Annotated in this window: 58 protein-coding genes and 1 riboswitch (2 of these 59 cut by a window edge); of the genes, 37 read left to right on the forward strand and 21 right to left on the reverse strand. The window is 42.2% G+C overall.

Translation table 11 applies throughout. The features are described 5' to 3' along the window. Positions 1-665, forward strand: partial view of an alpha/beta hydrolase fold domain-containing protein gene (locus H7J92_RS05300; RefSeq protein WP_078817987.1) — the 3' portion only. The gene continues 307 nt to the left of window position 1, outside the view; only the last 665 of its 972 coding nucleotides appear in the window; its start codon lies off the left edge, out of view; its stop codon occupies positions 663-665. Positions 666-993: 328 nt separating this feature from the next. Here the strand turns inward: H7J92_RS05300 and H7J92_RS05305 are convergent, their stop codons facing one another. The 3 genes from H7J92_RS05305 to H7J92_RS05315 form a co-directional block, all read right to left on the reverse strand. Next, complete coding sequence (locus tag H7J92_RS05305) at positions 994-1,848, reverse strand: DUF4097 family beta strand repeat-containing protein (RefSeq protein ID WP_221835775.1); 855 nt, start codon at positions 1,846-1,848, stop codon at positions 994-996. Further along, entirely contained in the window at positions 1,835-2,401 is a 567-nt protein-coding gene (locus H7J92_RS05310) for an HAAS signaling domain-containing protein (RefSeq protein ID WP_221835777.1), read from the reverse strand. Before H7J92_RS05310 ends, H7J92_RS05305 begins: the two co-directional genes overlap by 14 nt. A 76-nt stretch (positions 2,402-2,477) precedes the next feature. Beyond that, positions 2,478-2,798, reverse strand: a complete 321-nt coding sequence (locus H7J92_RS05315) for a PadR family transcriptional regulator (RefSeq protein WP_078817990.1) — start codon at positions 2,796-2,798, stop codon at positions 2,478-2,480. A gap of 312 nt (positions 2,799-3,110) precedes the next feature. Here H7J92_RS05315 and H7J92_RS05320 point away from each other — a divergent pair, with 312 nt between their 5' ends. Continuing rightward, a complete protein-coding gene (locus H7J92_RS05320) occupies positions 3,111-4,214 on the forward strand; it encodes an S-layer homology domain-containing protein (protein WP_221835783.1) in 1,104 nt (367 codons plus the stop codon). A 281-nt stretch (positions 4,215-4,495) separates the two neighbouring features. Here H7J92_RS05320 and H7J92_RS05325 read toward each other — a convergent pair whose 3' ends face one another. Next, a complete protein-coding gene (locus tag H7J92_RS05325) occupies positions 4,496-4,762 on the reverse strand; it encodes a YqhV family protein (RefSeq protein WP_342746529.1) in 267 nt (88 codons plus the stop codon). Between the two features lie 457 nt (positions 4,763-5,219). On the opposite strand from H7J92_RS05325, the gene H7J92_RS05330 reads away from it, so the two are divergent. Next, the gene (locus H7J92_RS05330) at positions 5,220-5,420 is read left to right on the forward strand and encodes a cold-shock protein (RefSeq protein WP_078817992.1); all 201 of its coding nucleotides are present in this window, start codon (positions 5,220-5,222) and stop codon (positions 5,418-5,420) included. Positions 5,421-5,618: 198 nt separating this feature from the next. Here H7J92_RS05330 and H7J92_RS05335 read toward each other — a convergent pair whose 3' ends face one another. From H7J92_RS05335 to H7J92_RS05345, 3 genes are all read right to left on the reverse strand, one after another. Then, a complete protein-coding gene (locus H7J92_RS05335) occupies positions 5,619-6,350 on the reverse strand; it encodes an amino acid ABC transporter ATP-binding protein (protein ID WP_078817993.1) in 732 nt (243 codons plus the stop codon). Next, on the reverse strand, positions 6,347-6,979 hold the full coding sequence (locus tag H7J92_RS05340; RefSeq protein ID WP_246602577.1) for an amino acid ABC transporter permease: 633 nt from the start codon (positions 6,977-6,979) through the stop codon (positions 6,347-6,349). Before H7J92_RS05340 ends, H7J92_RS05335 begins: the two co-directional genes overlap by 4 nt. Positions 6,980-7,054: 75 nt before the next feature. Further along, on the reverse strand, positions 7,055-7,831 hold the full coding sequence (locus H7J92_RS05345; RefSeq protein ID WP_078817995.1) for a transporter substrate-binding domain-containing protein: 777 nt from the start codon (positions 7,829-7,831) through the stop codon (positions 7,055-7,057). Between the two features lie 243 nt (positions 7,832-8,074). On the opposite strand from H7J92_RS05345, the gene H7J92_RS05350 reads away from it, so the two are divergent. From H7J92_RS05350 to H7J92_RS05360, 3 genes are all read left to right on the forward strand, one after another. Then, positions 8,075-9,241 carry a DUF3221 domain-containing protein gene (locus tag H7J92_RS05350; protein WP_221835786.1) on the forward strand — a complete coding sequence of 389 codons (1,167 nt, stop codon included), beginning with the start codon at positions 8,075-8,077 and terminating at the stop codon, positions 9,239-9,241. 260 nt (positions 9,242-9,501) lie between these two features. After that, positions 9,502-9,672 carry a hypothetical protein gene (locus H7J92_RS05355; protein WP_176132562.1) on the forward strand — a complete coding sequence of 57 codons (171 nt, stop codon included), beginning with the start codon at positions 9,502-9,504 and terminating at the stop codon, positions 9,670-9,672. 352 nt (positions 9,673-10,024) lie between these two features. Beyond that, complete coding sequence (locus H7J92_RS05360) at positions 10,025-10,417, forward strand: hypothetical protein (protein WP_078817997.1); 393 nt, start codon at positions 10,025-10,027, stop codon at positions 10,415-10,417. 306 nt (positions 10,418-10,723) lie between these two features. Here the strand turns inward: H7J92_RS05360 and H7J92_RS05365 are convergent, their stop codons facing one another. The 4 genes from H7J92_RS05365 to fabG all read right to left on the reverse strand — a co-directional run bounded on the left by H7J92_RS05365 (position 10,724) and on the right by fabG (position 14,584). Continuing rightward, positions 10,724-11,641: an outer membrane protein assembly factor BamD gene (locus H7J92_RS05365; RefSeq protein WP_221835788.1), complete on the reverse strand. Its 918-nt coding sequence runs from the start codon at positions 11,639-11,641 to the stop codon at positions 10,724-10,726. A gap of 202 nt (positions 11,642-11,843) precedes the next feature. Then, on the reverse strand, positions 11,844-12,932 hold the full coding sequence (locus H7J92_RS05370; protein ID WP_221835790.1) for a CapA family protein: 1,089 nt from the start codon (positions 12,930-12,932) through the stop codon (positions 11,844-11,846). Positions 12,933-13,341: 409 nt separating this feature from the next. Next, positions 13,342-13,749 (reverse strand): hypothetical protein, encoded by a 408-nt coding sequence (locus H7J92_RS05375; protein WP_078818000.1) that lies wholly within the window; start codon positions 13,747-13,749, stop codon positions 13,342-13,344. Between the two features lie 91 nt (positions 13,750-13,840). Further along, positions 13,841-14,584 (reverse strand): 3-oxoacyl-ACP reductase FabG, encoded by a 744-nt coding sequence (gene fabG, locus H7J92_RS05380; protein WP_078818001.1) that lies wholly within the window; start codon positions 14,582-14,584, stop codon positions 13,841-13,843. Between the two features lie 217 nt (positions 14,585-14,801). Here fabG and H7J92_RS05385 point away from each other — a divergent pair, with 217 nt between their 5' ends. The 7 genes from H7J92_RS05385 to H7J92_RS05415 all read left to right on the forward strand — a co-directional run bounded on the left by H7J92_RS05385 (position 14,802) and on the right by H7J92_RS05415 (position 23,916). Further along, entirely contained in the window at positions 14,802-15,620 is an 819-nt protein-coding gene (locus tag H7J92_RS05385; RefSeq protein ID WP_221835792.1) for a hypothetical protein, read from the forward strand. A gap of 96 nt (positions 15,621-15,716) precedes the next feature. Next, entirely contained in the window at positions 15,717-17,006 is a 1,290-nt protein-coding gene (locus H7J92_RS05390; RefSeq protein WP_221835794.1) for a polysaccharide deacetylase family protein, read from the forward strand. Between the two features lie 20 nt (positions 17,007-17,026). Beyond that, positions 17,027-17,530 (forward strand): sigma-70 family RNA polymerase sigma factor, encoded by a 504-nt coding sequence (locus tag H7J92_RS05395; protein ID WP_221835795.1) that lies wholly within the window; start codon positions 17,027-17,029, stop codon positions 17,528-17,530. Then, positions 17,527-18,600, forward strand: a complete 1,074-nt coding sequence (locus H7J92_RS05400; protein WP_221835796.1) for a S26 family signal peptidase — start codon at positions 17,527-17,529, stop codon at positions 18,598-18,600. The genes H7J92_RS05395 and H7J92_RS05400 overlap by 4 nt, the downstream gene beginning before the upstream one ends. 189 nt (positions 18,601-18,789) lie before the next feature. Next, positions 18,790-20,151 (forward strand): S-layer homology domain-containing protein, encoded by a 1,362-nt coding sequence (locus H7J92_RS05405; RefSeq protein ID WP_221835798.1) that lies wholly within the window; start codon positions 18,790-18,792, stop codon positions 20,149-20,151. 84 nt (positions 20,152-20,235) lie between these two features. Continuing rightward, positions 20,236-21,720, forward strand: a complete 1,485-nt coding sequence (locus H7J92_RS05410) for an S-layer homology domain-containing protein (protein WP_221835804.1) — start codon at positions 20,236-20,238, stop codon at positions 21,718-21,720. A 189-nt stretch (positions 21,721-21,909) separates the two neighbouring features. Then, on the forward strand, positions 21,910-23,916 hold the full coding sequence (locus H7J92_RS05415) for an acyltransferase family protein (protein ID WP_221835805.1): 2,007 nt from the start codon (positions 21,910-21,912) through the stop codon (positions 23,914-23,916). Between the two features lie 116 nt (positions 23,917-24,032). On the opposite strand, the gene H7J92_RS05420 is transcribed toward H7J92_RS05415, so the two are convergent. From H7J92_RS05420 to H7J92_RS05440, 5 genes are all read right to left on the reverse strand, one after another. Beyond that, positions 24,033-25,199, reverse strand: coding sequence for an MFS transporter (locus tag H7J92_RS05420; protein WP_246602560.1), 1,167 nt, complete (start codon positions 25,197-25,199; stop codon positions 24,033-24,035). A 5-nt stretch (positions 25,200-25,204) separates the two neighbouring features. After that, the gene (locus tag H7J92_RS05425) at positions 25,205-25,660 is read right to left on the reverse strand and encodes a MarR family winged helix-turn-helix transcriptional regulator (protein ID WP_078818008.1); all 456 of its coding nucleotides are present in this window, start codon (positions 25,658-25,660) and stop codon (positions 25,205-25,207) included. A gap of 169 nt (positions 25,661-25,829) precedes the next feature. Next, positions 25,830-26,807, reverse strand: a complete 978-nt coding sequence (locus tag H7J92_RS05430; protein WP_078818009.1) for a tRNA dihydrouridine synthase — start codon at positions 26,805-26,807, stop codon at positions 25,830-25,832. 600 nt (positions 26,808-27,407) lie between these two features. Beyond that, positions 27,408-28,346, reverse strand: a complete 939-nt coding sequence (locus H7J92_RS05435) for an urea transporter (RefSeq protein WP_246602562.1) — start codon at positions 28,344-28,346, stop codon at positions 27,408-27,410. 272 nt (positions 28,347-28,618) lie between these two features. Further along, entirely contained in the window at positions 28,619-29,308 is a 690-nt protein-coding gene (locus tag H7J92_RS05440; RefSeq protein ID WP_078818011.1) for a helix-turn-helix domain-containing protein, read from the reverse strand. A 182-nt stretch (positions 29,309-29,490) separates the two neighbouring features. Between H7J92_RS05440 and H7J92_RS05445 the strand changes: the two genes are divergently transcribed. Together H7J92_RS05445 and H7J92_RS05450 are read left to right on the forward strand one after the other, a co-directional pair. Beyond that, positions 29,491-30,423 (forward strand): alpha/beta hydrolase, encoded by a 933-nt coding sequence (locus H7J92_RS05445; RefSeq protein WP_078818012.1) that lies wholly within the window; start codon positions 29,491-29,493, stop codon positions 30,421-30,423. Between the two features lie 24 nt (positions 30,424-30,447). Further along, on the forward strand, positions 30,448-32,064 hold the full coding sequence (locus H7J92_RS05450; RefSeq protein ID WP_221835808.1) for a flavin-containing monooxygenase: 1,617 nt from the start codon (positions 30,448-30,450) through the stop codon (positions 32,062-32,064). A gap of 273 nt (positions 32,065-32,337) precedes the next feature. Here the strand turns inward: H7J92_RS05450 and H7J92_RS05455 are convergent, their stop codons facing one another. Beyond that, a complete protein-coding gene (locus H7J92_RS05455; RefSeq protein WP_078818014.1) occupies positions 32,338-32,778 on the reverse strand; it encodes a cell wall hydrolase in 441 nt (146 codons plus the stop codon). A gap of 183 nt (positions 32,779-32,961) precedes the next feature. On the opposite strand from H7J92_RS05455, the gene H7J92_RS05460 reads away from it, so the two are divergent. The 3 genes from H7J92_RS05460 to H7J92_RS05470 all read left to right on the forward strand — a co-directional run bounded on the left by H7J92_RS05460 (position 32,962) and on the right by H7J92_RS05470 (position 35,347). Further along, a complete protein-coding gene (locus H7J92_RS05460; RefSeq protein WP_078818015.1) occupies positions 32,962-33,537 on the forward strand; it encodes a uracil-DNA glycosylase in 576 nt (191 codons plus the stop codon). Between the two features lie 276 nt (positions 33,538-33,813). Then, complete coding sequence (locus H7J92_RS05465) at positions 33,814-34,500, forward strand: DNA alkylation repair protein (protein ID WP_078818016.1); 687 nt, start codon at positions 33,814-33,816, stop codon at positions 34,498-34,500. Between the two features lie 121 nt (positions 34,501-34,621). Further along, complete coding sequence (locus H7J92_RS05470) at positions 34,622-35,347, forward strand: ZIP family metal transporter (RefSeq protein ID WP_246602564.1); 726 nt, start codon at positions 34,622-34,624, stop codon at positions 35,345-35,347. A gap of 51 nt (positions 35,348-35,398) precedes the next feature. On the opposite strand, the gene H7J92_RS05475 is transcribed toward H7J92_RS05470, so the two are convergent. Further along, on the reverse strand, positions 35,399-35,974 hold the full coding sequence (locus H7J92_RS05475; protein ID WP_221835810.1) for a hypothetical protein: 576 nt from the start codon (positions 35,972-35,974) through the stop codon (positions 35,399-35,401). 52 nt (positions 35,975-36,026) lie between these two features. Then, the gene (locus tag H7J92_RS18040; protein ID WP_009498156.1) at positions 36,027-36,521 is read right to left on the reverse strand and encodes a hypothetical protein; all 495 of its coding nucleotides are present in this window, start codon (positions 36,519-36,521) and stop codon (positions 36,027-36,029) included. A gap of 110 nt (positions 36,522-36,631) precedes the next feature. Between H7J92_RS18040 and H7J92_RS05480 the strand changes: the two genes are divergently transcribed. Next, positions 36,632-37,519: a 5'-3' exonuclease gene (locus H7J92_RS05480; protein ID WP_009498155.1), complete on the forward strand. Its 888-nt coding sequence runs from the start codon at positions 36,632-36,634 to the stop codon at positions 37,517-37,519. Here the strand turns inward: H7J92_RS05480 and H7J92_RS05485 are convergent. Together H7J92_RS05485 and H7J92_RS05490 are read right to left on the reverse strand one after the other, a co-directional pair. Beyond that, on the reverse strand, positions 37,508-38,023 hold the full coding sequence (locus H7J92_RS05485; RefSeq protein ID WP_009498154.1) for a C39 family peptidase: 516 nt from the start codon (positions 38,021-38,023) through the stop codon (positions 37,508-37,510). The genes H7J92_RS05480 and H7J92_RS05485 overlap by 12 nt on opposite strands. A 56-nt stretch (positions 38,024-38,079) precedes the next feature. Further along, positions 38,080-38,400, reverse strand: coding sequence for a thioredoxin family protein (locus tag H7J92_RS05490; RefSeq protein WP_009498153.1), 321 nt, complete (start codon positions 38,398-38,400; stop codon positions 38,080-38,082). Positions 38,401-38,616: 216 nt separating this feature from the next. Here H7J92_RS05490 and H7J92_RS05495 point away from each other — a divergent pair, with 216 nt between their 5' ends. The 18 genes from H7J92_RS05495 to H7J92_RS05580 form a co-directional block, all read left to right on the forward strand. Further along, complete coding sequence (locus H7J92_RS05495; RefSeq protein WP_221835812.1) at positions 38,617-41,001, forward strand: 3-hydroxyacyl-CoA dehydrogenase/enoyl-CoA hydratase family protein; 2,385 nt, start codon at positions 38,617-38,619, stop codon at positions 40,999-41,001. A 28-nt stretch (positions 41,002-41,029) separates the two neighbouring features. Further along, entirely contained in the window at positions 41,030-42,205 is a 1,176-nt protein-coding gene (locus H7J92_RS05500) for an acetyl-CoA C-acetyltransferase (RefSeq protein ID WP_009498151.1), read from the forward strand. A 32-nt stretch (positions 42,206-42,237) separates the two neighbouring features. Then, on the forward strand, positions 42,238-44,037 hold the full coding sequence (locus tag H7J92_RS05505) for an acyl-CoA dehydrogenase family protein (protein WP_281250668.1): 1,800 nt from the start codon (positions 42,238-42,240) through the stop codon (positions 44,035-44,037). Positions 44,038-44,399: 362 nt separating this feature from the next. Next, positions 44,400-44,759 (forward strand): arsenate reductase family protein, encoded by a 360-nt coding sequence (locus H7J92_RS05510; protein WP_221835814.1) that lies wholly within the window; start codon positions 44,400-44,402, stop codon positions 44,757-44,759. 78 nt (positions 44,760-44,837) lie between these two features. Continuing rightward, the gene (gcvH, locus tag H7J92_RS05515; RefSeq protein ID WP_009498148.1) at positions 44,838-45,221 is read left to right on the forward strand and encodes a glycine cleavage system protein GcvH; all 384 of its coding nucleotides are present in this window, start codon (positions 44,838-44,840) and stop codon (positions 45,219-45,221) included. Positions 45,222-45,278: 57 nt separating this feature from the next. Next, positions 45,279-45,632: a hypothetical protein gene (locus tag H7J92_RS05520; RefSeq protein WP_009498147.1), complete on the forward strand. Its 354-nt coding sequence runs from the start codon at positions 45,279-45,281 to the stop codon at positions 45,630-45,632. Next, positions 45,625-45,924, forward strand: coding sequence for a thioredoxin family protein (locus H7J92_RS05525; RefSeq protein WP_078818020.1), 300 nt, complete (start codon positions 45,625-45,627; stop codon positions 45,922-45,924). Before H7J92_RS05520 ends, H7J92_RS05525 begins: the two co-directional genes overlap by 8 nt. Positions 45,925-45,975: 51 nt before the next feature. Beyond that, positions 45,976-46,081: riboswitch (SAM riboswitch) on the forward strand. Positions 46,082-46,358: 277 nt separating this feature from the next. Next, the gene (locus H7J92_RS05530; RefSeq protein WP_078818021.1) at positions 46,359-47,384 is read left to right on the forward strand and encodes a methionine ABC transporter ATP-binding protein; all 1,026 of its coding nucleotides are present in this window, start codon (positions 46,359-46,361) and stop codon (positions 47,382-47,384) included. Then, positions 47,377-48,045, forward strand: a complete 669-nt coding sequence (locus H7J92_RS05535; protein ID WP_221835815.1) for a methionine ABC transporter permease — start codon at positions 47,377-47,379, stop codon at positions 48,043-48,045. The genes H7J92_RS05530 and H7J92_RS05535 overlap by 8 nt, the downstream gene beginning before the upstream one ends. A gap of 78 nt (positions 48,046-48,123) precedes the next feature. Next, positions 48,124-48,984, forward strand: coding sequence for a MetQ/NlpA family ABC transporter substrate-binding protein (locus tag H7J92_RS05540; protein ID WP_221835817.1), 861 nt, complete (start codon positions 48,124-48,126; stop codon positions 48,982-48,984). A 139-nt stretch (positions 48,985-49,123) separates the two neighbouring features. Further along, a complete protein-coding gene (locus tag H7J92_RS05545) occupies positions 49,124-50,305 on the forward strand; it encodes a dicarboxylate/amino acid:cation symporter (RefSeq protein WP_078818024.1) in 1,182 nt (393 codons plus the stop codon). A 264-nt stretch (positions 50,306-50,569) separates the two neighbouring features. Then, complete coding sequence (gene sufC / locus H7J92_RS05550) at positions 50,570-51,349, forward strand: Fe-S cluster assembly ATPase SufC (protein WP_078818025.1); 780 nt, start codon at positions 50,570-50,572, stop codon at positions 51,347-51,349. A gap of 19 nt (positions 51,350-51,368) precedes the next feature. Then, positions 51,369-52,676, forward strand: coding sequence for a Fe-S cluster assembly protein SufD (sufD, locus tag H7J92_RS05555; protein WP_078818026.1), 1,308 nt, complete (start codon positions 51,369-51,371; stop codon positions 52,674-52,676). Continuing rightward, complete coding sequence (locus tag H7J92_RS05560) at positions 52,676-53,905, forward strand: cysteine desulfurase (protein ID WP_221835819.1); 1,230 nt, start codon at positions 52,676-52,678, stop codon at positions 53,903-53,905. The genes sufD and H7J92_RS05560 overlap by 1 nt, the downstream gene beginning before the upstream one ends. Beyond that, positions 53,895-54,332 (forward strand): Fe-S cluster assembly sulfur transfer protein SufU, encoded by a 438-nt coding sequence (sufU, locus tag H7J92_RS05565; RefSeq protein WP_221835827.1) that lies wholly within the window; start codon positions 53,895-53,897, stop codon positions 54,330-54,332. The genes H7J92_RS05560 and sufU overlap by 11 nt, the downstream gene beginning before the upstream one ends. Before the next feature lie 43 nt (positions 54,333-54,375). Continuing rightward, positions 54,376-55,773 (forward strand): Fe-S cluster assembly protein SufB, encoded by a 1,398-nt coding sequence (gene sufB, locus H7J92_RS05570; protein ID WP_078818029.1) that lies wholly within the window; start codon positions 54,376-54,378, stop codon positions 55,771-55,773. Positions 55,774-56,099: 326 nt separating this feature from the next. Continuing rightward, the gene (locus H7J92_RS05575) at positions 56,100-57,392 is read left to right on the forward strand and encodes an ABC transporter substrate-binding protein (RefSeq protein ID WP_221835830.1); all 1,293 of its coding nucleotides are present in this window, start codon (positions 56,100-56,102) and stop codon (positions 57,390-57,392) included. Positions 57,393-57,469: 77 nt separating this feature from the next. After that, a protein-coding gene (locus tag H7J92_RS05580) for a carbohydrate ABC transporter permease (protein ID WP_221835833.1) crosses the window boundary here: on the forward strand, positions 57,470-57,671 show its 5' portion. The gene runs 713 nt beyond the window's last position; 202 of the gene's 915 nt are visible here — the first part of the coding sequence; its start codon is at positions 57,470-57,472; its stop codon lies off the right edge, out of view.

Here is a 57,671-nt window from a genome sequence, read left to right on the forward strand (position 1 = left end):
ATACCCATAGCAAGATAATGCGCTTACTGATGGAAGAAACAGAATCAGTTGTAATAGGAATTGATTATCATCTGGCCCCAGAACATAAATATCCGGTACAAATCGAGGAATGTGCTTTTTTATTAGAATGGTTAAGAAAATATGCAGATGAATATGATATTGATCAAGATAATATTGCGATCGCCGGAGATTCCGGCGGTGCCAATTTAGCATTGGCAACATCTCTATATTTAAGAGATCAACAGAAAGATATTTCATTTTTACGGTGTTTACTTTTATATTACGGTAGTTATGGGCTGACTGATTCGAAATCCAGAAGGCTGTACGGAGGAAATTATGACGGATTAAGTCAAAAAGATTTAACAACGTATTCAAATCTGTATATTGGGAATCGCCATCCAGATCTTCGTTATTTTGATTGTTTCTCAAACGATTTGACGAAGGACGTCCCTCCTTGTTACATCGCTTGCGGGCAGTTAGATCCACTCCTGGATGATAGTTTATTATTATATGACCTATTGGTAAATAACAACATTAAGGCTGAGTATGATGAATTTAGTGGAGTGATACATGCGTTCCTACACTTTTCACGAAGCCTTCCGGTAGCTATAAAAGCTATACAAAATGGTGCGAATTTCTATAAGTCTTCAGTTAAAGTGACATAATATTGGCTAATTTAAGAACTCACTAAAAAGCATATTGGCTTCTTAGTGGGATGCTTTTTTAAAACAGGAGTCTGTCCAGAGTGAAAGATATCTGTGTGACAAACATTCAAGCGCTGAGTAGCTTTTTGGATATTATTGGTTAGTATATGTTGATTTCGGGAGCCAGGCATCCTAAAGTCTGTCTGAAGGTTGTGTGGAGATCGAAAGTTGCTTGTGAAGTTGCCTAAGTGTTGTAGATTTCTTTAAATAATATATTTTTTTGGAATATATAAGGGGGGCATTTTTGTGAAATAACAAAAATGCCCCCCCTTTGTATGTTTTAGCTTTGTTAACGTTTTCCCACTGTGATATTTCCATTTTTCGAAGAAAGATTGATAGGGATTTCACCTTTTCCAAATACAGCATGTGATTTTTTTTCATTGAAAATCGTGCTATTCCCATTAGCGGCTTCTGCAATGATTGTCGCATTTGTAGGCGTGTTTGCCGTTTGAATATCGATGCGTCCATTGTCTGTAATCAATTCAGTTGGGTCATCGAGTGAATCTGTCTTTACCTCAATTCGCCCGTTATTCGCTTGTACAGTAAGTTTCCCTTTTACGTCTTCCAGCTTCGTCTTTCCGTTATCCGAGCGAACTGAAATCGAATCGGCTGACGTGTCTTTAAGCGCAATCAGACCATTATTTGATTGTACCTTGAGTGTAGTATTTGTTAAACTTGTCGCTTTTACTTTTCCGTTATCTGATTCCAACGTCATATAATCTGCGTTTACGTCTCTCACGTCAACGGTTCCATTATCGCTTTGAATTCGTAGCGAGTCATAATCCTTGTGAGGTATGTGTACTTTCAGGATAGTTGGCTTTAACCCGAAATTGACTGAGATCAGCTTCTGTTTCTTCTTTTTAAGTACAATGACCAAACTAGAATCCTTTACCATAGCGGATACATCGTTCTTTATATCGTGTCCCGAAGCTTCGATAAAAGCCTTTGATCCGTCTGTTGGAACTAGTTCAACTTGACCGTCATCGGCGTTGATATCGATGCTTGTAAAGTTATCATCTTGAATAGTGAATTCCTGGGTAACCGCCTTTGGCTTTTGGATAAGCTGATAGGTGATGAGACTCCCTACGATACCAACTAGCAGAAGAAGAGAAGCAATTATCGATAGTCCTTTAATGTTCAACATGCGTTAAGCCCCCTTTGACGAGTTTCCCATTAAATTTCATATAGCGTATAAACCCATTCATAAAGTACTTCGTGGCGTATAACATTCCGATTGAGATAAAGAGACCGAGTCCGCACAAGGCGAGTGAGTTAAATAAGTCGAACAACTCAAATGTACCAGGAGCTAGAATGGGGTTTAGCAAAATAAGAAGAGGTGCCGCAGTGAATCCAATGCCTGTGACCCAACCAGACACAATCAAGGCGACCAATGCGATAAATGGTCCAAGTACAATAATCAGGTTAAAGAAACCTAAACCAATAACTGCCCATATAGCTCGCAATAGATTTCCCGTGCTGCCGGTTGTTTCTGCTTTTTCAAGGTGGTACGCAGCAGATAACTCTTTTCCTATTGTTTTTGGAGAACCAAGGGAGGTTGCAATATGCTCTTCAGATTTTCCGTCTAACTGCCCAATTGCAAAGTATTCTTCGTAGTCCTGCAAAATTTCTTGTCGTTCTTCGTGTGGGAGTTTTGTTAAATTATTCTTTAGATGAGTAAAAAATTTTTTCTTATTCATTTTACTACTCCTTTTTTTTCGTTTGCTAACCGACTATGATCATATGATTGAAATCCGTTCATTCTCCAGTTTTCAGTCATTCCTGTACACCCTCCTTGATTAATGCATTCACTCCATCCGTGAAAGTCCGCCACTCGGCCAATTGTTCATGAAGATACGCACGACCTGCATCTGTCAATTTGTAATATTTGCGAGGAGGGCCTTCTGACGATTCTTGCAAATACGTCGTAAAATAGCCTTCCTTCGTTAAACGACGGAGCAGGGGGTAAACCGATCCTTCCGAAATGGAAATTTGATCCGAAATCTTCTGCACAAGCTCATAACCATATCGATCCTGCTTATCAAGTAAGACAAGCACACATAAATTTAGGACACCTTTTTTGAATTGTACATTCATTCCAATTAATCTCCTTCCGCTAGTGATCAATGAATAGTACTGTCTTTTGCTAAGTACTTGGTAACAGTAATATATCATATGGTATTGTTCATAGCAAGGTACCGATTAAGAAAGTATATGAATGTCTGTTAACATAAATTCTGAACTAATCAAAAAGGGAGTTATCTTTCTCTGTAAGTATCATTTATCCATAAAAAAATGTTTGGTTTTCGCAGATCTTTTGTTGTGTCAAAAAAGTTTTCACAACATGAAACTATTACTGAAAAACTCCGTCTATACGATACTTACATAGTAAAAGTAGGAGGGATCCCAATGAATAAAAACAAGCTATTCCATCTTATATTAGCCGCAACAGTTGCTGTTCCTACCATCTTGGTACCGATACAGGCAGAAGCAGAAGTGGTTAGTCCGTTTAAGGATGTATCCAAAAACAGTCCGTATCTTGAGATCATTCATGAAATGCGCGATCAGCAAATTATCAGTGGTTATGCTAATGGGGAATTCAGGCCGAGTGAGGTTATCTCCCGAAAACATGCGGCTGCGCTCGTTAACCGTACAGTGAAATTGCCTGTCGTCGAAAAGTTTGTTCCATTTAAGGATGTATCTGCAAAGAATACTTTTTTTTATGATATAAAAAAATTGCAGCAAGCAGGGATTTTTGAACCGGACGCAAAAGGCAATTTTTATCCGAATCAACCAATCACCCGTGCAGAGATGGCGAAGGTGTTGACCGCTGCGTTTGATCTAAAAGTGAAAGTGGATTTGGATTTCGTGGATGTGCCGAGAACCCATCCTGCGAGCAAGTATATTAAGGCGCTTTATTCGAATGGCATCACAACAGGTGATTTCGGAACGTTCAGTCCTGACCGACCGGTTACCAGAGTACATTATGCCGTATTTCTGCATCGTCTGCTGCATATGAACGATCCTGTTGATCCGAATGAACCGGCGCAGAAAATCCGCGGACAGTTTGCGAGGATTACTGAGCAGGAACTGAGAGAGCCCAATTTAATGGCTTTAACGATGCTTGGTATGCTTGAGCAGAAAATTACACACGACCCATCCGATTATCTGATTACAGAACCTACGAAAGATGGGTGGGCGACAGTTCAGATGTACATGGCAGGCCATTCACTTGGACAAATGGCGAAAGAAAATATTCTTTATCTCAAGCGTTTTGTAAAGAATGGCTCTGAGCTGGAAGCGATTTTGGACGGATGGCTGCAAGGGGATTTTTCAAAAATCAAAGAAGATTTTTTCACATTAAAAGCGATAGGAGATCCGGATTTCTTTAATTGCGCTGTATGTGAGCAAAAATTTGCCATGAATATCCGGACAAAACGTGCAGAAGAAGACTTTGTGCGTGCCCTCTATGGTGAGGAAGGATTACAGAGGCACCGGACGCAATGGGAATAAAATAAGAATGAGCAGGGAACCGCATGCAGCCGGTTCTCTTTTTGGCTGGAGTTATCTGCGCATAAAACTCCCTGCAACGCTCCTTCAGGTAAGGATGAAGTGCAAAAACACTCATGTTCGTTTGAATAAACTTTACAACTGTTGGGGTGAAGCAAGGATTGCTCAAACGACAGATTGCTTTTTCTGCAAACCTGCTAAAAATAAAGTCTGTACGTCATGCACTTCAACTTCAACATCAACTCGGATCTGATATTGAATTATGTCTCACACATTAACATGGTTTATTCAGATTTCAAGCTGATTAGAATAAGAACAATTCCGGAAAACAGGCAAACCATCCGGGTCAATGAAATTTTCTCCGTCAGGCCGAATAAGGCGATTCCCGTAGTAATGATCAGTACAGTAGGACCGACGAGCGCCAGTAACGTGTTGATGTAAAAGGCTTTCTCTAAATCATTGAACTTGTACATAAAAAAGGCAGCCGTAATATCTATGCTTCCTGAGAAAATTCGCAGCAAAATAATCATAAGGAGAGATGTTTCGATCACATTCTAAACCCCTTCCGTATTAGATAAAACTTACCTAATTGTATGTGGGCACATTGCTCTTTATCATCATAATCTCACAGTGACATTGGGTTTGAATTTAAAATTTGGACATCTTCATGAGCATGTTCAAAAGCTGGTACGGTCAATGATTTTGAAGCGGAAGTTCAGGCTGGAAATTTGTCTAATACAGTGGAAATGAAACGGGTTCGTTTACATCTAGGAATAGTCTTTAAATTGGAGATGGGGGACCAGTTACTTTATTCAAGTTACAAGGAAAATGTGATGTGTCCATTAGAAAAAAAACATACTATTTGCTATTTTATCACATACATGTTATTCTTAAGAAGAATTATTTTTGTTCTTCTTTCAACCGAGAATATATTTTGTTTTTCGTCTAAGACATTTGAGCAAGGATAGTAACATATTGTGTGGATATCCGCACTAGGAGGCAACAACAATGGAACAAGGTAACGTTAAGTGGTTTAATGCAGAAAAAGGTTTTGGATTTATCGAGCGTGAAGCAGGAGAGGACGTATTCGTACATTTCTCAGCTATCCAAAGCGAAGGTTTCAAATCTTTAGACGAAGGTCAAAGTGTAACATTTGAAATTGAACAAGGACAACGTGGCCTACAAGCTACAAACGTTCAAAAAGCTTAATAATAGCTTGAAAAAGGCCCTACATGTAGGGTCTTTTTTTTATGTCCTTAAATTTGTTTTTATAAGTAGTTAACTATGTCACTTCGGCCGTTAACCTTCGCGAAAAGCCTTCATGATTGTTTGGGTAAAAGTGAATTTATAAACAAACAGAGTCGTTTCATGCCTAGGCATGCATTTCAAATGTCATCCGTTCTGTTGTTATACCAAAACCTTACTTAAAAATGCTTTTGTCCGTTCATTTTGCGGATTGTTAAATAATTGTAAGGGTTCATTTTCTTCTACAATTAACCCCTCGTCAATATAGATTACACGATCTGCAACTTCCTTGGCGAACCCCATTTCGTGAGTAACGACGACCATCGTCATTCCTTCTTTCGCTAATTGCTTCATGACTTGCAATACTTCTCCAACCATTTCTGGGTCGAGTGCTGAAGTTGGTTCGTCAAATAGCATAATCTTTGGATTCATTGCTAGCGACCGGGCGATGGCGACTCGTTGTTTTTGTCCGCCCGAAAGGGAAGCGGGATAGGCCTTTTCTTTCTCACTCAATCCGACTTTTCCAAGTAGTTCACGTGCCTGTTGCTCTGCTTCAATTTTGGGAACTCCTCTTGCTTTCATTGGACCGAGAATGATGTTTTCAATTACTGACTTATGGGGAAATAGGTTGAAATGCTGGAACACCATTCCGACTTCTTGCCGCACTTTATTAATATTTGTTTTTTTACTAGTAATATCTACATTTTCAATGAGCACATGGCCAGATGTAATATCCTCTAAACGATTTAAACATCTTAGAAAGGTACTCTTTCCTGAACCCGAAGCCCCAATGATACACACTACCTCTTTTTCAGCGATGTCGATCGAAATATCTTTAAGCACATGATTCTCTCCAAAACTCTTCATTAAATTTCTAACTTGAATCATCGTCATGAAAGTTTAAATCTCCTTTCCAAAAAGCTCGAAAGTAAGGACAATAAATAAATAATGATAAAGTATAGAACGCCGACAACAATCCAGATTTCAAACGCCTTGAAGGTAGCCGCAATTTGCACTTGTCCGCGTTGAGTTAAATCGGCAATCCCTATAACGGACAATAAAGACGTATCCTTCAAACTAATGATGGCCTGATTGGTGAAAGTAGGTAACATTCTTCTGAAAGCTTGTGGTAAAATGACGAATTTCATGCTTTGTACGTTGGTTAATCCAAGGGATCGTGCCGCTTCGTCTTGCCCGCGATCAATGGACTGGATGCCGGCTCTCATGATTTCGGCATAATAAGCACCCGCATTGATGGCAATTGTTAATATACCTGCAGTCATTCGATCTAAGGAAATGAATTCTAACGTGTTTAATCCAAAATAAATAAAAAATAGTTGCACTAAGATTGGCGTTCCTCTTATCGCATCTACAAAGAATTTAGCAATCCAACGTAGTATGAAAAATGGGGATAATCTCAGCAATGCAACAATTAAACCGAGAAAAAATCCAATTATAATCGCAATGACAAATACCTTGAGTGTCACTTGAAGCCCATCAAATAAATACGGAAGTGATTTCATTATAACTTCCACTCACATCTGCCTCCTTTGAAAAAAATTAAGTGCGAAACATATCGCACTTAATTTTCATGAGAATTAATCTAAATATTCATTTAAAATTTCATCATACTTACCGTTCTCTTTTAAGTTTGTTAATCCCTTATCAATCATTTCCAATAACTCATCGTTTTTGCCTTTTAAGACGGAGATGCCATAGTTGTCTCCAGTTAAGCGGTCACCTACAATTTTAAATTTCAGATCACTCACTGCAATCGCATAACTAATTACAGGATAATCCTCCATTAAAGCATCAACTGTTCCATTCGTCACTTCCTGGAACATTGACGTGCTATCATTCACTTGGACAATTTCATAGTTATATTTGTCTTTATTCTCTTCAGCAAACTTTGCGCTGACTGTGCCATTTTTTATAACTACTCTTTTTCCGGCTAAATCTTCGAGACTATTGATTTCTGTATTATTATCAGCGATTACAAGAGAAATTCCGGCCTCGAAATAAGGATCGGAAAAATCGACTGTTTCTTTACGTTCATCCGTGATACTCATCCCGCCCATACCAATGTCCAATTCACCGGCTTGCATCGATGGTATTATTCCTGAAAAGTCCATTTGCTCGATTTTGATTTTGAAACCCTGATCTTCTGCAATGGCATTAATCAAGTCAATGTCAATACCGACTAATTCTCCATCTGCTTCAAATTCAAAGGGAGGGTATGTGTTATCAACACCTACAACATACGTTTTGTCTTCTGCATTTTCTTTTTCCGAAGAAGTTTTATCGTCACTTCCTCCACATGCTACTAATAAAATTGAGATGATCGATAAAACCATTATTAAAATGAACTTCTTCATTCTCTCAGCTCCCCTAAACATATATTTTGCAAATTAAGTGAAAACGTATATCGATAGTAGTATATTTTTAGACTGCGCGTAATATTACAAATGTAGTGTGGTAAATTACTTTTGGCACCTTTTTGAGATGCGGGTCACAGAAATGAAATCAGTACAGTGAGGGTCTGGAACTCAATAGCGGTCCTGTCTGTTGTAACCATTCACCAGCTTATCCGTCTACTGGAATAGATTGGAGGGAGTGGTATGAAAAAGAGAATCTTTTCTGTCCTTATAGGTGCCGCTTTTTTGATAGGCGGATGCGGGACGGCAGGATTGGATAGTACTGAGCAAAACAGCTCTGCTAATCAAGAAGGATGGCAGACGGTGAAGAAAGTAGATGGGCGTGAAATCATCGCAGAATTAGAGCAGAGCGTAAAGGATTTTCCGCTCCGGGAGAAGGCGGTGGCCGAACAAATTGATAATCCGGACTATAAAGCTGGATTTTTTGGCGAACCATCGAAGGAATTGGAAGAAGATATGGCCGTGCAGGCGATTGAAGTGCCGATTGCAATCGAAGTTGTGGAAGAAGTGTATGGGGGCAATGAAGGTTTTGAAAAAGAGGGCGTTCTCTTTATTGAAAATCAAGCAGACGGTGCTGCTCAATCAGGCATTTGGATCGGCGTGAAGGATCCCGATGAGCGTGTACAGCAAGTCATTGATCTCTTGCAGCCGATAGTGGACGAGGGCAAAATTTTGGCTAAACCGATTTATATTTTCAGGAGCTCGCATACCCAGCATGAACTGTATACGATGCAGGATGAAGTGGCAGAAGTGCTGAAAGAGATGAAGCAAGAGCGCGGATCATTCGCATTATCGGTCAATACGATAACAGGAGTTGTTGAAATAGGACATGATTTCCTAAAGCCCGAGCAACAAAAAGAGCTAGAGGAGCAGTTTTTGGATTATACGTTCCACTTCAAGCAAGAGGGGAACATGGTCGCGGAACCCGGAGAATCAGCTATTATTAAGCCGAATCAGATAATGACTGAAACTCCTGTCAAAGATGGCGGATTCATCATGGACGTGTCGGAAGGCAGTATTTTCGTCTCAGGCGGTACGGAAGGTGCCACCAACTATTCATTTCCTGAAGCTGATCTGCTGACGGTCGGCCAACGTGTGAAAGTGGAGGCAACAGGCGGAATTGCGGAGTCGTATCCGGCACAGGGAACAGCGAAGTTTGTAGAAATCCTGCCTGATTATAAACCTGCCGACGCAACACTTTCCGAATCGCAAGCCGTGGCGAAAGCAATTAAAGAGAAAAAGAAGGAATTTTTTAATTTTAATGTAATTACCGAAGTGCAGTATGATGGGAATCGCAAGGTATGGATACTGGAAATAAGCGATGACAGTAGGGTGGAGGTGGAAGGTTGATAATTGAAGATGTCTGTGTATGGATTGAAGTACCTGAGTAAAAAAACATGATTGCTTGATTGAACGTGAATGTACAAACAAGCGGAATAGTTGCCTGCACAGATAGTCCGAAACTCATCACAAATTAGTTAGTAAAAAGCCGATCCGCAGTAGATAGCCTTTTTACGTATGTCTTTTTGCCTTTTCCAATTGCGGTCAGATGAAGTAGGAGAGTGAAACGGTGACAATACGGAATATCGCGGAAGTGGCGGGGCTCTCGCTTGGAGCGCTCCGCCATTATTATTCGCCAAGACGACTTGCTTGTCTATGCAGTGACACCCGTGCAGGAAAGGGCTACAGGCCGGATTGAAGCAGTTACAAGAAAGATGTTGTCGCCATTTTATGAGATTGTCCCGTTGAATGAAAAAACCCGAGCCCAGATGGAAGTCTAGTTCGCGTTCATTGTACATGTGGACTACCGGAAAGATGAGCTGCCTATCCTCGACGTTGGAGTTCGGGAGGGGGTTCACACTCCACGCCTTGCTTGAGCCAGATCGATTGGATTCAGAAAGAGCACGGAACACAATTCGCTATCATATCGACTCGATATGTTGTTAAGCGCGGAAGTAGATGATAGCTCGTGCAGTAGGAATAAAGGTATTCCGAAAACGAAATGTGGATTCCTCGAAGCTTAAATCATAGGAGCAAGCATGATTTATAATAATGAATATTGTGTTTGAGCGCATAATTTAAAGGTTCACGATGAAGACACAATTATGTATAATCGTGATAGGAGATGATACGATGTCAATCAGCAGAAAAGATTATCTACAACAAATCATTAAATTACACGAACGGTTAATTATAGCGTCCGAGGAATATGAAGGGATATCTGAAGAATTCATTCTCAAGCAAAATCCAGACATTTCATCCATGAAAGAACAATGGCTGGTGAAAGTGAAAGACTTCAAGCGGATTTTGGCTGACATGGACAATCTGGAAATCCCAAATGCGTTTGAAAAAGAAGGTAACGAACTCAAATATGTCTATGAGAACTATGTCAGCTGTGTAGAGGAAAAGACCCGAAAGTTCAGTATAGAAACGATGGCAAATGGGGAACTGGAAGCTATTCAAGCGTCGGAGGTACAAGCTGCAGAGTATATTGAAGACCTGATTGAAGCGTTATTTGATAAGTAAATCCTTTTCATCCTAAGTACCTGATCTTCATACAAATTTAGAATAATTCAAAGTTACTTCTATAGATGCCGGGTCCTGTCACAATCCGCAAGATGCATGCGGATGGGGGCGGGAGCCAGGCACCCTAGCGGGGAAAGCGCTCCAAAAACAGTGCGGACCGAGCGAAAGTCTGGTCGGTCCGCACTAAACTAAGCTGGTAACGAGCGAAAGTTGGTTAGAACCGCACCAAACGGGCTCCATTTGGTTGAGTCTAGGGTTGCTATGAAGTTGTGCGCGGGAACGGCAGCTTCCAAACTATCAATACCATCACTTAATATGATTCCCAATCAAATAAAAAGTCCGATCTTCCGTCAGATTGGCAAGATAATCCATTCCGGCAGCTCTGGCGGAAGCTGTTTCATCTGGCAATTCGGCAAAGCCTTTTTCTTTATTGTTCACCCACCATATTTGATCTGCCTTAATCTCTTTAAACTCCTCTTTTGATACAGTGTTTTTCAACACGCCCCACACTTCGTTCAGCAAATCATCCCATTCATTGTAGTATTGACCAAAGAAACCGGGTGGTGGATTATTTGCGTATAGGTCGCTCGCTTCTTTTGCTATTCTGTGCTCAAGCTCTTGTGCTTGTTGTATGTATTTATTTTTCAAATTTTTCTCTTCAGCTGTTCGTTGCTTTGCTTCCTTTTCCAACCGTTCTTTCTCGGCGATACGTTTTTTCGCTGCTCCTAATTCAATATATAAATTATCTATTTCACTATTCAACGCATCGGACTTTATATTGCTTTTTAATTCACTCAACTTAGAGGCAGCTTCTTCAACCCCATCGCTACTGATCAGCTTTTCGATAACTTTCAGATCGTTTGCGTTCTGCTTTTCCTTTTCCTTTTCCTCTTCAATCGTTACAAGTAGTGTCTTCACTTCGTTTTGCAACGACGGTACAATGTCTTCATTTTTCAGCAAAGTGTTCGCTAAATCAGCCGCTTCTGTCCAATTAAAGAGCTCAATTTTTTCCTTCACTTCTTCATATTCATGTAATAAAACAACCCGGTCTTTTGCTTCGGAACTATCCGGCTTTTCTTCTAGAGCAGTGTTATATAATTTAAGTGCGTTTTCATATTCTCCGCTTTCCAATGCAGCCTCTGCTTCTTCAAAAGACTGTTTATATGCAGAACTGCAGCCGGTCAATACTGAAATAATTGCAAGTAATAAAAAGATTCGTTTCATCTGCTTGCTCCTCACTTTCACATATTGGTGCCTAAACCGTTAAATAGGCTAGGTGTTAAAGGCCTTTCATTAATCAAAGAAATACTTAGCCGGTTTAAGGTACATAACTAACGAATCACTCATTTTCCATTTCAAAACACTGGCCTCTGGACATAGTGCCTTTTTAATATACTTTTAATACATGTGTAGCATTTCCACCCACTCACCAATCTGGCACACCAACATGATCTTCCACCCACTCATCGGTATACCTAATCACATGGTTGGCATTTCGCAGCGGCACCACTTTAAACCGATTCTGTTCATCCTTGATGACTGCAGTGGGGAATAAACGGGGATCATCAATCGAAACTGTTGTTGTATCGCCTGTCTTCTCCTTTTTTACCGTAAGCCGGGCAATGCCTCCAAAGTTTGTGTATTCAAAAGGCTGTGCGGAATAGAAGTTGCCGAGCGAGAAAAAGACTTTCGCATTTCCGACTTCTCCGTATCGTTGTAAAACATGCGGGTGATGACCGAAAATAATATCAGCTCCGTTTTTCGCTACAAACTCCGCAAGTTCTTCTTGTGTGTCCGAGGTGTTCAACACATATTCCGGTCCCCAGTGCAGAGAGACTACAGTGACATCCACAGAAGGTTTAAGCCTTTGTATATCTTCTGCAATCTTCACACGCTCCACCATGTTGACCAAATACTCTTTTCCATAGGGAGCCAATCCGACGTTCGTTCCGTATGTATACGCCAACACGCCGATTCGGATCCCATTCACTTCAACAATCCTTTGATTCTCTTGGTCCTCGATAGACTGATAGGCACCGACATATGGCATCGCATACTCTTTCACATGTTGAATGGATTTCAGGACGCCGATTTCTCCTTTGTCCAATGTATGATTATTGGCTAATGAAATCATATCAACGCCTGCGCTTTGAAGATCTTGAATGATATGTTTTGGGCTGTTGAACTTCGGATAGGTGGACAGACCCAGCTCAACACCCCCCGGCATGGATTCTTGATTGGCGATTAAGAAATCAATACCCATCATCTTCTCTTTCACTTCTTGAAATGCAAAATCGTAACTTGGATACGTGTTGATTGGGTAATGCAACAGCACATCTCCAATCATGCCGATCGTTGCAATGTTTACTGCCATTTGTTCTAGTTTTTCTTCAGTTTCTTCTTCATGCACTGTAACAGGGAGCGCCTGATCTCTTTCCTTCCAATCTTCCCATAAAATATAGCCGCATATTATCCAGACTGAAACCATGATAGCGAACATCCATTTTGTCTTCACGTTAACCTCTCCATATCAAAGTACCAGGTCTGCACACAAGTTGGAAATGAACACACCACAAAACAATCCTTCCGACGAGATACGTAATCGGAAGGATTAATTGTATATTTGGGGCCAAACCACCACCTGTTTTGTGATTATTCACTCAATTGGGTGGAGACCTAGTACTCACTTCTTCATTTTCAGGAATTTTCATTCTGTAAAGCAGAAAACAAATCTACTACTAATAACTAACTTTACCTTGCTAAAATCATCTAATTATACCATATAAATTTTATAGAAAAGCAACTTTCTATTGTTTGTGACTGAAACTTAATAGGTTACATAAGAACTACATCTTCACGAGAAGAATTGAAGAAGTGAGGATAACCTGGAAATCGGTTGGAGGGCGTCATTGTTACTTCCGCTATCACTTAACAATCAACACATCCTTCTCCGGTGTCAGCAGCCCATTCTGTTCATAATAACTAACCCCTGTTCTTGAAAGCACTGCTGTTTTAACCGCATGATCCCCTTTAGCAAATACAAGCAGAAACATATCCTCCCTAATATCTAGACCATTGATGTTGCCCTTAAACTTAACATTCAAAGAATCCTCTATGACATCTACGGTCGTATAGGGCCCATAGACCAATGCCCGATCCCAGTCGAAATCAGTTAAAGTGGACAGGGGGATTTCTGTTGTACCACTTTTTGCTTGTTCTACAATCTTCATAGCAAGCACCGGATCTTCACTCGCTCTATTAACAAAGAACAAGCTTACCATTGCAATAATTAGCACACCCCCGCCAATCCAAAAACTCCATTTTTTTAACATAAATCACACCTCTAGTAATCTGTAGCTTTCACATTAATTGCTTGCAGGTCAAATAACGATCCAGCATTCATTTCGACCGGTATTTATAAGATCAAACCATCAAAAATCCACCACTGACGCTAATGCATTCCCCGGTAACAAAACTCGAATCATCCGATGACAAGAAGGAGACAACCGATGCCACTTCAGATGGATCTCCCATCCGGCCCACCGGTGTTAATAACGTAGCCATCCTCTTAACATCTTCCGGTAGATTTTTTGTCATGTCGGTATTTATCTGTCCGGGTGCGACCGCATTTACAGTAATTCGCTTGCTGCCGTTTTCTTTAGCCAATGTCCGCGTCAAGCCAATCACTCCAGCTTTAGACGCGCTGTAATTCGCCTGTCCCAAATTGCCCCAGCTGGAGGTGGAAGAAACATTGACGATTTTTCCGTACTGCTGTGCCCGCATGCTTGGAATGACGGCTTGGCATGTATAAAACATGCTATTTAGGTTGATATCCATGACGGACTGCCATTGCTCTGGCGTCATTTTATGAAAGAATGCGTCTCTTGTGATACCTGCATTGTTGATCAGAATATCAATCTTGCCAAGCTTCTCGTAAATGGTTGTGAATGTATCTTTTACATCTGTTTGATCCGCTACATTGCATTTCAGCGTAAGAACACGTTCTCCTGAAGCATCCAGCTTGTTGGCTGTCTGTTCGAGAGTATTGAAGTTGGTATCCAACATCGCTACAGTAGCCCCCTCTTCCAATAGTCTTTCTGCGATTTTAGCACCAATCCCTTGAGCTCCTCCAGTTACGACCGCCACTTTATTTAATAATTTCCCCATCCTATTCACTCCTTAGTTTTTAATAGAATATTAGGATAACTTTAACATAACTGAGTAGTGAATCATACAAGCAAAGTGACAGGGGACTGCCCGTTACTGAGCCCCTTTCCTAAACAGCTCCGACAATTGCCGCTAGAACAATTTGAAAAATAGTTTCATGTATGTGTATCTCTTTTGGCCTCTCCTTTCTATATAGAAAGAAAAAGGGGTTTTTCTCATGACACATTATCTTTCTCAGTACGCGAAATTCCAGAACAAAATCGAAATGGACGTTGCGGCACGCCAGCATATAGACCTTCATTGGAATGCGATGAACAAGACCGACCGCGCTGTCCTTGAAATGATTCGATGTTATTCAGTGATTTACTTGGCTGCCCACTTGAAACACCAGACGATTGAAACGAAACTCAGCTTGTCGAATTCCACGGTCAGACGGACTCTCCGCAAACTGGAGAAACTGCAGATTATCGAGCGGATTCATTATGTCAGGCCTGTTATGAGCGGCTTGGGAGCAAATATTTATGTTATTTTGCCCATCAATGACCAGGGGAATTTGGACAGGGGCGTTGAGGTGACCGAGCCTAATCAGGACGTGGTTTCTGAGGCGGTTTTGGAAAAAGAACCTTCTTTCTATAAATCTCAAAACACTAAAGACTTTATAAAGACGTCTCACCCTGCTGGTGAAAAGTTATCCACAACTCTTTTTACGAAGATGAAAGATATATTGTCGTTGACTGGAGATAGTGCCAAAACACGTGAGTTCTTTGGGATTTATAGGGCGCTCTCGGGACGCATGTTGAAGTTCGGAATTTATAAAGGCAAGGAGGAAGTATTCGAGGATTTGGCTTATCGTGCAATGCGGATCAGTGTAATGGCGACAAAAACAAAGCGTATCCGCAATTTACCGGGCTATTTCAGCGGTGTTTTGCGTGAGTTGATTGATGAGACGTTTTTTAGTGATATTTATCAGGAGTATACAGTTTCGGTTGAGGAGTTTGAATGGAACGGGAGAGCGCAATCAAACACCTTTTTATGAAATCCAACCATTCTCCAAAATATTTTTAAAAACATTTGAAACTTTTTCTGAAAATCTCCGTCTGTAGGTTGCTTAGATGACAGTGGAGGTATAGGTATGAAGAAAATGGTTTTTATTGGGCTGTTACTTATTGGCTTGATTTTATTTATAATGGGGGGTGGCGCAAAATGGAATATGGCTGTGGCTTCATTTGTTGATGAGCAGTCTGGAAGAGTGTTTGCGCAACTTATTCAAAAAGAAGAGACAGTTGAAGAGATAGAATTTGAGCGGGTACTGACACTTGTAGAGCGCCAGCCGATATATATGAAGGGAGCGACTTTCATTCGAATTGGCGAGTTGGAGGCGAATCAGCCGGTTGCCATTACAGGTGAAGATGAGGAGTATTATGAGCTTCGGTTAGGAAAAATGCCGGTATTTGTTCGTAAGGGTCAGGGGACGATTGAAAAAAAGAAGCTGCCGGTATTTGTACAAACGGAACGGTTGGCTGCGGTAAAAACGCTTCGAAAGACGGCGGTTTATAATGATAAGGACTTACAGAGTACCGTCTTGGCCCAGTTGGAAGAAGGTTATCGCTATCCAATCGTACAAGAGGAAGAAGATTGGTATATCGTAAAAATCGGTGAACGGCCGGGATATATTGACAAGCGCTCCGTTGTGTTGGACGAAGGGTTGCCGGTTCTTGTCTACCATCATATCGTGCCCCGTGATTGGATGAAAACAATGGCAAGTACCGTTTCTTTAGAAAATTTTGAGCAGCAGATGGGGTATTTGGCGGAGCGTCAATTTGAGACGCTGACGGCACAGCAGCTTTATGATTATTTGGAAGGACGTCTCGTTGTCCCTGGCAAGGCGGTGCTCATTACTTTCGATGATGGCTTATTATCATCAAAAGAATATGCGTATCCGATTTTGAAGCAATATGGGTTTACCGCGCTTCAGCACATTATCTCTTCTCGTACATACAGAGCGCAAGGCATACAACGTTATGACGCGGAAGGTCCGATACAGTTTTTGACAGCTGAAGAAATGAAAGAGATAACAGATGTTTTCCAACTCGAAGCGCATACATATGGACTGCATAATCTTAATAAAGAATTGGGTACTGGAATTGCGCTAGAACATGTAAAAGAAGAGATTTTTGCGGACTTGCAGCGGAATATGGAACAAGTGCCGGCGGCCGTATCATTAGCCTATCCATATGGACATTATAATGAAGAATTTATCGCGGCGGCTAAAGAGGCAGGGCTATTAATTGGCTTTACAACCACCGAAGGCTATGCAACTATAGACGTTTCGAATTATGAAGTAAGTCGATTTGGAATGACAGAAAAAAGGTCATTTGAGCAGTTTGCTGCGTATGTGGATGGGGACATGACGTGGCAATAGAAAAGGGTGAGGTTTCGTAAATGAATGAAATTGATCAATTAATCAATGAGCATTCGCGTTATTTAATACGCATCGCTTATTTGTACGTTAAAAATTGGTCGACAGCTGAGGATATTGTACAAGAAGTATTTGTAACGTATTTTCAAAAGAGTGACCAGTTTCGCAATGAAGCTTCACTGAAAACATATTTGACTAAAATGACAGCCAATCGTGCGAAAGATTATTTGCGTTCTTGGAAGCATAAAAAAGATGTGCTGTTCGAAACGATTAGTACTTCGGTAAAAGGTACAGAAGAGATAGTGCTTGAGCAAGAGCGACTGGCCTCACTTGAGAAAAATCTTTTCCAACTTCCATTAAAATATCGTGAACCTTTAATATTATTTTATTATGATGAGCAATCCATAACGGAAATCGCAACTTATTTGCAACTGAATGAAAATACGGTGAAAACACGACTGCGAAGGGCAAAGCAGCAACTAAAGGAATTTTTTGATGAAGAGGACGGGGAGGTAGTGAAGAATTGAGCGATTTCAAAGAGAAGCTAGATCAAATGATGGGCGATACGTCGGAGCAGGAAAGGCGGGTAAAACAGCGTGTACATGAGAAACTACGGCCGTCGGCTAAGAGGTTTTCATGGCAAGTGCTGTTTGTCACAGCAGCGCTTCCTATAGTTGCAATACTCCTTATGGTCACTTTGAACCCTTCTGATTTGCTTTCTTCTGATGAGGGGCCCGGTATTCCGTATGATCCGTTAAATGACTTGGCACAAATTTCTGCATTGCAGAAAAAACAGCAACTGTCAGTGATTGATTATGAAGAATTTGCCGAACTGCCGCATTTTGATCATGTCGACGATCTGCATTATATAAATAAAGAGCCATTTTTATTAGACGGGAGTACAGATACTTTTCATACAGTGATGGAGCGTAAAGCAAATCTGTTTGATGATATTGTGTATCAGGCCGGTGATATTGTGCGCACGATGACAAATACGACAAGCCATTTACCAACCTATGATGATGTCTATTACGAGGTCATTGCGGTCCCGGGCGATCGTGTCGTACTTGAAAAAGGACAGCTGAAAGTAAATGGGAAACCGCTGCGATCTGAAATTATGGAGCGTTATCAAGACCAAGAGATCACGATTGCAGGGGGTTACGATCAGCTGTTGAATGCGCGGGAGTATTTTTTATTGAACCATTTTCCGGCAAGGGAAACGGTTCAAGGTGGGACGATTACGCCGGTGCACAAAATTTACGGGCAAGTGGTAGGCATTGCGACAGAGGAGCGCACAAATTCGATGTATTTGGATTATTTGGCCGGAGAGCTTAGCGAGGAATATACACCGGAACAATATTTCGATTTGTATTTATACGACTCGCTTTTAGGCTTGGATAATTTGTCGAAAACACCGGCATTTACTCAAATCAACCGATTAGGTGAGCTATTTTTGGAAGCCTCCTATCGGAAAGTGTACCCTGTTTCCGAAAATGAAGTAGAAATTCGCTATCAATATGGACGCGAAGGCGTCGCAGAGCATGTGTTTACGATGAAGCGTGATGCGGATTCGGGACGCTGGCTGATAGCAGATTAACTAAAACGATGTTTGCTGAGGAAAATCAGGTTGGCAATTGTTCAAAAATAGAAGCCGTCAACCAACCGCTCGCCATTTTGGCACGCCAACTTGGTTTTCCACACATTCACCGTGATTAAATGGAGATATCCGTGCGAAATTCAATCTTGATACGTTCTAGTGCAAATAACTTTAAAAGGAGACTATCAAATGAAAAGTAAATTTATTGCTGCATTGATGACTTTGTTACTCGTTACCTCAGCTGCTCCAATCCAAGCGCGTGCAGCTGCTCAATTTTCAGATGTAGATACGCATTGGGCAAAGAAAGAAATCCTATATTTATCCGACCGCAATATTATTGGCGGCTATCCGGACGGCACGTTCAAACCAAATCAGCCGATCACGCGGGTACAGGCAGCCTCCATGCTTGCCAAAGCACTGAAGCTTTCGCTGTCGGAGGATACGTCTACTGAATTTAAGGATGTGGCGAAAACATCTCCTCACTATCAGGTCTTAGCGACAATGAATGAGCTAGGAATTTTACGCGGCGATAACGGCTATATACGTCCCGGAGAGAAAACTTCACGTGCACAGATGGCCGCGATTCTGCGCCGGTCATTTAATATGCCACTCGATAAACAGGCAACATTTATTGACGTAACTCCGGCTCACTGGGCTTATCAGGATATTAATGGAATCGCGAAACAGCGGGTTGCTGGTGGTTCGAAAGGTAAATATATGCCGGCAGATTACGTTACACGCGCCCAATTCTCAGCATTTCTCGTACGAGCGCTCGATGATTCGCAGAAACTCAGCGCCTATCATTCATATGTCGGCGTAAAAGGCAAGACGGTTGAACAGAATGGATTCTCGTACACTATTGCTAAAGAAGGGTATAATTCCAAGTTGTTTAAGGAGAATTTAAAGACAGGCAAACGCGAAGCCATTGTAATTCCAGAAAATATCCCAAGCGATGATACATTCCAAGTGCACTTGCTGAAAGGTTTCCAACTCATCGTATACAATGACGAAATCTTCATTCCTTATTGGTCAGCGGTCGGAGAGATGAGCGAACTACCTATCGCGTACGGGTTGATGAAAGTGAAAACAGACGGTCAGAATCTAGTGTTGATGAATCAGCCGTATGGTTACACATTCCGCAATATGTTCATTTGGAATGACCGAATTTATTATACAAATGAGAAGAATAAAGAGCGCTATTTCGATTATACATTTAACCCCGATAAACCTGTTATAGATGACCCGCTCGTCCTTTATTCGACAGCGATGGACGGCAGCGACAAGAAGAAAGAATATGGCTTTGATGCGCGTGTAATCTTTGATAATGTGGCATTTACACCCAATCATGTACAGGTAAACCAAAACAATAAATCTGTACTGTTTGATCATTCCACAATGTATTACTTCAATAAAAAAGGGGTCTATAAGTACAGTCTGCTTGATAAAAAGACTAGCAAACTTTCGAATGTCATTGGGGAAGACATGCGGGTTACGGAAACGCAGCTGATCGTGACAGACACGAAAGGAAAGACACATACGCTGAAGAAATAACTTCGAATGCCAGGTCTCGCTATAATTCGAGGAAAGCATGCGGACTGTAGCGGGAGCCAGGCACCAACGAAAGGAAGAGTTCGAATGAGAAAGAAACTACTTATGATAATCGGTGCGTTATTGCTCCTATGCAGCTTGCCTTTATCGGGCACATTCGCAACAAGTACAAAACATTTTTCAGATGTACCGCCGTTAAAACACTTTGCGGAAGCAGTTTATGACCTGGCAGAACGTAATATAATCGGAGGTTATCCGGATGGTACATTTAAACCCGGAAACTCTATCACGCGAGGACAGGCAGCTGCCATTATTGCAAAGCTTATTAAATTAGATACTTCGAAATTGAAGGATCCAGGATTTAAAGACGTTCCGAAAGCGAATGGCTACTACAAAGCAATTGCAGCCATGGCAGAAAAAAGCATCATCAGCGGCTATGGAGATGGACGTTTTGGTCCGAACGATCCCATCACACGGGCGCAGATGGCTTCGATTCTTGTCAAAGCGTTCGATTTGCCGCGCTATAACTTCAATTCATATAAAAGTCCATTCGAAGATGTACACCGAGGAGTAGGCCACGACCCGAACATTCTGACAATCTATAGACTTGGTATCACTACAGGAACATCTCCTGACAGATTCAGCCCGAACACATCTATCACAAGAGGACAAGCGGCCAAAATGATGAAAGCAACGGAAGAAGCGAAGTCACAGATTGTTACGGTGAAGGCTAGCGACTTCGGTTGGGATCAATTTAAAATGTATGATTCCAATCATAAGGATACCGGTATCTACCAAGCTGTGGAAGGAAAAAACAAACCAACCGGTGGTGTAACAGATAGAATCCATTTAGTCCCACTTAAAGAAGGGGACGGTACATTCAAGGCCGCATTGGTGTATTCAGGAAATCCGGATAAGAAATTTTATCGGAAATATTATGTACATGTCAAAGAAGTAAACGGAAAACTGAAGCTGAAGTTAGAGCGAACAGAAGATTTTCTTCCTTCGCCGGTTGCGATCGGTGTGGAGAATAAAGAACCTGTCCAAAACATTTCCCTTTCCACGATGGACGGAAAGAAGATTACCGATAATATGAAGTTCACGAAATGTCTTTCGTTCAGTCCCTCAGATTGCGTCGACAACGATGAGACCGATAGTGAAGGGAAGTATCGCAACGTCCATATTGTGATTGATCAGCCGGGTCGATACATCGCTACTATCCGTTTTGAAGACGGAAAGGAAGTACGGTACGGATTAGAAGCGGTAAGTTCAGCTCCAAGTTTTAAATTCAGTTTTAAAGTATTGGAGGAAAGACCGAACGCGTCATTGGATTTGGGAGCAAACTACGATATAGGAAAGCATATACTGCCGAAAGGCTCCGAGCAGATCGCTGAAATCACTAGAGACGAGGGCAGTAATATGTTCCATGTTGTAGGGAAGAAAGCAGGAGCGGTTGAAATTAAGCTGCCCGATCATAAAAAACTTGATCTGATGGGACTCCATGTTCGCGTTCAAGAAATGGGTCCCATTATTCAAGTCGAGATCTATGAATTGATGGACACACATATGTAATAGAAGGGGAAACAAAATAGTATCTAGTCTGCACAATTGCGTAAAATCTATGTTGGTCTATGAAATGCCAAGCGTCACATTCTTTTTTCAAGCAAATGAAACAGGTTCATTTAAGAGTGTATGCATTTTAGAATAGTGTTTGACTAGCGCAGGGGCTAGGTATCAGAGTTAATAGGATGGAGAAAGCGTATGACAGATTTAAAATTGACCAAAAAAAGATTTCGACCAGAGATTGAAGGCGTACGGACCATCGCGACTCTGCTCATCGCTGTTTATCATATATGGCTAGGCAGAGTATCCGGTGGAGTCGATATATTTTTCATCATTTCGGGTTATCTCATCACTTTATCCCTTTTGTCCAGGATCGAGAAAACCGGATCCGTAAAATTTTTCGATTTCATACTAGGCATTGCGAGAAGGTTGTTCCCTCAAGCATTGTTCGTCTCGATCGTCATCGGATTTATGTGTCTCGTATTTTTGCCGAAAATTGAATGGAGCGAAATCATCGCGCATATGGCGGCCTCAACATTTTATTATGAAAATTGGCGGCTGGCATTTGATTCGGTGGATTATCTGGCGCGAGAGAATTCCGCAAGTCCATTTCAACATTATTGGTCACTTGGTATTCAGGGGCAAATTTATATTATTTGGCCGCTCTTTATCTGTCTCGTCTTTTTTATCGCGAAAAAAGTCTTGAAAACACCTGTGCGTAAAACGTTTCTTACAGCGCAGCTTGTCGTTTTCGCTGGTTCACTGGCTTATTCTGTTTACCAGACACATATCAATCAACCATGGGCATACTTCGATACGTTCGCACGGATGTGGGAATTTAGCATAGGTGGGATCTTCGCCTTAATTTCACCTTATCTGATTTTCAATAAATGGTTCAACACCGTTCTTGGATGGGGCGGGCTGGCGATTATTTGTCTAACAGGCATCTTGTTACCGGTGTCGACTGTGTTTCCCGGCTATTTGGCTTTAGTTCCAATTAGCGGTGTGTTATTCATTTTAATTTCAACAGAGAACAATACCAAGCTGGGAGTAGATCGTCTACTAGGCTCAAAACCTCTTACCTATTTGGGTGGTCTTACATATGGTATTTACTTATGGCATTGGCCGTTGCTGATTTTCTACCATGCTTTTATGAAAACGACAACGGTTCCGATCCTAGATGGGATTATCATCCTGTTGTTCACGTTATTATTGTCCATCATTTCCACTAAGCAGCTAGAAACCCCCTTTTTGATGATGAAATGGGATAAGAAGAAAGGGAATTTCGTGACAGTGCTAGGCATCTTGCTAGTCTTCGCGGCTAGCTCGATATTTTCCATTTCCATGTATATACAGAAAACACAGGCGAGCATGCTCAATTTGACCCAGAACGATAAAGATTATCCAGGAGCCAAATCGATTCTGTATAATGTTAAACCACCGGAAGGACTTGATTTGATTCCTTCTCCGTTGGCAATTAAGACGGATCTTCCGAGTTTCTATGAGGATACGGAATGTCTCGGTCAAGATCGTACTGAGGTGAGAAAGTGTTCGTATGGTGTTTTAGACAAACCTGACTATGTTCTTGCCTTAGTAGGCGGCTCTCATTCAGGACACTGGTTTCCAGCGCTTGAAATAGTGGCGGAAGAGCTGAATTTTCGGATCGATCTGTACAATCATGACGGTTGCCGATTTACCGACGAAGATCCTGAAAATCATTTAACCAAAACGTGCCTAGAGTGGAATGAAAATTTGATCAAGGAATTAAAAGAGGAACCACCTGATTTGATATTCACTACAGCGACTTTAAATAAACGCGACAAAGTGCCGCTTGGTTATATCAATCAATGGAAAGAACTCGAAGGGATTACGAAGATTTTTGCGGTGCGCGACAATCCCCGCATGAAAAAGAAAATACCAGCCTGTTTAGAAAGTGCGAGAAGTCCATTGGATTGTGCAATCGACAGGTCAGACGGCGTATCAGAGGTCGTGCCATGGGAAAACACAGAAGGTATACCTTCCAATGTCATTTTTGCCGACCTGACGGATTACTTCTGTGATGATAAGACATGCTATCCAGTCATTGGGAATATTATTGTATATCGAGATAATAACCATATTACAGCGGAGTATTCAAAGTCGTTGGCCCCCGCTTTGAGGGATCCTTTGGAGCAGGCATTTAAAAAGGTACATCTATCAATGTAGAGATAACTGATACTTTAGTTAACAGAATAAGGATAAATCAAAAAGCAGGCATGCCTGCTTTTTGATTTGCATGGAATTCGTCGCGGAGAAATTCAACAAAATTGTTTAGATGTATCTCATTCTACAGAAAAATCTTGTTTCCGGTTCCTTGCGATTAAAAATATACTTAACACAACAAAAAACAAAACCGATGCGGAAAGTACGCCGTATTGAAATCGGATGCTTCCCTGGTTTGCCATTTTACCGATGCCGTCCAGGATAACTGGCGATAAAAACTGACCTAAAAATGTCATGCTGGACGTCCAGGCGATTACGCGGTCTGCCAGGTACGGCTTTACCTGGTTGAGTGCTTGTAAGATAATAGTCGGAAATATAGCACCCTGGCCGAATCCAATCAAACAAACGCTTACTATGATAAGCGGGATGCTGTGCGTGAAAGATAGAAATAAAAAAGCGGCAGCCATCCCAAAGAGCATAACAGGGATGACAAATTTATTGAAAATAACTTCAATTTGAACGAGAAGTAAACTCGTAATCATTCCGCCGACAGTTGTGAATGATACAATCGTTCCCGCTAAAGCGGCATCACCCAAATCACTCTGCTCTAAATAGAGCGCAATATTGGTGGCGATTGAATAATAAGCAAGCATCACACCGCCCATTGCGAGCGCATAGCCGTATACCGCAAGAGGAAGTTTTACCTTCTTTTCGTGTGATTGCGGTTTTTGAATTTCCCCTTTCGGTAAAAAGAAGAATATTAAAATGATAATGAAAAGCCCTAGCCAATAGACATTAAATGGAACACGCCAGCTGAAAGTAGCGAGCCATCCTGCCAGCAACATCGTGATAATCCCACCGAAATTACTGAAGGCGGAATTAAACCCCATCATCTTCGTTCGTTCTCTGCCGATGAAATAATCATTAATCAATGTCATCGACAACGGCATGACGAGTCCGACACCTGCCCCTAAAATTAACCGCAGCATTAATATGGATTCGATAGTTGAGACAAATTGCGGGCCGATCCCGCCGATTAAATAAATCAACAGACCAATCAAAATAATCATCCGTTTTGTTATTTTGGATGTTAAATAACTCGATAGAAATGAAAAAGGGATGATCATGATTGACGGAGCCGTTAAGATGAGCTTAATCATCGTTGGACTTGCTTCAGGGAAGGCTTGAGCAATCAGGCCGAGCGCAGGGGAGATGGCTGCGCCCGCCATGACAGTAGCCATGGAGATCGATAAAATGGTCGGTTTCAACATTTTGGTTCTTGTCATATACATCACTTCCTTTGAAACTGGGGATCCTGCATAGAGTCTATGTTGGCGGAGGCTTGTTTGAAAGCGGCAAGCATATTTTTTAGCTCTTCATCTGACAGGTCTTTGAATACAAGTTTCATCATCTCTTTTCCTGTCTCCCGCAGTTCATTTAATTTCCTTCTCCCATTTTCCGTTAAATCTAAATGGACGACACGCCGATCCTCTTCATTTCGAATCCGCATAATATACTCATTTTTAATAAGGATATTGGAAGCGGTCGTGACAGCACCTGCAGTAATATGTAATTCGTTTGCCAGGTCGGACATTCGCAATGGCCCGTTTTGTTCAAGTAAGTACATTATGCGAGATTGTGAGCCAGGAAAGGTTTTTGTATAAATGTCTTTCCATACGTTCTCCATTTTCCTGGATAATTGCCAAAACCATTTTTCAAAGTCTTGAAAATGAATATGCCGTTCCATATATATGCTCCTTCTATTTACTTTAATTATTATATTGTTTAATCATTAAAGTAAATGTGTTGTAAACAGTTAATATACTACGGGGTTGTTTGAGGGAAGTCAATTAAAAAAGGTACTTGCCCCGTACAATTCAAGATTGTTTACGGGGCAAGTACCTTCGCTGCTTAATTCATTCTTCCTCTATTTCTAAAAACGGTCTCACTAAACGGCGTACCTCATCCGTCGTTCTGGTTTCCATCAATTGGTTTCTTAATTCGCCTGCTCCTTTGAATCCGCGTATATAGATTTTGAAGAAGCGTAGAAGCGGTTTAAATGGTCGCGGTCCGATTTCATTTGAATATTTGTCATGAAGCTCCAATTGCAGGAGCAATAAGTCCAGATGTTCTTTCACGCTGTGTTCTCTCGGTTCTTTTTCAAAAGCAAATGGATTTGTGAACACACCGCGGCCGATCATGACACCGTCGACTCCGTATTGTTCTACTAATTTTAATCCTGTTGCGCGGTCTGGAATATCTCCATTAATCGTCAACAATGTATTTGGTGCAATCTCATCTCGCATTTTTTTGATTTCAGGAATCAATTCCCAATGTGCATCGACCTTACTCATTTCTTTTCTCGTACGAAGGTGAATGGAAAGGTTCGCGATATCCTGTTTTAACACATGTCCCAACCAATCGCGCCACTCGTCCACTTCGATATAACCTAATCTTGTTTTTACACTGACCGGTAACCCGCCGGCTTTTGCAGCTTGAATGATTTCTGCCGCTAGTTCAGGACGCCGTATTAAACCGGCTCCTCTTCCGTTTGCCGCAACGTTCTGTACCGGGCATCCCATATTTAAATCAATGCCACGGAAACCGAGTTTTTTCATATCGATGCTCATTTGCTTAAAATACTCTGGCTTGTCTCCCCAGATATGCGCTACAATCGGCTGTTCGTCTTCCGTGAAGGTCAACCGGCCCCGCACACTGTCTCTTCCGTCAGGGTGGCAATAACTTTCCGTATTCGTAAATTCCGTGAAAAATACATCAGGTTTTCCTGCTTCACTGACGACGTGGCGGAACACCACGTCCGTGACGTCTTCCATTGGTGCCAATATAAAAAACGGCTTCGGCAAATCAAGCCAGAAATTATCCTCGTTACTCATTTGTTATCCTCCTAAATTCATTCATTTCATTGACCAATCCGGATTCCGGAAGGTTCTAATCGTGTAGGATCAGCGTGACTACTCGATTGGCGACCCTGAATGAACTATTATACTACGTTCAAGCATGTTTAAGCGATATAGCAACAGGCAGTATTTCATGTTTTTTATGTGACGACAGTAAGAAGTTGGGAAAACCATTGATGCGTATAGTCTTTGGACAGAAGATGATCAACCTTATATTATGTGAAGGCCATTAAAAAATCATCTACTAGGAGAAACGACTCGGCGCATGAATTAGGACATTTGCTATTGCACTATAAAGTGAAATTCAATATGCAAGATAGAAAATCGTATAGAGCTTTAGAGGACGATGCTTGTTAGATAATTTCTTCTGTGACAGGCAAGTTGTAGAAACCTGTAAAGACCGTCTGATGTGAAGACATCGACGGTCTTTTTATCTTGTTTAGATTAGTTTGCTCAAGAAAACAAACATTACAATTTAAACATTCGTGTTTGATGTTGCGCAGGCGTTTAAATCATATTTATCGGCTTGCTAACCTGTTTGACCATTGTGTAATTGAAATAAGTTTAAAGGGGTCGTCAGGGTTGTTGCATCATTTTTCGTGCGCCGATAAAAATCGATGTGCTTAGAGCGAATGGCATGGTCAAAGCCGGCAATCCGAACGGTAAAAGAGCGGTATCGATACTTGCAATGAATAGCACTGTCAAAATGGAACCAATGATAGCAGTGTAAGGCGCCAGCCGGTTTGTCCCTTCACGGAATACGACGCCGACCGCGAGTGCTGTCAAAATAGCATTGTAGCCGTACAGCCCGGCATCGATGAGCAAATGTTCTGCTCCAAGGAGGTATGCAGCGCATATGCCGATTATATTACCAGCGACTGCGTATAGCCCTAACTTCCATCCCGTAATAAAAATTCCAATAAAGATCAGTAATCCGGCAGCCATACCTTGCAAGAAGAAAATCTGACCGGCTCCATCAAGGAAAGCGCTCGGCCAATGGATTTTCCCGGCGATTTCCAGCTTCCAATGCGATAAATCCTGTGGCACTGTTTCATCGGTCAATTTGAACGTATCCAGCCTATACGAAGATAATAATAATAGCCAGGTCGTCACGATATAAGGAAAGGTTAATGTCGGCATGCCGGTGGGCTGCAAAAGTGTCATCATTGAAGCGGTAAACGCGGCTGCAATAACGGCCCCGAATAAAGCAATCCCCCAGCTTGCGGGACCTTCCAGGAATAGAAGGAGCGCCATTCCTGTCAACATGGGATTATATCCATACAGTCCTTTTTCTACGCTCTCCCGATTTCCTCCCCCGATCCGTCCGGTAAGTGTGCCGATTGCTGCTGAAAGAAATGCAATCACGCCGAGCTCCAGTGAGGTGATCGTGATTGCAGTCAATATGAGCAAACCTGTCAACCAATTTTCGATGAGGATTACTTGTGAGATACCTTTCATCGTCGCCAAGAGAAAAGGAAATCTCTTTCCGCTTTCTATTGTTCCTTCATTTTTCATGTTGAATAATTCCCCTTTTCCCCACATTTACCCTACAACGAGCTATGATAATCATCTTATCAGTATTTCCAATGTCAGTTAATGTTTATGTTTTTCTGCAATGGAATTTGTAAGTGATATTATAAACAACTTTTAGTCATGTTATTTGCAGTTCGGGTTGTTTAAAATGGAGAGGAAGAGATTTAGTTGCCTATGCACTGACAATCGTGATCGTTCAAACAAACGTGAATGTTGGGGGATTCCTGTTTGTTTCATGAATCAGGCGTAGGAATTCATATTTCAGGAGCCAAATAAATCGAAACAGCGTGCGCTCGATTCTTCGCACCCAATTTAACGAAAGCTGATTTAATATATTGTTTAATCGTCGCTTCACTCAACGATAATAGATCTGTTAGTTCCTTTGTTGAGAAGCCATTGGCAAGGGCTCGTAAAATTTCGTTTTCACGCGGGCTTAGTTTGGGATGAGAAATCTTTTGAGGTTGGATCAATACTCTGCCAGCTAGACTGCCGAAATGTGTCAGTAACTCTAGGGTTTGTCCATCCGTTGGGGGAACGCGATTCATATATTCGCTGACGATATAAGCAATGGTCAGATTGTTTACGTGAATGGGGACGACAGTCAATGCGTGCAAGGGTACGTCACGATTATAGCGGCTTGAAATGAGTGTAATGATATCTTGTCCAGAATAGTAGTGAGCCTTTCGCTCTGTCACTGCTTTTTTCACGACGGGCAATGAACGAATATCATCTCGTATATAGGAGATCGATTGAAGATCTCCATTTTCGAGCTGTGCTACGCCTTCTCCCACATAACCAATCGGGCTAAATCGATAGAATGAGATTCTTTCAGCGACAAAGATCTCTCCAAAACTCATGAGAATATGGCATATTTGCTCTTCTTGCGATGGTAGTACCAAAGCTTTTTGTAATTTTTCTTCAACAGTCCAAGTAGTGAATTGCATCGTATCATCCCCCTTATCCAAAGATATGTTTCATCATAGAAAAGTAGTAGCGCAGCCCAAAAAGTAACCGATAGTATGAAGTAGTATAATTAAAAGGCGGAATATTCTCAATAGTGTAATTTGGTTATACTAGGATTGCATACAAACCGATGCAAATAAATATAGGGAAGGAAGTTGGCGAAATGGGATTATCAAACAATGCAAAACAATATTTGGAGGCATTTTATAGTGGTCCAACTCTTCAAAGCTTAACTGCTCAACAAGTTCGCGATGCAATGGGCGCAGTCCCTGCTCCGCAAGGAATCGAGGTACCCCCTGTAGCAAAGGTTGAAAATCGAAAAATACCAGTACACGATGGAGAAATCGGTGTACGTATTTATACACCGGTCGGACAAGGTCCTTTCCCGCTACTCATGTATTACCATGGTGGCGGCTGGGTGATTGGTGACTTGGAGACATCTGATGCAGGTTGTCGTTTGTTGGCGGAACAAACAGGTCGTGTTGTCGTTTCGGTTGATTATCGATTAGCGCCGGAATACCGCTTTCCTGTGCCGGTTGAAGATAGTTATGCAGCGCTATGCTGGGCAAATGATCATGCTTCTGAATTAAATGCAATCGCGGATGATATAGTTGTTAGTGGGGATTCTGCGGGCGGGAACCTTGCAGCGGTTATGGCGATCCTCAGTCAAGAAAATAATGGTCCTGCCATTACAGCGCAAGCTTTGATTTACCCTGTAACCAACTTAGATTTTACAACTCCATCATATGAAAAATTTGCAGAAGGGTTTGGTCTGGATAAAGACTTAATGATTTGGTTTGGTGAGTACTATATAAACAATGAAGAAGAGTTTAAACATCCGAAAATTTCCCCATTGCTACATGAAAATTTAAGCAATTTACCACCAACGATTATTATAGCGGCTGAGAATGATGTGTTAGTAGATGAAGGGGTTCAATATCGTGACAAATTACAAGAGGCGGGTGTCACAGTAGAATATCTTCAATTAGATGGCAGTATTCATGGCTACTTCAGTAACATGGCGGTTTTCGCAGAAGAAACAAAAACAACAGTAGATACAATTGCTAAATTTTTAAGCTTAGTACCTTCGAAATAAATTATTCGGGATGGAGGTTTAAGAATGGAAGCTAAACAATATGATGCAATAGTTGTAGGAGCCGGTTTTGCTGGGCTGTATATGCTGCACAAGCTGAGAGAACGTGGACTATCTGTCCGTGTAATAGAGGCTGCAGATGGAGTCGGCGGAGTGTGGTATTGGAGCCGTTACCCTGGAGCAAAATGCGATTCTGATTCTATTTTTTATAATTTTACATTTTCCGAAGAGTTGTATAAGAAATGGAGCTGGAAGGATCGGTATGCCTCTCAACCAGAAATCTTGGAGTATTTGAATTTTGTCACAGACGAGCTTGATTTACGACCTGATATTCAATTTAAAACGCGCGTGACGGAAGCATCCTTTAATGACGAGACGAAAAGTTGGGAAGTTAAGACTGACACAGATGAAAAATTTGAAGCTAAGTATTTCATCAGCGGGGTTGGATGTTTATCCACGACAAATATACCGCCGTTTAAAGGTGTCGATACATTTCGCGGTGAAAAGTATCATACAGGGCGTTGGCCGCATTCAAAAGTCGACTTCACCGGTAAACGAGTTGTAGTCATTGGTAATGGCTCAAGCGGAGTTCAGACCATGCAAGAAATAGCAAAGGAAGCAAAAGAGCTCACGCTATTGATGCGCACTCCTCATTATGTGGCTGAGGCGCGTAATCATCCATTAAGTAAAGAACAACAAGAAGATGCATTTAACAATTATCCTAAGATTCGAGATGCTTTCTTTACAACCCCTGGTGGCATACACTTGTCCACGACAGGAAAATCAGCAATAGAATTTTCAGCAGAAAAACAAAAAGAAACATTAGATCATGTGTGGAAAACAGGAGGACTTGCGTTAGGGGCTGTATATCCGGACGTTGGCGTCAATAAGGAAACAAATTTTGTAGTCTCGCAGTTTGTCCGAAATAAAATTGATGAAATTATAAAAGATGAACATACAGCAAAGCAGTTACATCCGGATTATTATATTACAACAAAGCGTTTAATTATCGGAACAAATTTTTATGAGATGTTTAACGAAGAGCATGTTCATCTAGTTCCTTTAAAAGACAATCCGATAGAATGTATTGTAGAAAATGGCGTAAAACTTCGCAATGAAACGATTGAATGTGATGTCATAGTTTTTGCGACTGGATATGAAGCGATGACGGGCTCTCTTTTAAAATTAAATATACAGGGTCGTAATGGACAAACGATACAAGAAAAATGGGGAGAAGGACGAGAAGTTAAAACATATCTTGGATTGACGATGGAAAATTTCCCGAACTTCTTTATGATAACAGGGCCGCAAAGTCCATCGGTTCTTACGAACATGCCATCTGCAATTGAACAGCATGTAGATTGGATAGATCAGTGTATAGGCTATATTGAGTCCAATGGTTTACAAACGATTGAAGCGCAAAGACAAGCAGAAATAACATGGGGGAAGCAATGTGATGATATAGCAAACAGCACATTATTCCCACATACGAATTCATGGTATACAGGAGCCAATATCGATGGAACTCAAAGAGGATTTGTGATCTATGTTGGGGGGCTTGATAATTACCGTAAAATTTGTGATGAAGTGGCGGCCAATCAATATGATGGGTTTGAATTTGAAAAGGTCTATGACACAGTATAATATCGTGAAAATATTTAAATCCATCATAAAGATAAGAGTCCGCAATTAGTCCAGAATGACTTCTACAATCTCCATAAATCACACAAAGAAACCTTCCAGAATAATTGATGACTGGAGGGTTTTTGGTTTGTTGTCCGAAAATCAAAAACAGAGCATAAAAAAGGGAACTCCTGGAACCAGGAAATTCCCTTTTCATTTATGAGAATGTAGTATATAAAACAAAGGAATAGTAAAGGTTTGTTGTTTGTTTCAACTGATCCTCGTTTAAATCAATTAACCAATATAAACGCTCTCACATGTTCCCGGTGCTGGCTCATAAAAACAATGGCTTTTAAATTGGCCAGTAAACGGTTGACCATACCATGTTGGAGGACAGGGAGCGTATGGATTAAAGTACCAAAGGGCGAAGTGCGCTGGATGTTCTCTCCAATAGTCCAGATTCTGCTTCGCTAATTTTTTTTCAGAAGATCTTGCTCGTTGATAAAACAAGTTTCCTTTTTGAACTGCTTCGAATGAATAATTTCCTCCTTGTATTTGAAAAATGACATCGTTTATTGATCGGACGTCGTTAAAGTCTAAACAATCTGCTATAGCCCGATTCACAATTACATTTCCAACGTACAACATGCCTTGTTTACCTTCACCTTCAGCCTCTGCCCTCATCATCCTGGCCATTAAATCAATGTCTGAATCTCGGTATTTTACTCTTGGCATTTTTTCACCCCAAATATAGTGTATGAAAAAAAGCTTTCCGTTATGTCATATCACATCATTTTATTAAAATGAAATAGGGTAAGCTGCCGAATTAAAAACCTGATAATATATTTTATCTAATTATCGTTATTTGTATAGTTCAATCGAAAGGTGGAACTCTATTTCAATAGGAGAGTGAAACAAATGAATTCATTCTGTCCCGAAATATGGCCTGAAGAACCAACGCCAAAGAGTCAGATTGATTGCCAAGAATGCGGTCTTTATTGCCAAGGATCAAGAATGGTTTGGGGTGAAGGGAATTCGAATGCACCCATCATGATCGTTCTCGATAATCCGGGTGCTCGCGAAGGTCGGGAAGGGAGCCCGATGGTTTGCGGAACACGGCAAACTTTACAGAAAGCGGTTTATGAAGCTGGCCTACATCAAGATCAGCTGTATGTAACCTATATTCTAAAAAGAAGACCGCTACGAAAGTATGATAAAGAGCGAACTCGAACTATCTGTATGCAACATTTAGAAGAACAATTAATCAAACAAAAGCCAGCACTTATATTATGTTTGGGAAATGTTGCCGTACAATCTTTTTTCGGAAATCCAGAAGTTGAAGTAAAAGGATTACGTGGTACTTGGCATGAAGTAAGAGGATATCAAACAGCCGTGGCCTACCATCCGCTCGCTGTGAGACGCCGGCCGAATCTATATCCGTTGCTTGCGGAAGATGTAGCGTTGGTTGCGAACAAGCTTCATGAAATACAGTAGGAAGAACGATGCAGCAAATAATCGTATTTGCTGCATAGTCTACATAACAATTTGTCTTTTTTTGACGGATAATAATATTATATAAGTTGAATAAATGATTTTATACTTTGTAATTCTCAGTCGCTTGGAGTGTAAAGCGTCGGCCTGGAACGAAAAGCAACGCGCAGTTGATATTGACCCATTCTTTAGCTTATCTTGTATAGTTGGTACATATCGAAGAACGTTATCAAATTTTGGTACTTACAAATAATGAAATTAAAGTATAGGAGAGTTCCAATGCAAAATACGATCCGAAAACAAATACATGAGTGCATCGACACGGATTACCAAAAGTTTGCCTCAGCACTTATCCCGAATATCGACAATGTATTAGGTGTGCGAATGCCGGAACTTCGCAAACTCGCAAAACGGATAGTGAAAGATGACTGGCGTACATATCTTGAAACGGCAGAAGACGAATATTTCGAAGAAGTCATGCTGCAGGGACTGGTCATTGGTTATGTGAATGCTGATATTGAAGAAGTACTTTCATATGTAGCGGCTTTTATTCCTAAAATCGATAATTGGTCAGTATGCGATAGTTTTTGTACAACACTTAAAGTTACAAAGAACCATAAAGAACGTGTATGGACATTTTTGCAATCTTATCTGACTTCGGATAAAGACTATGAGCTTCGGTTTGGAGTTGTTATGCTTCTAAACTATTATATTGAACCGCTTTATATAGGGAAGGTGCTCGCTTTACTGGATCATATAGAACATGACGGCTATTACGTCAAAATGGCAGTTGCTTGGGCGCTTTCTATGTGTTACGTGAAGCTTCCTGAACCGACAATGGAATATCTGGGGAGTAACAATTCATTAGATAAGTTCACTTATAACAAAGCCTTGCAAAAAATCATCGAATCGTATCGCGTAGACAAGGAATCAAAAAGTATAATCCGCAGCATGAAACGGCGGTAGAACGATTAAATGGATCAATGACAATTAAACATTTCATTTTTGTTTAGTCGCATGAAATTAAAGCATAATCTGGGCTGCCTTCCCATATAAACATAAAGACAAACGACAAAAGGATGGTTTATTGGTACCTATCTGGTTGATTGGTTTTCTATCAACAGTTGCTGGTGTTAATGTAGGCGGTGTTATTGTAGCGTTAATTAATAGATTTCAGAGAAGTGTGGGTGCAATTTATGCTGTGTGTGTGGGATTATTGCTATCCTTACTTAGTGTGGAAATCACGCCGGAAGCCATAGTGCTAGGAAATTTTCTCGTTTTTGTATTTGGTTTCTTAGTAGGTGTACTTCTGTTTGAGATCATTCATCTAGCGTTTTATCGGAATAGGGTACATTCAAAGAAGAATGATCACCGTCAAAGTCTTCGTATGGGTGTATTTTTGGTGTTGATCCTTTCAATGCATAATTTGCCGATGGGTATGGTTTTGGCAACTAGTGAGCATTTTCCCTTTGGTCTAGCGTTGTTGCAGGCATTAATTTTGCATAATATTCCTGAAGGTATGATATTATTTACACCTTTGTTTGTTGCAGGGGTGCGACTTTATAAGTTGTTTCTTCTATCTGTTTTCATTGCAGCCCCTGTTGCGTTAGGGGCATTCATCGGCAATTGGATGGGCATGCAAAGCAATTTACTGGCAGCTTTTTTATTAAGTGTAACGGTCGGCTCGATCTATATGGTGACGATGAAGGAAATTCTGCCTGCTTCTATTAAGCATTCCTCCAATATGTATAGTGCGGTCATTGTCTGTATTGCGTTTGGCTTACTCACTGCCTATCTTCTATTTTTACACTAGATGTGCTCACATCTAATCAAAAAAACCTGGCGAAGTTCCGCCAGGTTTTCTTCAAGTACAACGAAAAGTATCTACATGTTTCAAATCCATTCCATAATATTCCCATCGATAATGACGCGGGTCCCAGCGATAGCCGGCGATCGAGGTTCTGCCGACAAAGGTTGGATAATACCAGAATCCTTTGTTTCTAGAAGTCCAAATGTACGTGTAGCGGTATAGACATCCTGCTATGCCGCCCGGGTCGACTGCACGTAATTGTGCGTCGGGATAGTTCGGTGTCTGGCTCGGCGGTGGTGATGTTGGTGGACCTTGTTGATTTTGACCACCGTGTTGCCCGTGCTGTCCAGGAAAACCTGGATAATTAGGTTGGGAAGGATATCCAGGAAAAGCGGGTTGATTTGGAAATCCATGTTGTTGACCGGGATAACCAGGTTGCCAAGGCGGATACGACTGTCCGGGAGGTGGATAACCTGGTACACCTCCACCGGGATAACCGCCACCTGGCCATCCTTGTTGATGAGGTGGAAATTGTGAGGGACGATTCGTATGATGATATGCTTCATATTGCTGACCTGGATACCCTTCAGGCAATTGCGGATACCACATATGTCCATCTGACTGATTCAAAACATCACTCCTTCTTTTTTAAAACACTGCCAAACATTTCGTTGTATCTTCTTCACGTACATCGGAATGAATCGATGCGTTGTAAATCGATCCCGAAGAATTCCCAGCGCCTTCTGCGTGAGTCCCAACGGAAGCCTGCGACAGATGTTCTGCCGACGAAGGTTGGATAGAACCAGAACCCTCTAAATCTCGAAGTCCAAACATAGGTGAATCGGAACAGACAGCCTGAGATGGCTCCTGGATCTACTGCAAATAATTGAACGTCTGGATAACTGGGTATTTGGTTTGGCGGTGGTGTGGTGGGTGCCGTTGCCTGGCCTCCTTGTCCGGGCGGTCCAGGTTGATTTGGAAAACTTGGCTGTCCCGGAAATCCCGGTTGAGATGGAAACCCTGGAAAGCTCGGGAAATTTGGCTGTCCTGGGAATCCAGGTTGCCAAGGCGGAAATGACGGACCAAAAGGCGGAGAATTCCATCCCGGGAACCCGGTAAAGCTATTGCCAGACCAATTTTGCTGCGGATACCACATATATTCATCTTGTGGATTCAAAACATCACTCCTTTTCTGCTCGCTCTATCATATGCAACAATCGGGGCTTTTGACTTTCTCTTTATTAACAAACGTGCTGTGATAGACTAGAGGAAAGGAAGTGGACAAGAATGAATGAAACAAAACCTCATATTTTACTGATCGACGGAATGGCTTTGTTGTTTCGTTCGTTTTTTGCGACGGCACATAGCGGCCAATTTTTTCGCAATGCGAATGATATTCCAACAAACGGAGTACAAGGATTTGCACGCCATACAATGAGCGCGATTTCGATATTTCAGCCGACACATATGGCGGTTTGCTGGGATATGGGAGCAAAAACTTTTCGTAATGAACTATTTGCGGATTATAAAGCGCATCGACCAGCACCGGCGCCTGAGTTGGTTCCCCAATTTGATATGGCAAGGGAAGTATCGGAAACGTTAGGATGGAAAAATTACGGCATTCCGAATATGGAAGCGGATGATTTAATCGGGTCGATGATTAAAACGTGGAAAAATGAGGCGAAACTGACAATCGTTTCGGGAGATAAGGATTTATTGCAGTTATTGGGACCTGATGTGTCCATCGCGTTCACGAAAAAGGGATATACGCAGTATGATGAATACAATGAAGCGCGTTTTATAGAAGAGTATGGGATTACTCCAGCTCAGTTTATTGATATGAAAGCATTTACTGGGGATTCGAGTGATGGTTATCCAGGAGTGAAGGGGATTGGCCCGAAGACTGCATTGAAGTTAATTCAGCAATATGGGTCTGTAGACGGGGTGCTCGCCGCGCGGGAAGAATTGACTGCAGGGGTGCGAAAGAAGATCGATGCGGATGGAGAGATGCTCATGCTTTCAAGAGAGCTGGCAACGATCCATTGTGAATTGACGCTGGACGATCCACTCGAGCAATTGATCATACCGGAATTTACGGAAGACCGAGCGAGACTGATGAATCAGCAAGGTTATTCATTGATTGCACGGCAAGGGCTTTCCGTTTCACCGTTTTGACGGTTCGATTTTGACAAAAGTCAGGATTTTTTTATTCGGCTCATAAGGGATGGTTTGAACGATGCTCGGTCGATTTCTGCCTCCGTTGTCATGGACGAGCAGATGCAAGATACCTTCTATATAGTCATAGCCGACTAGTACAACCCAATGATAGTCATATGAAAAACGACCTCGCCATTTTAATCGGAACCATTTATCGAACTTCAATGCGACAGGACGGCCTTCTTCAAGTTGATGCATCGCTTCTTTCACATCACACACTTTTACGTGCCAGTCTGGACCAAGCATTCGATCAAGGTTTCGGATGAAACGCCATGTGGGCAACCCGATTTTTGTTCCGCCGAGTTGACGATACAATTCGTTGATGTCAGGAAGTTGACGGGAAGGAAAAAGATGCCGCAATAACACGAAGGCTGTGACAGGACCGCAAGCGGAAGCGCGATAGGGCGGTTTAATATCTATGTCGTGTTGGGATTTACCTTGTACTTCAATAAATTTAGACAAAATGATCGCCTCCTATAGGCAGAAACAGCGCTGACAGAAGTCAGCGCTGTTTATCATTAAATTTTCACTTCATCAAGAAATTCAGTTACTTGTTGAGGTGATTTTGCATTTGCACTGTGTAAATGTGCGTGCTTTTCTCCGTCTTTGAAAATCAATAAACTGGGGATGCCCATCACTTCATATTTTTCTGCGATTTCTGGTAACACATCACGGTCTGCTTCATACCATGTGTATGTATCATATTTTTCTACGATTGGATCAATGAACATATCCATCCGTTTACAGTCCGGGCACCAATCTGCTTCAAATTTTACAAGGACCGGATTGTCACTAGCTATAATGTTATTGAATTCTTCTGTCGATTTTATTTCTTTCATGTATGCTCGCCTCCATTCATATGATAGTGTACAATGTTTTGAAGTAGTTGGGTATTTTATTGCTTCTTTCAATACATTTTAAAAAGTCTGATTAAATACGATTTAAATATTGCGAAATAGTTTCAAATGATTTACACTAGTATTTATAAGCAACGCGTATTTTTTTTACGCTATAAATGAATGAGTGTTCATTCAAAGATAAAGGGAGGATTGCACGTGACTTATCAAATTAGAAAAGCGGCAGTTTTGGGATCTGGTGTTATGGGTTCTGGTATTGCAGCACATTTAGCCAATATTGGGATTCCTGTTCTTTTGCTGGATATCGTACCACCGAAATTGGGTGCCGATGACGAAGCGAAAGGTTTAACGTACGAAGATCCGAAATTCCGTAATAAGTTTGCAGCTACGGCATTGGACAAATTGTTGAAACAAAAACCAGCTCCTCTGACAACAAAGAGAAATCTATCATTAATTACTCCAGGGAACTTTGAGGACGACTTGGAACGACTGCAAGAAGTAGATTGGGTTATTGAAGTAGTCGTTGAAAACTTGGATATTAAAAAGAGTTTATATGAAAAGATCGAAAAAGTAAGAAAGCCAGGCACGATCATTTCTTCTAATACATCGGGGATTAGCATTGAAGCAATGGCAGAAGGACGTTCGGAAGATTTCCAAAAGCACTTCCTTGGTACACATTTCTTTAATCCACCAAGATACTTAAAATTACTAGAGATTATTCCAACGCAAACTACAGCGCCTGAAGTTGTAGATTTCATGACGACATTCGGTGAAAATCGTCTCGGTAAAGGCGTAGTTATTGCAAAAGACACTCCGAACTTCATTGGGAACCGCATTGGGACCTACGGTTTGCAAGTGACATTGCATGAAATGCTGGAACGCGGTTATTCGATCGGTGAGATTGATTCTGTTACGGGGGCATTGATTGGACGCCCGAAATCGGCAACATTCCGTACATTGGACGTAGTTGGACTAGACACATACGCGCATGTTGCGAAAAATGTCTATGATCAAACGACAGGTGAAGAACAACGAATTTTTGAACTGCCCGACGTTGTTACGAAAATGGTCGAAAATGGTTGGATCGGTGCAAAAGCGAAACAAGGTTTCTATGTAAAAGAGGGTCGCGAAATTTTAGAACTGGATCTCAAAACCTTCGAATATGTACCTACGCAGAAAATGAAAGCGTCTTCAATTGAAATGGCGAAACAGCAAAAAGGGCTTGCCAATAAAGTGAAGACATTGATCTACGCAAAAGACCGTGCAGGTGAAATTTTGTGGCACACATTGACACCTGCGATGCTGTATGCCGCTGAACTTCATGGTGAAATCGCAGACGACATTGTAGCGATTGATAATGCGATGAAGTGGGGCTTCGGCTGGTCACAAGGTCCATTTGAAATTTGGGATGCAATCGGTGTCCGTAAATCCGTAGAACTGTTGAAAGAACAGGGGAAAGAGATTCCTACTTTTGTTCAGTCATTACTAGACAAAGGCTATGAAACTTTCTATAAGGAAGAAGACGGAGATCTCTACTATTTCGATGGCGCAGAGTACACACCAGTTCAAATGAATGAAAAGGCGATTGACTTGAAGCGCTATAAAAAGAAACATGGTGTCATCAAGAAGAACTCAGGCGCTAGCTTGATAGACTTGGGGGACGGGGTGGCATTGTTAGAGTTTCACTCCCAATCCAATGCAATCGGACTGGATATCATTCAGATGATCAACTTCGCGGTGGATGAAGTGGAGAAGAGCTACAAGGGACTTGTTATCGGAAATCAGGGGAAAAACTTCTGTGTCGGTGCAAACCTCGGGATGATTTTGATGGAAGCACAAGATGACAATATCTTTGAACTCGATTTCGTTATTCGTTCATTCCAGAACGCAATGATGAAAATTAAATACAGCGGTAAGCCGGTCGTGGCAGCGCCTTTCCAAATGACGCTAGGCGGCGGTGCAGAAGTTTGTTTACCAGCAGCTCATATCCAAGCTTCTATGGAAACATATATGGGGCTTGTGGAAGTCGGAGTCGGTTTGATTCCTGGCGGCGGCGGAAACGTCAACCTATATCAGAAGCATCTGAAAGGGTTGCCGAATGGTGTGCCAATTGATTACCAAAATATTGCCAATAAAGTATTTGAATCCATTGCGATGGCGAAAGTTTCAACGTCTGCTGATGAAGCGCGTGAAAACAACTTCTTGGACTTTGCGGACGGAGTGAGCGTCAATGCGGATCATCAGATTTACGATGCCAAGCAAGCGGCACTTTCATTGTATGAGGCAGGCTATGTGCCACCGAAAAAGACGCAAGTTCCCGTCACGGGCGACTCAGGCTACGCGACATTGCTGTTAGCTGCGGAAGGAATGTATCTATCGGGTTTCATTAGCGACCATGACTTGAAGATTGCCAAGAAGCTGGCATATGTTATTTCGGGCGGCAAGGTTCCATTCGGTACGCGTGTGGATGAGCAGTATTTATTGGATCTCGAGCGCGAAGCATTTTTGAGTTTGGTGGCAGAGCCGAAATCACAGCAGCGTATGCAGCATATGCTTGTGAAGGGCAAACCGTTACGTAACTGATGAGGAAGAGGATAAAGGAGGAAACAGAATGCGCGAAGCAGTAATTGTAGCCGGTGCTCGAACACCGATTGGTAAAGCTGGAAGAGGTTCTTTGGCAACTGTCCGTCCGGATGATCTCGGGGCGTTGACGATAAAGGAAACATTGAAGCGTGCAGGAGGATACGACGGGCCGATTGATGACTTGATCATGGGCTGTGCGATGCCTGAAGCAGAACAAGGAATGAACATAGCGCGTAATATCGGCGCACTTGCAGGGTTGCCAGATACGACACCTGCTGTGACGGTTAACCGTTTCTGTTCATCAGGCCTGCAGTCGATCGCTTATGCAGCGGAACGAATTATGCTTGGTCATTCGGAAGCGATTCTCGCAGGCGGCGTAGAGTCGATGAGTATGGTACCGATGATGGGCAATACGATTCGCCCGAACTTCAAATTAGCAGAAGAAGCGCCGGAGTATTATATGGGAATGGGCCACACAGCGGAACAAGTGGCGCAGAAATACGGTATTTCACGTGAAGATCAAGATGCTTTCGCAGTGGAATCACATAAGCGTGCAGAAGCAGCGATTAAAGAGGGCAAGTTTGTCGATGAAATTGTACCAGTCGAAGTGGTCAAACGTTTTGTTGATGCTGAAGGGAATTATCAGGAAAAGCACGTATTGTTCGAAATGGACGAAGGGGTACGTCCAGGAACGACAACGGAAGTACTAGGCAAGTTGCGTCCAGCATTTAATGCGAAAGGTTCTGTTACAGCGGGGAATGCTTCTCAGACATCTGACGGAGCAGCGACTGTCCTGTTAATGGATTCCGAAGTTGCGGAGCAGCGCGGATTGAAACCGCTAGCAAAATTCCGTTCATTTGCGGTAGGCGGTGTCCCACCTGAAATCATGGGAATCGGGCCGATTGAAGCGGTTCCGAAAGCATTGAAGATTGCGGGTCTGTCTGTTGAAGATATCGATCTTTGGGAATTGAATGAAGCATTCGCATCCCAATCACTCGCGGTCATTCGCCATCTTGGGCTCGATACGAACAAAGTGAATGTCAATGGGGGAGCTATCGCTACGGGTCACCCGCTAGGTGCAACGGGCACGGTGTTGACTTTGAAATTAATCAATGAATTGAAGCGTCAAGGCAAACAGTACGGTGTCGTCACGATGTGTATCGGTGGCGGAATGGGTGCTGCAGGGGTATTTGAAGTTTTATAAACAAAAAAATGGGAGAAACAGGGGGAATATATATGACAAAAGCTATGGAGGGAATTAATATGACAGAATTCGTTAAAGGTGGAGCGTTTTTAACAGAGGACCTGAGTGCAGAACGCGTATTTACACCGGAAGATTTTACAGATGAGCAAAAGATGATTGCAAAGACAACGGAAGAGTACGTTAAAAATGATGTAGCTCCTTTAATTGATAATCTGGAAAATCACGAGTTCGAACATTCTGTGAAACTATTGAAAAAAGCCGGAGACCTTGGACTGCTTGCAGCGGACATCCCAGAAGAGTACGAAGGGTTAGGTTTGGATAAGATTTCATCTGCATTGATCGCTGAAAAAATGTCATTAGCAGGCGGTTTCTCTATCACACACGGCGCTCACGTAGGAATCGGTACATTGCCGATCGTTTTATTCGGTAATGAAGAGCAAAAAAAGAAGTACTTACCAAACTCTGCAACTGGTGCTAAGATTTCCGCATACGCCTTAACAGAGCCAAGCTCAGGATCGGATGCCCTTGGAGCGAAAACAACTGCAAAATTAAACGCAGCGGGTACGCACTACGTCTTAAACGGTGAGAAACAATGGATCACGAACTCTGCATTTGCTGACGTATTCGTTGTATACGCTAAAGTGGATGGCGACAAATTCACAGCATTCATCGTAGAGAAGGAATTCCCAGGCGTTTCAGTAGGTCCGGAAGAGAAAAAAATGGGTATCAAATCATCTTCAACTCGTACGCTAATTTTGGAAGATGCAGAAGTGCCTGTAGAGAACTTGCTGGGTGAAATTGGCAGAGGTCATATTATTGCATTCAACATCTTGAACATTGGTCGTTATAAATTGGGAGTAGGAACAATCGGAGGTTCGAAACGTTCCCTTCAGTTGGCTATTGAGTATGCGAACCAACGTAAACAGTTCAACACACCAATTTCTTCATTTAACTTGACGAAAGAGAAGTTTGGTACGATGGCTTCTATGCTTTATGCAACAGAAAGCTTGATCTACCGTACAGTAGGTTACTTTGAAGAGCGCAATGCTGCAATGAGCCTGGAAGAGCAAAAGGACGGTAAAGCAGTGGCGGCTTCGATTGCAGAGTATGCGATTGAATGTTCCATCAACAAAGTCGTTGGTTCTGAAGTACTTGATTATATCGTGGATGAGGCAGTTCAGCTGCACGGCGGCTACGGCTTCATGCAGGAATATGAAGTAGAACGTATTTACCGCGACTCCCGTATTAACCGTATTTTTGAAGGAACAAATGAAATCAACCGGATGATCGTACCGGGTACGTTCATTAAGAAAGCAATGAAAGGCGAATTGCCATTATTGCAACAAGCACAAGGACTGCAAGAAGAGCTGCTCATGATGATGCCTGAAGAAGTGGGCGACGAAGCGTTGGCTCAAGAGAAAATGCTTGTGAAAAATGCGAAGAAAATCGGTATTTTAGTGGCAGGACTTGCAGCGCAGCGCTTTGGCACAAAGCTTGAGCAAGAGCAGGAAATCCTTGTGAACATCGCGGACATTGCGAATGATCTCTTCGGGATGGAATCTGCCCTGTTACGGACGGAGAAAGCGATTAATAAAAACGGTGAAGAAAAAGAAAACCAAAAATTACTTTACACACAAATCTTCTGTCAGGAAGCGTTCGCACGCATCGAAGCAGCAGCGAAGGAGACACTACTTGCAGCTGTGGAAGGCGACAACCAACGTATGATGCTGTCTGCATTACGTAAGCTGACACGTAATAATCCGTATAACTTGATTGCGAAGAAACGTGAAGCTGCTGAGAGATTAATCGAGGCAGAGAAGTATATCGTTTGATAGTTGAACGATGAAAGAGCCCTGTCCGGAAATGATCTTCCGGGCAGCTTTTTCAATTTATCGCCGAAATAGTTTTCCGACGATCATAAACGAATCGCAGGCGCTCATAAATTCTGGCTGTCTATCATACAAAGTGTTCGGCCGCTCATACACAGCCTTCATGCGCTCATAACATCACTGAACTTGATCATAAAGCTAATCAAAGCGCTCATAGAGTGATTAAATCCAGGGTAGATCAAACTCTGTTCTCTGCTCAACGCCTCCTGTCAGTTCATGATTTATCGGAAAACCTTTTTGCAATGGGCGAGGACCAAGCAATTCAAACATCTTTTTGCTATACTGACCAAAAAGGGGGCACAAAAATGACAGTTACATATTATGGCTATCCGAAATGCGGAACGTGCCGCAAAGCAAAGAAATGGTTGGAGAATGAAGAGATTTCATTTGAAGAAGTAAATATTGCTGAACAACCGCCAAGTGAAGAGGAACTGCGAATGATGATCGCAAACTCCGGATTGGAATTGAAAAAGTTCTTCAATACGAGTGGCATGAAGTACCGAGAGCTTCAATTGAAGGATAAACTGCCTAACATGACAGACGATGAAAAGGTTGTTTTACTCGCTTCAGATGGCATGCTGATCAAGCGTCCGATTGTTACAGATGGCCAGCGAGTGACGGTAGGTTTTAATGAAGCAATATTCGCAGAAACATGGCAAGGATGAACATAGAATCTTGTCTTTCATACGGATCTATGGCAAACTAAATAGAGATAAACTATTACAAATGTTGGGGGTTAAGACATGAGCACACCAAAAGATTTGCGTTATTCAGAAGAGCACGAATGGGTAAAAGAAGAAGACGGTAAATACCGTATCGGGATCACACATTTCGCACAGTCTGAACTAGGGGATATCGTATTCGTTGAGCTTCCGCAAGTTGGCGATGAAGTGAAATCAGACGAGCCTTTCGGTAGTGTTGAATCAGTGAAAACTGTTTCTGAATTGTATGCTCCATTGACTGGTAAAGTCGTAGCAGTAAACGAAGAGCTGGAAGATAGCCCCGAGCTTGTAAACGAGTCTCCGTATGAAGGCGCTTGGATGATCGTTGTTGAAGTTGCTGACAAAGCTGAGCTTGATGAATTAATGACAGCTGAACAGTATGAAAAAATGACAGCTGGGGAATAAAAAGTAAAAGCGCTGGGAACATTCCAGCGCTTTTTTACACTATGAGGAGGAACGTGGATGAATCCGAAAGTACTTATTGTGGAAGGCAGTACCGACCGCAACCGGCTAAGACCAATGCTTGCGGAGCCGGTAGATATCATTTGTACAAACGGCACGATCAGTTCCTATCATATTGAAGAACTTCTGGCGCCATACGAAGAGCAGGAACTTTTCATCTTTGTGGATGCGGATGTTTCAGGTGATACGATCCGCAAGTTGTTCAAGCAGCTCTATCCAGAAGCAAAACACTTATATACAGATCGACTGTACCGGGAAGTGGCGACAACGCCGATCAAAGTGTTAGCGGGCATTTTAGTCGCAGCTAATTTCAAGATACATTCCAACTATTTGGCAGGTGGGGCATATGGATAATTGGACGATTGAAGATTGGGAACGCGAACAGGCGGCGGAGCAATTGGCCGCTTTTTATTTATTTACTCCGATGTGCGGGACGTGTGCAGTTGCATCTAAAATGCTGACGGTGATTGAAACCCTGCGCCCAGAGCTGACAATTGGTAAAGCAGATTTAAACTACGTCGTGCAATTAGCGGAAGACTATAAGATCGAAAGTGTACCTTGCTTGCTTATTCATCGGTCCGGGCAACCGATGGAAAAGATTTATGCATTTCATTCCGTTCCTTATTTACTGGAAAAGCTGAGTTGACAATGGAAACGGAAGTATGGTATAAGTAGTACAATCAATTGAATATCAAGACTCTTATAAAGAGTGGTGGAGGGAAGTGCCCGATGAAGCCCGGCAACCGTCACATATGTGAAATGGTGCCAAGTCACTCAAAGCGAATTGCTTTGACAGATGAGAGAATGGAAACGTACATAACGATTCATACGTTCTGCCTTTCTGCTTATCTGCAGAAGGGTTTTTTTATGATCAAAAGCGGAAAGCGCCGTTAAGCCTCGACAGGCACTGGAGGGCTTTACGACAAGGTGAGTTCTTTGCACCTTTTCGTAAAGACTGAAGTGACCCGAGAGGCTGGCGATTGCAGCTGGATGTGATCAAAACGGAAAGCGCCGTTAAGCCTCGGCAGGCGTTGACGGACGGAAACGAGTATAATGGATTTATTGAAGGTGGTGCAGGAAATGATTCAACTAACAAACGTTCAAAAGACATTCCAATTGAGCGGTTCAGAAATTGTAGCAGTGGATGATGTAACATTCACGATTAAAGAAGGAGAAATTTTCGGCATCATTGGTTATAGTGGTGCCGGGAAAAGTACATTGATCCGGTTGTTGAATGGTTTGGAACAACCGACTTCAGGAAGCATTGTGATCAATGGGCAAGAAATGACGACGCTGAAGGGCGCGAAAATGCGAAATGCGCGTCAGAAGATCAGTATGATATTCCAGCATTTCAACTTGCTGTGGTCAAGAACTGTTGAAGAAAATATTGCGTTCCCTTTGGAAATTGCAGGCGTGAAGAAACCAGAACGTCAGCGCAAAGTGAAGGAACTGATTGATCTGGTCGGTTTGACAGGACGGGAGAAGGCGTATCCCGCGCAATTATCCGGTGGACAGAAGCAGCGTGTCGGTATTGCACGAGCGCTTGCTAATGACCCTGAAGTGTTGCTTTGTGACGAAGCGACTTCTGCACTGGATCCTGAAACGACCAACGCGATTTTGGATCTGTTGACGAATATCAATGAACGTCTCGGTTTGACGATCGTCTTGATTACACATGAAATGCACGTTATTCGTAAGATTTGCCATCGTGTAGCGGTCATGGAAGCAGGGAAAGTCGTAGAAATCGGCAGTGTCCTGGATGTCTTCCAATCCCCGCAAGCGGATATTACGAAGCGTTTTATATCTCAGGTGACGGATACAGGAGACACGGACGCAGCGGTGGCACATCTTCAACAAGAGACACCTCTTGGAAAACTCGTGAAATTGGCGTTTATCGGGGAACGTACGGAACAGCCGGTGCTTGCAGAGTTGATTCGAAAGTTTCCGGTCGATGTCAATATTGTTCAAGGAAATATCTCGACAACGCGTGACGGCGCATACGGTACACTCGTCTTGCAGCTTGTAGGTGACGTGGCGGTCATTGATGAAGCCATCGCCTACTTACATGCCAATGAAGTAAAGACGGAGGTGCTGGCAAATGATTGAACAGTGGTTTCCAAATGTTAATTGGGAGAAAATGTGGACGGCTACTGGAGAAACACTGTACATGTCAGCGTACTCTACCTTATTTACATTTGTGCTCGGCATCGGTCTTGGTCTGCTGTTGTTCCTGACAAGTCCGGGACAGTTGTGGGCGAATAAAATTACGAATGTCATCACAGGTGCTTTCGTTAATATCTTCCGTTCCGTGCCATTTATCATTTTAATTATTCTATTGCTTCCATTAACCAATTTATTGATCGGAACGATGCGCGGTCCTGATGCTGCGCTGCCGGCTTTGATTATTGGAGCTGCACCGTTTTACGGACGGATGGTACTTATCGCGTTACAGGAAATCGATAAGGGAGTCATTGAAGCCGCACGTTCGATGGGTGCGCGTACTTCTACGATCATCTTCAAAGTTCTGTTGCCTGAATCGATGCCCGCGCTCGTGTCAGGAATTACGGTTACTTCCATTGCACTTGTTGGCTATACTGCGATGGCAGGAGTAATCGGTGCGGGTGGACTCGGGACACTTGCCTATTTGGAAGGTTTCCAGCGTAACCGAGGAGACGTGACGTTGATGGCAACAATCTTAGTGCTCGTCATAGTATTTGTCATCCAATTTATCGGTGACTTCATCGTGAATCGTTTGGACATGAGGTAAAGGGATTGCCGGAGGCTTCCTTTTTGGGAGCCCCTGTTAACCATATAAAATTTATAATGGAAAGGGAGAAATGTGAATATGAAGAAGTTTTTATTCGGTCTATTCGCGGCAGCTTTAGTTTTAGCACTTGCAGCATGCGGAACAAAAGACGATAACAAGACAGGCGGCAATGCAGCAGATGGGGATGCTGATAAAGAAAAAGAAGAGAAAACGACACTGACAGTCGGTGCATCCAATACGCCGCATGCTGTGATCCTAGAAAAAGCAAAGCCTCTTTTAGAGGAAAAAGGCTATGAACTGAATATTGAAAGCTATACAGATTATGTACTTCCAAATAAAGATTTGGAGGAAGGAGTACTGGATGCAAACTACTTCCAGCACATTCCATACTTAGAAGGTCAAATTGCTGACTTCAATTATGATTTCGTCAATGCAGGTGCAATTCATATTGAGCCGATTGGAGTCTACTCTAAAAAGTACAAGACTCTGGAAGAACTTCCTGACGGTGCAACCATTCTGATCAGTAACTCTGTAGCGGATCATGGTCGTGTACTTGCAATGCTTGAAGAAAAAGGTTTGATCAAGCTGGCTGAAGACGTAGAAAAAGTTAAAGCTGAAGTGGAAGATATCGTTGAAAATCCTAAAAATCTAAACTTCGATGCAAACTATGAAGCAGCTTTAATGCCTCAGCTTTATAATAATGATGAAGGCGATGCTTTGTTGATCAACTCAAACTTTGCGATCGACGCTGGCTTGAATCCATTAGAAGATGCGATTGCTTTGGAAGATAAAGAATCTCCATACGTCAATATTGTTGCAACGAGAAATGGCGATGAAAACAGCGATGCGATTAAAGCGCTGATCGAAGTACTGACATCCCAAGAAATTCAAGACTTTATTTTGGAAGAATGGAAAGGCTCAGTTGTTCCTGTGAAGTAAGGTTGTGAAAGCCGATAGCGAGTGTAGCTATCGGCTTTTTTTGTACAAAAAAAACAAACAAACTCTTCTTTATTGATTCGAATTGTGGTAAAGTTATTTTGTTTCAGTAATACAGATGTGTATTTGAGGAGGACGTATTGTGAAGTTTAAATTAGGGCTCATATGGCGAATTTTGATTGCCATAGTGCTGGCGATCGGGCTCGGCTTGTTGCTGCCTGCGATTCATGAAGGGTTTGCGCATTGGTTCGTTCGTCTGGCGGCCACGTTTAATATGTTATTTGGTGGGTTTTTGAACTTTATCGTACCATTAATTATTATTGCGTTCATTGCACCAAGTATCGCGAAGCTCGGGAAAGGTTCTGGGAAATTATTGGGCTTATCCGCAGCGTTTGCATATGGATCTACGATTATCGCAGGTCTGCTAGCTTATTTTACAGCTACGGCACTCTTGCCGAATTTCATTCATCAGTCTACAGATACGTCCGTTGCAGAAGGCGCACGAGCTGCAGGAGTAGCTTTTTTTGAAATGGAAATGGACCCGATTATGGGAGTCATGTCTGCTCTTCTCATCGCGTTCGTATTGGGGATTGGTATGGCGTCCATCAATGGGAAGACGATGCTGTCTTTCTTCGATGAATTAAATCTCATTGTCGAAAAAGTCATTTCAGTCATTATCATTCCATTATTGCCGTTTCATATTTTCGGAATCTTTCTCAATATGACATATACCGGAGAAGTCGCCAATGTTTTGTCTGTGTTTGTCTTGGTCTTCGTGATGATTATTTTGCTTCACTTGGTCATGTTGACATTACAGTATACGACTGCCGGTACATTAACTGGGCGTAATCCGTTCGTCTTGATGAAAACGATGGCACCCGCCTATATGACAGCGATCGGCACACAGTCTTCTGCAGCAACCATTCCGGTTACACTGCGGCAGTCAAAAGAAACAGGTACATCTGAACGTGTGGCGAACTTCACTGTTCCGTTATTTGCGACAATCCATTTATCCGGCAGTACGATCACAATTGTTTCTTGCTCGATCGGCGTTATGCTGATGAATGGAATGGATATCAGTTTCGGTAGTTATTTACAATTCATTTTCATGTTAGGTGTTACGATGATCGCGGCTCCGGGTGTTCCAGGAGGCGCAGTAGTGGCGGCAACTGGACTGCTCAGTACGATGCTCGGTTTTTCCGATGCGATGGTGGCACTCATGATTGCTTTGTATATGGCGCAGGACAGTTTCGGAACGGCTACCAACGTAACAGGCGATGGTGCACTGGCTATGATTGTTGACCGTTTTACGAAAAAAGTATAAAAAACAAGAAAAGTCGGCGATATTTGCCGACTTTTTTCTGTCTAATTCTTAGAGACTATTCTCTCGTTGATTCTCATTCAATACTAGTCAATTGAAAAATAGGTGAATTCCAAATAGTCTTCATCCGCATTAAACCGCTGAATTGCTCTTTAAATTATAATGATTCTTAATGATTTGCAACCCACCCGAATATGGGGTAAGATTAGAATGATACTAAATAGAGAATGGCTAACCATTCAACGCGATCATACTGGAGGTATTGGAATGGCAACTTTGGAAATTAAAGATCTTCATGTCGAAATTGATGGCAAGGAAATCTTAAAAGGTGTTACCTTAACAATTAATACAAATGAGATCCATGCAATAATGGGACCGAATGGTACAGGGAAATCTACACTTGCTTCTGCGATCATGGGTCACCCAAAATATGAAGTTACATCAGGAAGCGTCACAATTGACGGTGAAGACGTTCTTGAAATGGAAGTGGACGAGCGTGCAAAAGCTGGTCTATTCCTAGCAATGCAATACCCAAGTGAAATCACAGGCGTAACAAATGCAGATTTCCTTCGTTCAGGAATCAACGCTCGCCGTGAAGAAGGCGATGAAATCTCCCTGATGAAATTCATCCGTGAACTTGACAGTAAAATGGAGTTCCTAGAAATGGATGAAGATATGGCAACTCGTTATTTGAACGAGGGCTTCTCAGGCGGAGAGAAAAAGCGTAATGAAATTCTTCAACTGATGATGTTAAAACCAAAATTCGCAATTCTTGATGAGATTGACTCTGGCCTGGATATCGACGCATTGAAAGTTGTTTCAAATGGAATCAACGAAATGCGCGGTGAAGGCTTCGGCTGCTTGATCATCACACACTACCAGCGTCTACTGAATTACATCGAGCCGGATCATGTACACGTCATGATGCAAGGTAAGGTTGTAAAATCCGGTGGTCCTGAATTGGCAGCTAAACTTGAAAGCCAAGGATATGACTGGATCAAAGAAGAACTAGGAATTGATGACGAGACGGTTGGACAAGAAGCATAAGAAAGGGGACGACTTTAAAATGACGGTTGAAACAACTTTGGCATTGACCGAACAGGACGTCCGCTCTTATTCCGCAAACGTGGAGGAAGCTGCTTGGATGGCAGATTTTCGTGCGAACGCTCTAGCGAAAGCGGAAGTGCTCGCAATGCCGAAACCAGATAAAACTAAAATCACTAATTGGAATTTCACACAATTCCCTTCACATACAGTTGAAAGCTCGATCTTTGCAACATTGGAAGAATTGCCTTCTGAAGCGAAAGCATTGATCGATGGAGAGCAACAACAAAATATTTACGTGCAACACAATAACACTCCGGCATTCACTTCATTGTCAGAAGATCTGAAGTCACAAGGCGTGATCTTGACAGATATCTTCACAGCTACTCGCGAACACAGTGATTTGATGCAAAAGTATTTAATGACGGATGGTGTCAAAGTAGATGAGCACAAGCTTACAGCTCTTCACGCGGCACTGATCAACGGCGGCGCATTTGTCTATGTACCGAAAAACGTTGTCATCGAAGATCCGCTTCAAGTACTCTTCATTCATGACAATGAAAAGGCATCTTTGTTCAACCACGTATTGGTTGTGGCGGAAGCGAATAGTTCGGTCACATATGTGGAAAACTACCTCTCTACTATGGAGCATGCAGAAGGACAGGCAAACATCGTTTCTGAAGTATTTGCGATGGATAATGCAAAAGTCGTCTATGGTGCAGTAGATGTATTAGCGGAAGGATTGACGACGTATGTCAATCGCCGTGGAATTACAGGTCGGGATGCAAGAATTGAATGGGCACTTGGCTTAATGAACGACAGCAATACAATTTCCGAAAACATTACGCACCTAGTCGGAAACGGCTCATCAAGTGATATGAAATCCGTTGTCGTTGGACGCGGTAGCCAGAAGCAGAACTTCACTTCTGAAATTGTTCACTGGGGACTTGATACGGATGCTTTCATCTTGAAACACGGTGTCATGAAAGAATCCTCTACTGCGATTTTCAATGGAATCGGTCGGATCGCAAAAGGCGCAACACGTGCGAACGCTGTCCAAGAGTCACGTATGCTGATGTTGAGCGAAAGAGGGCGCGGTGACGCGAACCCAATTTTGTTGATCGATGAAGACGATGTAACAGCAGGCCACGCAGCTTCTGTAGGACGTGTAGATCCATTGCAAATGTTCTACTTAATGAGTCGTGGTATTTCTAAGGAAGAAGCAGAACGCCTCATCATTCATGGATTTTTAGCTCCAGTGGTCAGCAAATTGCCGATCGAAGGAGTTAGAAAGCAATTGACGGAGGTTATTGAAAGGAAAGTGCGCTAATGCTCAATAAAGAGATCCGCAATCATTTCCCTATATTAAATCAAGAAATCAACGGACATCCGCTCGTTTATTTGGACAGTGCTGCGACATCGCAAAAGCCTGTCCAAGTCATCGAAGCGCTGGAACACTATTACCGCTTTGACAATGCCAATGTTCACCGCGGAGTGCATACACTTGGTAATCGTGCAACAGATGGTTATGAAGGCGCGCGTGAGAAGGTCCGTAAGTTCATCAATGCAAAATCCACGGAAGAAATCATTTTCATGCGTGGTACTACGACTGCCTTAAATACAGTCGCTCAAAGCTACGGCCGTGCAAATGTCTCGGAAGGTGATGAAATTATCATCACGCATATGGAGCACCACTCCAATATCATTCCATGGCAGCAATTGGCCAAAGAAAAAGGCGCTGTATTGAAATATATTGATCTGGAAGAAGACGGCACGTTATCAATAGATAAAGTACGCGAAACTATAACAGATCGTACGAAAATTGTGTCGATCATGTATGTTTCCAACGTCCTCGGAACGATGAATCCTATAGAAGAAATTACGAAAATCGCCCACCAACATGGCGCGGTCATGTGTGTAGATGCTGCGCAGGCAGCTCCGCACTTGAAAATTGATGTACAGAAACTAGATTGTGATTTCCTTGCATTTTCCGGACATAAAATGTGCGGACCTACTGGAATCGGAGTCCTCTACGGTAAGAAAGATCTGCTTAATGCTATGGAGCCTGTAGAATTCGGCGGCGAGATGATTGATTTTGTTGGCCTGTATGAATCTACTTGGAAAGAGCTGCCTTGGAAGTTTGAAGGCGGTACTCCGATTATCGCAGGTGCAATAGGGCTGGGAGCAGCTATCGATTTTCTTGAGGAAATCGGAATGGATGCAATTGAACAGCATGAGCATGAATTAGCTGGCTATGCGATGGAGAAGATGTCCGAGGTTGACGGATTGGCTATTTATGGGCCAACTGATCCTGGAAAGCGTGCAGGTTTGGTGACATTTAATTTGAATGATGTTCATCCACACGATCTTGCGACGGTGCTCGACATGAATGGAATTGCTGTCCGTGCAGGTCATCACTGTGCACAGCCTTTAATGAAATGGCTTGAATGCTCAGCGACCGCGCGTGCTAGTTTTTATTTATACAACACGACGGAAGATGTAGACCGCCTCGTGGAAGGACTTCGCACAGCAAAGGAGTATTTTACTGATGTCTACTAATAAACTTGATCAGCTTTACCGATCTGTCATCATGGATCATTATAAAAATCCTAAGAATAAAGGCGTTTTGGAAGATGGGAATGTCACGATTGACATGAACAATCCAACATGTGGCGATGTAATTCATTTAACGATGAATGTTGAAGATGATGTCGTCAAAGACGTGAAATTCGAAGGAGAAGGCTGCTCTATCTCGATGGCGTCAGCCTCTATGATGACCCAGTTGATTAAAGGAAAATCTACAGAAGATGCAACGAAGTTGGCGCATACCTTTTCTGATATGATGTTAGGCAAAGATTTGGACGATTCCATTGAACTCGATGATTTAGAAGCACTGTCGGGTGTCGCACAATTCCCTGCCCGCATTAAATGTGCAACATTGAGCTGGAAAGCGATGGAAAAGGGAGTCTCCGGTGAGTCGCAGTGACCTTGGCCAAAGTACGAGCAATTATGGAACGGAGGAATAAATAATGGCGAAACAAATGCCAGAAATCGGCGATTATAAATATGGTTTCCATGACAAAGACGTTTCTGTATTCCGTTCAGAACGTGGATTGACACGTGAAATAGTGGAAGAGATCTCCAACATGAAGGAAGAACCTCAGTGGATGCTGGATTACCGCCTGAAGTCTTTGGAGATTTTCTACAGCAAACCGATGCCACAATGGGGCGGAGACTTGAATTCATTGAACTTTGATGAGATCACGTACTACGTTAAACCATCTGAAGCAACGGAACGTTCGTGGGATGAAGTACCTGAAGAAATCAAGCGTACGTTTGATAAATTAGGTATTCCTGAAGCGGAGCAAAAATACTTGGCAGGTGTATCTGCACAGTATGAATCCGAAGTGGTCTACCACAATATGAAAGAAGATCTTGAAGATCTAGGAATCGTCTTTAAAGACACAGATTCCGCACTTCGTGAAAACGAAGAACTATTTAAGCAGTATTGGGGAACAATCATTCCGAACACGGATAATAAATTCTCAGCGTTGAACTCTGCGGTATGGTCTGGTGGTTCGTTCATCTATGTACCACCTGGCGTAAAAGTGGATACACCGCTGCAAGCCTATTTCCGAATCAACTCGGAAAACATGGGACAGTTCGAGCGTACATTGATCATCGTAGATGAAGGCGCAAGCGTTCACTACGTAGAAGGTTGTACAGCACCTGTCTACACAACAAACTCACTTCACAGTGCAGTTGTTGAGATCATCATCAAAAAAGATGCGTATTGCCGTTATACGACAATTCAAAACTGGGCGAACAACGTCTACAACTTGGTAACGAAGCGTGCAGTATGTGAAGAAAATGCAACAATGGAATGGATTGATGGCAACATCGGTTCTAAATTGACGATGAAGTATCCAGCAGTCATCCTAAAAGGCGAAGGCGCACGCGGTATGACATTATCGATTGCACTTGCCGGTAAAGGACAGCACCAAGATGCAGGCGCAAAAATGATGCACTTGGCTCCAAACACATCGTCTACCATCGTATCCAAGTCAATTTCTCAACACGGCGGAAAAGTAACGTATCGCGGAATTGTCCACTTCGGACGCAAAGCGGACGGCGCTCGCGCGAACATTGAGTGTGATACATTGATCATGGATAAGAAATCCACTTCCGATACGATTCCATACAATGAAATCTTGAATGACAATATATCATTGGAACACGAAGCAAAAGTATCGAAAGTATCTGAAGAGCAGCTCTTCTACTTGATGAGCCGCGGCATTCCTGAATTGGAAGCAACGGAAATGATCGTTATGGGCTTCATCGAGCCATTCACGAAAGAACTGCCGATGGAATATGCGGTAGAGATGAATCGCTTGATCAAATTCGAGATGGAAGGTTCTATCGGTTAATACATTTTAACCCCTATCACAACTAGGCTGTGATAGGGGTTTTTTCGTACGTTCAAACACATTCAGATAGATACGTTCTTTTACGACATTAATAATTCTTTACATGCCCTTTAAACGCCATTAACAATCAAGAGTTATACTCATAAGTGAATAGGAAATAAACAATCGTCGAAACTACTACTAGTTTGTGAGGTGAGTAGAAAAGTATATAAGATAGTTCTGTGATGATGAAAGTTCCGAATTTTAAGATCAGCTATGGATGTACATACGGTGAATAACCTTCCAAGATGAAACACACAAACTGTGAACAGTAAAGGAGAAAAATCATGAAACGATGGTTACTAGCGACATTATGTATCGGATTTACAATATTTCTTGCAGCATGTAATAACGAAGCTTCGAGTGAGAGTAGCGGAAATGATGGAAAGACAGTCATCGAGTACTGGCATGTGAATGCAGAAACTCAAGGGGGACAAACGGTTACTCAATTGGTAGACGATTTTAATAAACAAAGTGATACCGTTGAAGTGGTAGCCAAATACAATCCCGATATGTACAAAGGGCTGATGCAGAATATGCAAGCCGAGGCTGCGGCTGGTAATTCACCTGCAGTAGTTCAGATCGGTTGGGCATTTTTAAACTACTTTTCCGAGAACTTTGAGTACGTGTCACCACAAACGGTAATTGATAAACATTTCCCTGAAGAAAAGACATTTCTTAAAGATCATTTTCTACCCAATGTAATGGATTTGGCAAAGAACGCGAAAGGCGATCAGGTGGGTATTCCGTATTCTTTAAGTTCGCCAGTTTTGTATATTAACAGAGACATGTTAAAAGAAGCGGGTCTTGATGAAAATGGACCGCAAACATGGGAAGAAGTAAAAAGTTTTTCAAAAGAGATTAAAGAACGTACAGGAAAATACGGATTCTATTTCCAAGAACCGGCTGATAACTGGGCTACTCAAGCCTTGCTTGAAAGTAATGGAGCATCCTTCCTAACGGATGGAAAAGCAACATTTGCATCGGATGAAGGCATTGAAGCTTATCAATTATTAACAGATATGATAGTAAAGGATAAAACCGCATTGCATATAGGGTGGGATCAAGGAGTACAAAGCTTTATTGATGGTAGTGTAGCGATGGCCTATACGACGATTGCGCAACGTTCCAATATTCAAGACAATGCACAATTTGATGTGGCTGCAGTGAGATCCCCTATATGGGAAGGAAAAGATGCGAAGCTTCCGGCAGGAGGAGCGATGCTTGCGATCACAGCACAAGAGGAAGAAAAACAGAAGGCTGCATGGGAATTTATGAGCTATTTGTATAGTGTGGAAGCAATGGCTGAATGGACGAAAGGAACGGGCTATGTACCACCGCGTCATGATGTTGCAGATGCGGAAAATGGCTTGAAAGAGTATCTGAAAGAAAATGAGATGATGACGGCTGCTATTGAGCAGATGGATGGAGTAGTTCCATGGGCTTCTTTCCCAGGGGATGCAGGATTGCAGGCTGAACAGTTGTTACTTGATCTTCGTGATCAGCTGCTAAAAGGAAGTGTTTCTCCTAAAGAGGGGCTGGAAGCTACAGAAGATGAGGTTAATGAGCTACTACAATAATAATTTACAAGATCTGTTCGGGAGGTTGTTCCACCTCCCGTCAATCTAAAAAATGAACTAAGTGGAGGAATCGTGACATGAGTTCGTTAACAGCCGCAAGAAGAATGTTGCAAATTAATAGAGAGAATGCGATTGGTTACTTATTGCTCGTCCCCTCGATCATCATCTTTGCGGTTTTTACATTTTGGCCCATTATATATACAGTATATTTAAGCTTTTTTGACTGGAATATGATCAGTCCGACAAAAGAGTATGTTGGATTGAAAAATTACATAGAAG

It is taken from the genome of Sporosarcina aquimarina (assembly GCF_019748715.1).
Taxonomy (GTDB): Bacteria; Bacillota; Bacilli; order Bacillales_A; family Planococcaceae; genus Sporosarcina; species Sporosarcina newyorkensis.

Excerpts from the sequence above, each read along its gene's own strand:
- H7J92_RS05505 (WP_281250668.1), top strand. The coding sequence starts at position 42,238 with ATGACAAAAGCTATGGAGGGAATTAATATGACAGAATTCGTTAAAGGT.
- H7J92_RS05575 (WP_221835830.1), top strand. The coding sequence starts at position 56,100 with ATGAAACGATGGTTACTAGCGACATTATGTATCGGATTTACAATATTT.
- H7J92_RS05395 (WP_221835795.1), top strand. The coding sequence starts at position 17,027 with ATGAATGAAATTGATCAATTAATCAATGAGCATTCGCGTTATTTAATA.
- H7J92_RS05510 (WP_221835814.1), top strand. The coding sequence starts at position 44,400 with ATGACAGTTACATATTATGGCTATCCGAAATGCGGAACGTGCCGCAAA.
- H7J92_RS05330 (WP_078817992.1), top strand. The coding sequence starts at position 5,220 with ATGGAACAAGGTAACGTTAAGTGGTTTAATGCAGAAAAAGGTTTTGGA.
- H7J92_RS05410 (WP_221835804.1), top strand. The coding sequence starts at position 20,236 with ATGAGAAAGAAACTACTTATGATAATCGGTGCGTTATTGCTCCTATGC.
- H7J92_RS05340 (WP_246602577.1), bottom strand. The coding sequence starts at position 6,979 with ATGAAATCACTTCCGTATTTATTTGATGGGCTTCAAGTGACACTCAAG.
- H7J92_RS05310 (WP_221835777.1), bottom strand. The coding sequence starts at position 2,401 with ATGAATAAGAAAAAATTTTTTACTCATCTAAAGAATAATTTAACAAAA.
- H7J92_RS05320 (WP_221835783.1), top strand. The coding sequence starts at position 3,111 with ATGAATAAAAACAAGCTATTCCATCTTATATTAGCCGCAACAGTTGCT.
- H7J92_RS05450 (WP_221835808.1), top strand. The coding sequence starts at position 30,448 with ATGGAAGCTAAACAATATGATGCAATAGTTGTAGGAGCCGGTTTTGCT.
- H7J92_RS05335 (WP_078817993.1), bottom strand. The coding sequence starts at position 6,350 with ATGACGATGATTCAAGTTAGAAATTTAATGAAGAGTTTTGGAGAGAAT.
- H7J92_RS05540 (WP_221835817.1), top strand. The coding sequence starts at position 48,124 with ATGAAGAAGTTTTTATTCGGTCTATTCGCGGCAGCTTTAGTTTTAGCA.
- H7J92_RS05305 (WP_221835775.1), bottom strand. The coding sequence starts at position 1,848 with ATGTTGAACATTAAAGGACTATCGATAATTGCTTCTCTTCTTCTGCTA.
- H7J92_RS05360 (WP_078817997.1), top strand. The coding sequence starts at position 10,025 with ATGTCAATCAGCAGAAAAGATTATCTACAACAAATCATTAAATTACAC.
- H7J92_RS05435 (WP_246602562.1), bottom strand. The coding sequence starts at position 28,346 with ATGAAAAATGAAGGAACAATAGAAAGCGGAAAGAGATTTCCTTTTCTC.
- H7J92_RS05365 (WP_221835788.1), bottom strand. The coding sequence starts at position 11,641 with ATGAAACGAATCTTTTTATTACTTGCAATTATTTCAGTATTGACCGGC.
- H7J92_RS05480 (WP_009498155.1), top strand. The coding sequence starts at position 36,632 with ATGAATGAAACAAAACCTCATATTTTACTGATCGACGGAATGGCTTTG.
- H7J92_RS05440 (WP_078818011.1), bottom strand. The coding sequence starts at position 29,308 with ATGCAATTCACTACTTGGACTGTTGAAGAAAAATTACAAAAAGCTTTG.
- H7J92_RS05415 (WP_221835805.1), top strand. The coding sequence starts at position 21,910 with ATGACAGATTTAAAATTGACCAAAAAAAGATTTCGACCAGAGATTGAA.
- H7J92_RS05345 (WP_078817995.1), bottom strand. The coding sequence starts at position 7,831 with ATGAAGAAGTTCATTTTAATAATGGTTTTATCGATCATCTCAATTTTA.
- H7J92_RS05500 (WP_009498151.1), top strand. The coding sequence starts at position 41,030 with ATGCGCGAAGCAGTAATTGTAGCCGGTGCTCGAACACCGATTGGTAAA.
- gcvH (WP_009498148.1), top strand. The coding sequence starts at position 44,838 with ATGAGCACACCAAAAGATTTGCGTTATTCAGAAGAGCACGAATGGGTA.
- H7J92_RS05520 (WP_009498147.1), top strand. The coding sequence starts at position 45,279 with ATGAATCCGAAAGTACTTATTGTGGAAGGCAGTACCGACCGCAACCGG.
- H7J92_RS05560 (WP_221835819.1), top strand. The coding sequence starts at position 52,676 with ATGCTCAATAAAGAGATCCGCAATCATTTCCCTATATTAAATCAAGAA.
- H7J92_RS05425 (WP_078818008.1), bottom strand. The coding sequence starts at position 25,660 with ATGGAACGGCATATTCATTTTCAAGACTTTGAAAAATGGTTTTGGCAA.
- fabG (WP_078818001.1), bottom strand. The coding sequence starts at position 14,584 with ATGGGGAAATTATTAAATAAAGTGGCGGTCGTAACTGGAGGAGCTCAA.
- H7J92_RS05390 (WP_221835794.1), top strand. The coding sequence starts at position 15,717 with ATGAAGAAAATGGTTTTTATTGGGCTGTTACTTATTGGCTTGATTTTA.
- sufC (WP_078818025.1), top strand. The coding sequence starts at position 50,570 with ATGGCAACTTTGGAAATTAAAGATCTTCATGTCGAAATTGATGGCAAG.
- H7J92_RS05535 (WP_221835815.1), top strand. The coding sequence starts at position 47,377 with ATGATTGAACAGTGGTTTCCAAATGTTAATTGGGAGAAAATGTGGACG.
- H7J92_RS05525 (WP_078818020.1), top strand. The coding sequence starts at position 45,625 with ATGGATAATTGGACGATTGAAGATTGGGAACGCGAACAGGCGGCGGAG.
- H7J92_RS05350 (WP_221835786.1), top strand. The coding sequence starts at position 8,075 with ATGAAAAAGAGAATCTTTTCTGTCCTTATAGGTGCCGCTTTTTTGATA.
- sufB (WP_078818029.1), top strand. The coding sequence starts at position 54,376 with ATGGCGAAACAAATGCCAGAAATCGGCGATTATAAATATGGTTTCCAT.
- sufU (WP_221835827.1), top strand. The coding sequence starts at position 53,895 with ATGTCTACTAATAAACTTGATCAGCTTTACCGATCTGTCATCATGGAT.
- H7J92_RS05315 (WP_078817990.1), bottom strand. The coding sequence starts at position 2,798 with ATGAATGTACAATTCAAAAAAGGTGTCCTAAATTTATGTGTGCTTGTC.
- H7J92_RS05455 (WP_078818014.1), bottom strand. The coding sequence starts at position 32,778 with ATGCCAAGAGTAAAATACCGAGATTCAGACATTGATTTAATGGCCAGG.
- H7J92_RS05445 (WP_078818012.1), top strand. The coding sequence starts at position 29,491 with ATGGGATTATCAAACAATGCAAAACAATATTTGGAGGCATTTTATAGT.
- H7J92_RS05530 (WP_078818021.1), top strand. The coding sequence starts at position 46,359 with ATGATTCAACTAACAAACGTTCAAAAGACATTCCAATTGAGCGGTTCA.
- H7J92_RS05420 (WP_246602560.1), bottom strand. The coding sequence starts at position 25,199 with ATGACAAGAACCAAAATGTTGAAACCGACCATTTTATCGATCTCCATG.
- H7J92_RS05490 (WP_009498153.1), bottom strand. The coding sequence starts at position 38,400 with ATGAAAGAAATAAAATCGACAGAAGAATTCAATAACATTATAGCTAGT.
- H7J92_RS05430 (WP_078818009.1), bottom strand. The coding sequence starts at position 26,807 with ATGAGTAACGAGGATAATTTCTGGCTTGATTTGCCGAAGCCGTTTTTT.
- H7J92_RS05460 (WP_078818015.1), top strand. The coding sequence starts at position 32,962 with ATGAATTCATTCTGTCCCGAAATATGGCCTGAAGAACCAACGCCAAAG.
- H7J92_RS05385 (WP_221835792.1), top strand. The coding sequence starts at position 14,802 with ATGACACATTATCTTTCTCAGTACGCGAAATTCCAGAACAAAATCGAA.
- H7J92_RS05375 (WP_078818000.1), bottom strand. The coding sequence starts at position 13,749 with ATGTTAAAAAAATGGAGTTTTTGGATTGGCGGGGGTGTGCTAATTATT.
- sufD (WP_078818026.1), top strand. The coding sequence starts at position 51,369 with ATGACGGTTGAAACAACTTTGGCATTGACCGAACAGGACGTCCGCTCT.
- H7J92_RS05465 (WP_078818016.1), top strand. The coding sequence starts at position 33,814 with ATGCAAAATACGATCCGAAAACAAATACATGAGTGCATCGACACGGAT.
- H7J92_RS05405 (WP_221835798.1), top strand. The coding sequence starts at position 18,790 with ATGAAAAGTAAATTTATTGCTGCATTGATGACTTTGTTACTCGTTACC.